Below are 53,723 nucleotides of genomic sequence, written 5' to 3' on the forward strand. Positions count from 1 at the left end.
ATATGAATGTATTCAAAAAATGTGTGTGGAGCCTTTCTTAGAAATAGGCTGAACTTTGATGGGATTAATTTGGGTTTAGAAAATTAATGTGGACTGAAACAAGCTTTAGGGAGTATGGCATATTGATTTTTGATACTATATATGAATGTATTCAAAAAATGTGTGTGGAGCCTTTCTTAGAAATAGGCTGAACTTTGGTGGGATTAATTTTAGTTTAGAAAATTAATATGGACTGAAACAAGCTTTAGGGAGTGTGGTATATTGATTTCTGATACTATATGTGAATGTATTTAAAAAATGTGTGTGGGTATTCCATACATATACCTGAAATGACGAAATAACGAAATAACAAAATAACATAATACCGAAGTAAGTATTTTATAGTGTGGGGCAAAGCAGTGAGTAAAGTTAATTTTAGATTGGATTTTCTAATATTTCGAGGATCAGAAGTATCAACAACATTTATTTAACACATACATATAGGGAGTGAAAAATATATATACAGTACATAGACAAGTGGATTATATTAAACTTTAATATTTTACCTCTACAAATCGATTATATTTTTGAGAATATTCATAAGCGTAGCCTTTACTGGCAAAAACGCTTTCTAATAAAGGTTCGAAAGATAATATTTGCTTTAATGATATTAGTTTAGCATTACTGACATCCTCAAGGTATTGATCGCTTTCATCTCCGAAAAATAATTGCCATCCACTATCTTGCTCGTGTTCTAAATCATCAGTTCTAACTACCCAATTAATTTGTTTCATATCTAATGCTTTTTGAGTAATAATTGCAAAAAGAGTTTCATCATAAGATGTTTTGCTTCCATATATAGCTGCTATATTGTCTGCTTTAAAATTAATTATGTCTCCGAGTTTAATAGATTTTAGATAATAAGGCTCATTATCTAGGATTCCTGTAAATAATCCATTTTGTTTATCAGTAATTCTTATCCACATTTTTTCAGCTCTACATCCATTTTTTTGAGGATTTATCATCACAAAGATCAGTTTAATTAAATCACCTGAATCTAGATTTTCTACTTCTTGTTGATTAGGTATCAAAAATGTTCTTGGAAACTGGATATTCTTTTAACCACATTTTCTAGGTAAAATTCTGGTTGTTTTTTAACAAAAGTATTTGAAAACGCCATAATGTTAGACCGCCTTTCTGATTATAATTCCGATATGCCTGTGTATTATTTTTATAAGATTGTGAAAGTCAGTTGATTCGATGCTAAAATGCTATGAGCTGTTTCAAAGCAACATAAAGATTTTCTTGGATCAGCATATCAAATAGGGCTATATATTATTTTCCTTTTTTTAATACAAATTTCTTTACAACTAATATGATTACCACTACTATCCCCAGTCTTGATACGAAAATTAATGCTATGCTTATCAATAATATGAGAAGGGCTAGTACAATTTTAAACACGGACTTTATGGTTTCAATAGCGCCTTTTGATTCAGTTTTGGTATTTTCCAGCTGGTTATTTGATGAGGTCCTTCTAAAAACTTCAGAATCAACTGCATCAAGTTTATTTTTAAGTTCTTGGTTATCTGGGTCTTCAGCTAATGATTTAGATAGCTTCTTCCTGAGGTTCGCATATATTTGGGAAAGCAATATATTAGCCTCATTTTGTGGTGGAAAAGTTTTAACGGCTTTTAAAGCCCAGGTTTTAGCTTTATCTAAGGCACCTAATTTAAAATAGATTTTTGCAACGAAAAGTGGTAGATTATTGGTATTAGTAGATTCTGGATAAAGGTATTTATAAGCTTCCAAAGCTTCTGCAGTCTGATTATTTTCACAATAAGCAGTGATAATGTATCTTAAAGATTCAGAGTCCTCAGTATTGATTGATAAAGCTTTTTCGAAGGCACCATAAGCATTAACTAAGTCTTCACTGAGCAAGTAAGTTATGCCTTCTAGACGAAGTAAGTCTGGATCGCCGGTGTAAAGTTTCTTTGCTTGTTCTAGATGATATTTTGCGGCAGCAATATTACCGGTCATGATATTATCTTGGACTTTTTCTCTATGCTCAAGAAAAACTTCATAATTAACTCCCTCTGTAATTTGCAAGAAGGAATAGCTTAGAGGTGAGGGATTAGCTAGCTGCTTTTTCATATAAATAATAAACTCTGAATTATTGTAAGAATCAATACTATTTTCTTTATCACACCATTTAAAAGTATCCTCAAGAAGTATCCATATGTCCTTTGGAAGATGGTGATGACTTGAGAAAAAGTCTAGTAGCATTCTGCTGAGTACGATCTTGTTTTCCAAATTCCATAATAAATCGCTGTCTAATAGGGTTTTCCAGTTATCTATATCAATTCTTGAATTAAAGTCATAATACAAAGCTTCAACCTGATTTAAGAAGTCGCTATTTTGCTCATAAATACTTGGAGAGGGATCAGGTTTGATCTCTGGTAATTCTATATGTGAAGGGGAAAGCGGCTCAGCTTCAATAGTAAATTGGGGCATAAGCTCAATGTTTTTTGGGATATCAGATGTGTTTTTAGTTTTTTTATATGACTTTGCGTATTTTAAAGCAGCATCATAGGCTTCTCTCAAAGCTTGATAGCCTTCAGGATCACTTTCTGGATGATGAAGCTTAAGCTTTTTTGCATAGGCTTTTTTTATGGTTGCAATATCATCGGTAGGTTCAATATCTAAAATGGTCCAAGATTTCATAAAAGTTATAAACCGCCTTTCAATCTATATATGGAGGTGCTACTTCATTTTTATCAACATACTTTATTTTATTAATTTATTATAACTAATAAAAATGCTTTAGACAATTAATGAATATTAAAGCGTAGTAGGAAAGGTTTGCTTTTTTCAGAAATACTGTCTGTGCTATAATGTTGTTACTGAGTTATAAGTAATAATTGATAAAAAGATATTTACATTAAGTAATAATTGATAAAAATATATGCACATAATGAGATTTTGTATAGATATTATGACATAAAGCTGTAGCTTGAAAATAGTTATGTATTGGTAACCGGCAATGCTTTAAGGGGGAAATCAAATGGTTGAGTTTATGAGGAACACAAGGGATATCTATTATAATGAGCGAAAGAAAACTTCTTTTACCTTTAATGATTATAATATATTGTTAAGGCCAATGTGGATGAAAACTTTAAATGATAATAGGTATGAGTCTACATATAGAGACCAGAGTATATTGAAAAGGCAGGGAAGAGTAGCTATTGGAGCTATAGTGCAGGCTAATAACAGTTTGTATTCCTTGGGGGTTAACAACAGTCCAGCGGCTATGGTGTTTTCAGAAGATCCATATTTTGAAGAAAATCCAAGAGCTCTAAAGGAGATTGCATTAAAGCTCATTAATATAAAAGGGAAAGTCTGCGAGGATGAAATATTGCAAGGCTTTGCAGATATATTGGCAGATGAGATTGTTACGCTGTTTAATGCAAAGCTTCCTGAAAGTATTACTTTTGGAAAAGATGTTTACTTTACTACTTTCATGGTTCATAGAGAACATCTTTCTAACAGATACATTGATTTTGAGTATTTTCCTGTTTTGGTGTGTCCGGAAAAAACAGAAGCCTCACTTATACTGCCAAGTAAGTATTGGGCCAGTGAAGTGGGTAGGGAACAAAGAAAAACAAAACTCATTCCAAAAAGAAAGCTGAAAAAACTGCTTTATGATGATCCAGCAAGTTATATTGAAGCTATAGACGCTTATATTGAAGATACAGTAGATAGAGGAATAAGAGCTTCCGAAAAAAAGCCTTGGGAAAGAAAGATCTCTTATTATCGCTTCCAAAAATCCACTGCCCTAATTAATTGCGGAAGAAACCAGGAGGCAGAAAATTTACTACGAGAGCTGCTTTCATATTATAATATAAGTAAAGCTGAACAAAATGGAGACATTTTTTACACTACTATTCTTCTAAATTTATTTAGTCCCTTAATTGAGCTGGAAAGGTTTGAAGAGGCTAGACGATATATTTTAATGTTGGAAAGAGCGGTAGTCAACGTAAAGAATGAAAAGCAGGTACAGTCTTTCTATTTAGCCATAGAATATAGAAAAATGCAGTTAGATATACTAGATGGAGATCTTGAAAGAGGTGGACAGACCATTAATAAAATGCTTGAAGAAAAACCTAATGATATTCTTAGAAGCAGTTTATACTTATATTATGGAATCTACTACTTTAAAAAGGGTGATAAGACTTCGGCTCTAGATTATTTTGATAAAACCCTAAAGCTTATCAAAACACCGGCAGTTGTAGAAAAGATACAATACTATAAAAGTAGATGTTAGTTCTACAATATGCCAGTTCAAAATGTTATATTTTCCAATCTGGAAGGCCCAAATGAACCAATGCCAAATTAAGCTGAGAAACGGGTAAAGTATAATGAATAGTTATCGTTGTTCTAGTATTTTGTTGAATAACTGAAACTCAGGCAGTTTGAAAACCCTCACTGAAGAATGTTGCTTTAGTGAGGGTTTATATTATTAAAATGTTTTTTTTAGGTTGTAAAATAAAGCTTTGATAGAGCAGGCAACTGCGTAAATTTTATATCGCATTTTCCAGAAGCCATAAGGCTACTCCATCTTCATCATTAGATGCAATGGTGTTAGTGGCAAACTGCTTTAGCATGGCATTTGCATTGGCAACAGCATATCTTTCATCAGCAATCTTGAACATTGAAATATCATTGATTGCATCACCAAAGCACACTACTTTATCGCAACCTGTAAATTCTTTTAAAAGCTCCACACCTCTTGCTTTTGAAGCATTATGAGGCATAACCTCCAGCCAGTATTCTCCATCCTTATACAGTTCCTGCTGTAAGGTACAGATAAATTGGGTTTTGTCATTGAAGTGAAATTTCAGATTTTCTAAAGCATCTTTTTCTCCTATAACTGTGAAATAAAATACAGAGCCAGAGTAAAGGTCAGCTTCATTATTTATAGGTCTAAGTCGCTTGTCTTCTTTTCTTGCTTCGAAATAATCTACCATGCCTTTGTTTTCGGTTCCCTTTAGCCAAGAAACTTTTTCTTCATCATCAATTAGAGAATAAACTAGAGGAGCGATTTTGTTGTTTATAAAAATATTTGATATGTATTTTATTTGTTCATCAGAGAATGCAGTGGAATATATGGTTTGTCCATTTTGCGGCTTAACAAAGAAGGCTCCGTTATAGGTTATCACTGGCATTGATAATTCTAAGCCTTGAACCACTCTAGAGGCAGAGGAAAAGGATCGGGCAGTAGCATAGGTGAATTTTATACCTTTTCTTACTAGAGAATTAATTATTCCCTTGGTTTTTTCTGACAATTCTGTGTTGCTATTTAAAAGTGTTCCATCTAAATCCGATATGTATAATGTGCTCATGGGACCTCCTTTATTATAGAAAGTGTTTTTTAGTATGAAGTTTATAATATATAGGTTTTAATAAAGATATTTTAATGTAGATATTTTATTTATGTTATTTGGATAAATGTACAGCTTTGCTCCAATAGAATTTATAGCTTCTGCTAGGCTTAATTTTAACAGGATACTTTAACAGAGCCATGGCTTCAATCTACCTTTAGGAACGGCCAGAAGGTTTGAAAGTAAATTGGAGGCAGAGCTGGCATCGCTTTAAATATTAAATTAGTAATTACTGATTCAGTAATATATACATAATTATAATGGAAGATTCAATAAATTGAAAAGGCGCATACTTGATTTTGTATACGCGTCCTTCTTTTGCTTATAAAGAGCCAGATAAAGTAGGATAGGTATAAATTAAATTACCTTTGCCATAGCCCTTTATATTAACGCTATATTCATAGCTTCCTGAAGAAGAAGCTTTTCTATCTATGAAATACCATACTCTTTTTTGGATAGGTGTATCTATTATTGTAGCATTTTTCTCGTCAACGGTGATTTTATCTATATTAGAATCATCTACAACTCCTACGGTTAGGCCAAATTCCTGCATGTTAGACCAAGCCCAAGTAAGCTTATCTTTATATTGTGAAGCTGTTGTTTGGTCCAGTTGATAACTGCCGCCTTTACTTAGAACTATCCAATTATCCGCTGCCTTTCTTTTTACTAGTCCATAGCATAATGTGTTTTCGTTGCTCTGATAAAATACTAATTTCTCATTCTTAGGCAGATCAACTGTAGATAGTATTTGGCATAAGCCAGTATTATTATGGTTCTTTTCATAGCCTACATTTAGAGCCTTTTCTATAGTTTTACCAGAATCATATTTAGGGGGAATACCAAAGATTTGTAGCCACACATAGCAAAATATTATCATTACACTAACTATTGTCATTAAAATATACTTTGTATTTTCTTTTAGCATAAATTAACTCTCCTTGTTATCTATTTAAGTATCATTCTATAATTAGGCATGTTTAATAATATTGTTGAAATTAAGTGGTCATATAGCATCGGTATCACTGACAACTTAATTGCAACATACTACTTTAACAGAGCCTATAATTAATATTAGATTTTCATTAGACTGTGTTTGATTTGAACACAGCACTTTAACCAAGGTTTTTATAGTGTTCACATGTGGAAACTAAATTTATACTTGTTTGATGATCTAGGGTTCCGGTGAGTAGATAATCACGGGGTCTGGTGATTATCTAGCACGTGTAACTTAATAGTTGAGTTAGGAACTCTAAATAGGGTTTACTGATAATCAGTTGTAAAACTCTTCTCTTGCTCTTTGTCATAGACGATTAGATTTAAGCCTTGAGCATTGCCTTGGTTGAAAGTTGTAGCTTTTAAATTAGTTTTAAACTCTACCTCCAAGCCTTGAAGACTTTTAGCATGAATGAGAAATTCTTTAGGTTCATTGCTTCTTATGTCCCTAGCCACAATAGGATCTTTGCTAGGTAAGTTATCTGGAAGAAGATTGTCTGGAACTAGCTTTATATAAACTTTTACATCTTTATTGCTATAGTTTTGAAATTGAAGATGAGTATTGAATACAACATTACCAGAATTGTCGGTGGAATATTTGCAATAGCTTATATCTTTTCTATAATCAATGGCGTTGAGCCCTTTTGAAAAGGACTTAGTTGTTTTATCAATTGTAGGCTGTATTGCTGGGAATAAAAGCAGAAAGACTATTATGAACATAGGAATTCTTTTAACAAACTTTGGGTAAATATCATTTAAGTAGTGATAAGCACCGTTATAGCCTATTATTAATATTGCAAATGAGTACAACACCGTATAGTGCAACCCTTCAGTTCCATTGGACCAGGGCTTTAGGCCTAGTTTACGTAAAATAGTATCACCAAGTGAAACTGAGTTGATATTGCCTAAAGAGAATATTATGCTGAATATAATTAATGCCACAAAAAGTATGCCTAGTAACTTTTTCTTGTTGAAGCTTAGTTTCATAGGTAGAGTCCTCCAATTTTATAATATTTCATTTAATATGAAATGTGATGCTTAAAAAGGTTTGTACTTCACACTTTATAGTAGAGTATATTACATTATTACGGAGAATATATCGGTGACTAATAAAGATATGTAAGGTCTACTTAATGTGCTTTATCAAATATTTAACTGAAAATACTTAGCTAAATGCTTTTGCAAGTAAATCTTATTAGAATTTGTATAGAATTATTTGATTAAAGGCTATTTTAAAATACATATTTCTTCACATAAGTATGTGTTGTTAATACAATTATAGTATCTAAATCAATAAATTGGAATGTACTTAAGGTAAAATTAAGGTGTTTAGCTGGATTAAGTTTCATAGAGATAATGAATTATAAAATAGGTAGTGGATTTTAACATAGATAATGAATTTTAAAATAGTTAGTAGATTTTAACATAGGTAATATGGATTTATAATTTAATATTTTGATTTACAAGAGAATATAAATTTTAATATGTGCCACTTCAGGCTGAAGTCTATATCTCAAAAGTCTTGGTTTGTAAGAACGAAGATAGGCTTTGAGTATAGAACTATGCTTGAAGTGGTACATTTTTATAGTTTTTTAAGCACTTTTGTTTTCCTCAGAATTATCTATAGCAATTCCAAGTTTGGCTGAGATTATTGTGTTGAGTTTATTGATTGAAGCTGATAGTGCTATGATTTGTTTTTCAAGTCTTATAAGAAGATAACCGCTTATAACAACTGGAAAGCCAACATTTGACACTAGATTAACTAAATCATTAACCTGCATATGAAATTCACCTCCATTCATAAGGAATATATGCACAGGCATTAAGATTGAAGAAAATATAAGTTAATATGAATGAAAATCTATAAGTAAAACAGCCAAAGTAGCGGTAGAAAGCATATATGCTAATTGTAAGGACAACTTATATCATAAAGAAAGGAAGAAATGTGTATGTTTAATGATTGTGTTTCCATTAATTTAGAAGAGGGAAAGAGCTTTGATAAGCTGAAGATAGCTTTGGCAATAAGGGATTCTACTTATGAGGATGGACTTCAATGTTCTTTACTGGAAAATGAGGTCTTAGAACATTGTGAAGGCTGCTCCTTAAAGTACATCTGTGACAAGGTTGAAGATATAGCGAAGGATTATACGGAGAAAACAACAAAGATAATAAGTAGTTTTAATTTTGAAGAATGATTATTTAAAAAAGCCTCTAAAGTAGCCTCTAAAATAGAATCTAAAAAACTAAACAAGAGATTAAAAGAGAATCTAAAAAAGGAACTAAAAGAGAATCTAAAAGAAAATTTGAAAGAGCATTTGGAAGGATAATTGGAAAATGCAAAATTTATATTATTGCTAATGTAGGATAGGGACTAGCTGTTGTTAGCAGCATAATACTTTACAAGATTAGCGGGAGAAAAGCTTGAAGGGAGGTGAGGACATGGTGACTTCAATATTGAGTAATAACTCTATGATAATAAAGTATAAGACTGGAACCAATGAAAAAGGCGATGATATATTTGACAGTCAGAGATTTTCAGATGTGAGGCTAGACATAAGCGATGATGATTTTTATGCAGTTGGAAAGGCGCTAGCAGGGCTTATGAGTTATGATGCTGTTAGTATAAGAAAGCAGCAGGAATATTTAGTTGAGGACATTTAAAGCAGTAAGTTATAAAAACAAAGCAGTAAGTTATAAAAACAAAGTACTAAATTAGAAAAACAAAGGACTAAGTTGAATTAGTATAAGTAAGTAGAGTAGTAGCGATTCTTTATTTTGCAAAGGACGCTACTACTTTTTACTTTATGCACCATATATCATATTATCCAATCCTATTAAATTCTATTACCTAGCACAGCTACAGTTACTTTTCTATAAATACTCTTCCTTAAGAATTTGAATTATTTTTTCCGTACTCTCTATAATAAAATTATCCATTTCTTCTTCCTTAAGATATATATATTCTCTATCTAAGTTATCTCTTTTACCACTGTAGAAGTCTATTATATACTCACGTCTGTTTGCAAAGGCATCTTTGGCAAAAAAGTCTATATATTCATTTTCAAATCCAACTGCAGAATTATATATAGAAAAAGCTCTGAAGTTAGGATTTTTCTTAAGATAAAGAAAATCTAGGTCATACCAATCCTTTTTCTGTGCCCATATCCAATCATTTCTGTTTTGATCATATAAAGCTTTAAATTTGTACTTGCATGGACGAAATATTTGTTTTACCCACAGGATATCAGTTATTAGATGAGTTAAGTAGCCAAGGTAAAAAGACTTTTGCTTTAGATCGTATTTTTCCCTTTGATTTAGATTATAGAACTTTTCAACATATTCATCTAGGTAAATATCTTTAAAACCATCTTCATCAGTTGTTTTGAAATGTGAAACATCTCCACTTGGAGTAAAAGCTGACCAATCCTCATTTGGTACGCCGCTATCTGGTGCTATATTACCAACTATAAACTCAGTTGGTGAAAGATTAGGTATTTTATCGAGAAGCTTGTCTGCTACCCTAAGATGTACTATCCAAGAAGCCATATGTAATCTCCTTTCTTACGGCTGTGCAACTTCAATCCGAAAACTATATATACACCACATTTGTTTTGGAAGAAGTTGAAAATATGAACTTTATTATTAATTATTATATATGTTAAGATGAATTTACTTTATAGATTCACTAATTAATATGGTTACATATGTAAAAGCTCTTTAAGAATCTTTTTCAGATGTTTTTGATATAAGGGTTATAATAGCTGAGATTATGAACAGTATTGATGAGATTATGTAAAAGTACCCAAACGTAAAACCTATGAAACCAAGTAAAATCAGAATTGCAGATGAAGCCCTAGGATATTTCCCAGAGATTATCCCCAATACAATTCCTATAATTGATAATAATATCATTACTACAGCTCCGATTATTACTGACATTGTTAGGAAATCATGGTTTCTAGAAAAGGCTATTAGTCCAAAAGTTAAGAAAGCAATTGCTAGCACTAAGCCTATAATGCCGCCAGTTATACTTATTATTTTTCCTGTCTTCTTCATAGAAGCCTCCTAAATATATTTTTTATCCAGTATCTCGACAATGATAGCATATGATTGTAAGATATACAATTTACTACATATGAATTTTACGACTAATACATTAAGATCATGCATTTAGGAATTCTTCTTAAAATATTGGTACGAAAGAACACAAATAGGTGTAAAATATGCACACCAGAACTCCAAAGCCAGTACCCCCATAGTATTACTGCCCTTTGAAGCTGTGTTAAACACGCCTAGTATAGGCATTATAATACAGGATAATGCAAAGACTCCATGAATCAATAATAGTGCCTTCAACCATTTGTCTCTTTTATTAAAGACTTTTATAGTCAAGCCTATAAAAAATGTGGAAAGTGCCATAAAAGCGTAACCTAATAAATCATAGTTAAAGAATAAACTTCCCAATTTCTTATAGTCAAGTATGGCAAGAGCTTCAGTGCTTAATTGTGACAAACGTATAGTTGTTAACTGGGCAAAATATACTAAGTCCACAAATACAGCATATATAGAAGAGAAAGCAATTGCTGCGTAGCTGGCTGCTTTATTTTCCTTACTGGATAATGAAGAAAAGCTGCAAATCATTGGAACAAAGGCTAATGAAATAATAACACTGGAAAGATAACTTAAAGCATCTTTTCCTACAAGCATAGAAACTGCAAAACCTATGACCCCAATCAACGTGACAATAGCCGAATACATACCAATTTTCTTATTCATGATACCCCCATAAAACATAATAAATTTCATTTGGTAATAACAGCATTTTGTTTAATTATATTGTATATGGCAAATATTATCCATTATTTTATATAATATTGTAAAAATTAACTTTTAATTATATATAGTAACCTAAAGAAGCTGTAAAAATATATAGCATATTATTTCAAAATCAAATCTATGAAAATAAAGCTTCATAGATTAATGGAAAGCTTTATTATGAGGTTAAGTATTGAAGTACTACATCTTTATAGAATACAGGGCTAAATATTTAATAAAGTTTACAATTATTAGCCATATTTTAACTTTCACTTAACCTATGCATAATATAGCTGAGATGAATACTTACTATAATATACTTGATGCAGATTTTATAGATGTGGTAGATATGATTAAGAACTAGTGTTTAAGCAGATTTAGACTCGTTATTATTCAGGAGGTTAGATCTATGGGAAAATAGATTTTAACAATCTAAAAGCTAGTGCCATATTTTATATTTCAAAAAGGTAGAAGTGATATTAGGTAAGTTTTTACTTTCTATGTATGGAGAGTAGGTTAAAGTTTCTGCTTAAGTAGGTTTATACATCTTAAAAACAGCATTAATATAAGGGGTTTATGAAAGGATAAGATTTAAATGGGCTTAAATAAAAAGATAGTTCCACTAGTTTTATTGGCTGCGGTTACTACAAGCTGCTTTACAAGAACCGCTCTAGCTGATGCACCTGTGGCTGCACAACCAGCAGCTTATGGTTATTATGTAGACGTATGGAAGAATAATACTACCTCTAATATGACGCCAAGTACAAATCCAGCTATTGGAGTACTTTCAGAATATCTTAAGTTATGGACTCCAGGAACTGCTTGGAATAATGGTACCATACTTAATGCACCAATCTTAAATTCAAATATTCAAAAATCTATAGATATTACCAATAATCGCTCTGAAGCTGAGGCTCATCAGGCTTACCTTGATGACCGTAGAAATCAGAACTACGGCATAATAGATGGTCTTGGTAAGTATACTGATGCCTTTATTGCTGGTGCAAATGCAGGAACCTCAATAACTGATGCTATCCCAGCAGATGCTACCACAAAGAAATATGATGATAAAGGAAACAGTAACGGAAACTGGGCAGAAACTAGTTCTAGTCTTGGAAATATGGTTAATCTAATAAATGTGCTTAGAAATAGTGCCGCTTCAACCACTCCAGCAAAATCTTATTATCAATATCCACGTCCTTGGCGTTGGAGCACTGACGTTAAAGTGCTACCTACCTTGGAACCAGCTAAGAGCACTACTCCAGAGACTGATGGTGGATTCCCAAGTGGACATACAAATGCAGCAAATTTAGCAGCTATAGGTTTAGCTTATGCATTTCCAGAGCGTTTTCAGGAGATAATAACCCGTGCCTCAGAGTTAGGCTATGACAGGATAGTAGCAGGAATGCACTCACCTCTTGATGTAATGGGAGGACGTATGACTTCTACCGCTATTGCTGCGGCAGCATTAAATAATCCTGATAATCAAATTGCAAAACTTGCAGCTTTTAACGATGGACGTAAGCTTTTAGCACAAAGCAATGCTTCTTCTGTTGATAGATTTAGTGATTACGCTAAGAACAAGAAGAATTATATTGATAGATTAACTTACGGTTTTCCTCAGATTGGGGACAAGGGTAAGGCTATGATAGTGCCAAAGGGAGCAGAGGTGTTACTAGAAACTCGTCTTCCATATCTTGATGCAAATCAACGTCGAGGGGTACTAGCTACCACTGGTATACAATCAGGCTTCCCATTACTTGATGATGCTGAAGGCTGGGGACGTCTTAATCTTTTTGCGGCAGCAGATGGTTATGGAGCGTTATTGGACAAGGTTACTGTAAACATGGACGCTACTAAAGGTGGCTTCAATGCTTTAGATACTTGGAAAAATGATATTTCAGGTACTGGAAGCTTAGTTAAGAATGGAACTGGTACCTTAAAGCTTATAGGTAATAATACCTATTCGGGTGGTACAGAAGTGGACAATGGTACTTTAGAAATGGATTCGGCAAATGCCTTAGGTGCTGGTAAGGTCAACAATAACGGTGGGACAATAACTGAAACTGTAGCAGGTGCTGTAAATATAGGAAGTGAGTTTGATCAAGCACCTAATAGCACACTAGAACTTAACATAGGTAGCAAGGATGATCTATTAAAGATAGCAGATAAAGCTGATCTTGGTGGAAATCTAAAGCTAAACTTCTTAAATAACTATGTACCTGAAGATGGAACTCCTATAATAACTTATAAGAAGGATGGACGTACTGGACAATTCGCTTCAGTAGTTACAACAGGACTTCCAAATAATTATAAGGTGTCACTAGACTATAACCCTGATAACATCAGTTTAAAAGTAGCAGATACAAACGTTGTAAAAATAAGTACAATAGCAGTAAGTGGAAAAGATGGAGTCTCTTCAATTACAACAAGAGGAGGCAATTTACAAATGCTAGCTAATGTAGCACCAGATAATGCCACTGACAAATCAGTTCTTTGGTCAGTATTAGGAGTAGATGGAAAGCCTACTGACTTAGCTGCTATAGATCAAAATGGTCTTCTAACTGCCTTAAAAGATGGAAATGTTAATGTAGTAGCAACAGCTAAAGACGGTTCAGGAGTAACTGGACATACTACTGTTACAATCACTGGCCAAGCTGTAATTAACACAAAACCTACAGATAATAGTGGAAATGGTGGAAGTAATGGTAATCCAAGCACTCCATCAAATACTAACACTACAGGAAGTAATGCAGGCAGCACAACTACCAACACGTCAGTAAACAATTCAAACACTACAACTAACAATATAGGCAATAACTCAAATTCTAATAACACTGGTAACAGCTTAAGCCCTACAGGCAATACAGTAAATAGTTCAAGCAGTTCCTCTAGTGGCTCTATTACTTCAAGTAATAACACTGCAAGCAATACTGTTAAGACAAGCACTTCATCATTGCCTAAAACCGGAGCAATGATAGATAGTAACCTACTAGGACTAATGGGATCATTACTAGTTGGTGCAGGCTCCTTAGGTATATTTAGAAGAAAAAGAAGACAAGATTAATTTTTAGACTATATTCATTTGAATGGAGTTCAGAGTCTGTAGCAATAGCAGAACTGAGCTCCATTTTTATTGTTGGCTCTGTTAAAGTACTGTGTTGAAATTCACTGGTCAGTCATCCGATGCTTAGATGAGCTTGCTCAAAGAATTAATATGATTTTATCATATTCCATGGCTAAAACTGTCAACTCACTATGTTCGAACAGTATAGTTTTACTCTTTAACTATTGCAATCTTTATAAAAATTTTATATCTTAATTTAAATATAAATAATATAAGATGCTTTGATTTCAAAGAGTAAAGAGTAAAAAATATGTCGCCTGCCAGAATTTCTTCATATACGTTCAGAAAAGGCAGATGCGCAAAAAAATCACTAATAAAGAGCAATTAGCGATTTTTTGAGGCCATTCCATCTGAAAAAATCATTTAATTCTAATTGCTCGCTCATATAGCATCTCCTTCTTAACCATTGAATTTCAACATTATTATTAAACATAGCCTTATTGTTAAGATCAGCATAAAGTTTTGTACTAGCTAAACCCAGTGATATCAAGTGTTTAGCATAGCTATTTAGGGTGGAAAGTTAAAAAAATGATGCAAAGTCAAAGAATTAATTGTACTAACTATAAGTGGTAGGATTACCTTTAGAGGGCACTTTACAACAAAGTTAGAATTTGAGAAGCAATTTATGTATAATAAACGCTAAATCTTTGAATATTTTGAATTGTACCATATATAATTTAATAAACATCCAATTATTTTTTATGTCCATTAATTGGGGGCAATAAATAGGATTGTGGTGATGTATATGGGGAAAATAAATAAAAATATAACCACGGCAGCATTAATAATTTTCTGTATTCTATTTATATTTATAATTGGCAGTATAAAAAGTGGCACAGCTAAAAATATTTCAGAGAATGAAATATATCCTAAAGGAGACCTAAGTAAGGCAAAGGTGTTTGATACCTATAATAATGAAAAAGCAGTTTCATTAAATAAAGAAGATACCGAATATATAGTACAAACATTAAAGAACTCTAAGAAAGATTTAGTTACTGAATACGAAGATGGCTTGGTGGAACTGAATATTGCAGAAACATTTGAACCTTTAATAACTTATGTTATTAGCGTTATTCTTCAATATAGCCTAAATTAAAAAAAGTATGGAGTGGTGTATCTTTAAATATAGGTTAAGGCTTCTTTATGAATTGGTGAAATATAGACTTAGGGAGTATGGGTGTTAGTATTTTCAGTGCCTATATGAATGTATTCAAAAAATGTTGTTATCATATAGTTAAGCATTTTATTGTACTAGATATGTAGTATTTCATCATGAAAGCCATTTTGAAAAATCATTTCTTTATGAGCTGAGAACTTCGAGATAAAAGATGTAAATTGCAAGAAAAGTAAGCATTACTTATTTGGATATTGATGTAGCCACCTTCATATATTTGTAATATACAAGCCTTAGGCAATGTATGTGATGGTGTTTTCAGTGTCTATATGAATGTATTTAAAAAATGTTGTTATTATATAGTTAAGAACTTTACTGGTGCTCTTATGAACGTATGTAATTTTAATTATTAGTATTTTGATTAAACAATATCGTTATAACTATATATAACCTAATAGAGACTGTTATAAACTTCACACACATTTTTTAAATACATAGACATAGGGAGTTAGATTAGTTATACCAATACAAGTGCAGCACCTACAAAAGATAGATTGTAGGAAAGAAATTTAAAAAATTCCTATAGTTTTTATCATTACAGTAGTTAGAAATCAACTTAAGAGTAGAATTAATTTCAGCAGTGGATTTAGAAATCCATTCAATTAAAGTTATGTGACTTTAAGAGAACTATTTAAATAAGATTATTCTTATGAGATTCAGTCAAGTAACTGCACCTATAAACTTCACCCACATTTTTTGAATACATACCTATATAGAGTTGAAATAGTAATACCAACACCATTGCATTTCCAAAGAAAGTGAGCTTGCAACATTATTCTAGAGGATGTGGGCTGTATAGATTGATATCAAGAGTTTCTTAACATAATGGTAGATCCGAAGGATTCACAATATAATGATTTAATCCACTGGGCAAAATATCAGGAGTATAAAAGCTTTGACATCGAAGCGGTCAATATAAGATTAAAATATATGAGCTAATAGCAAAAAGAGTAGCTGAAGAATGGTAAAATGGACCTTATGTCAAGGGCATTTTATGGGCGCTTCAGCTACTTTATATTTATAAGGGGTATTAATTTAATTAATGTGCTTCTAGTTTTTAGCTATAGTAAAAAACTAGAAGCTTGTTTAATGATTAAAGTTTAGAAACTTGTCCTATAGTTTGAAATCAGTAGTTTGGATTATAGCTCAAACTTAGTAGTTTGTCTTTGGCTTAGCTGAGCACCATATTTGGAAGCTAAAGCTATGCCTTTGCTTTCAAATACATCCTTAGCTACTATGGTATCCATGAGGCTGTTGATCTCATCCTTTGTTATATCAGGTTTTACACCTGCTATGCTTAAATTAACCTTGTCCCCAGCGACATTTACGAATGTTAAAGATAATGTATATTCCATGATTGATCTCCTTTCTTTTCCTTTAATTTATTGAATTTAAGAATGTGAAGTTGGATTGTCTGAAAAATTACCCGTTAATTAGCTTAGATGCTTCGTTTAGGTAGTAGTCTCTAGTACCATTTGCCAAAACAGCTTTTATAGCTTCAGCAACAGCAAATACAGACTCTGGAGCTGCTGTTTTCTTTATTCCAGAATAAGTCTTCTTTTTGTAGATTTTTGCTCCAGTTTTGTCAGTACCGCTTTCTACCTCCATAGAAAATGTAGTAGAGTCTAAAACTTTGTTAACTGCCATAATGTTTTCCTCCTTTTTATTATTAGAATTTGAAGCGTCAGCAAACTTTGAAATTGTGGACACCTAACCCTTACTACTATGCTGAGCTCTAAGCATAGTGATATTATTAATTGAAATAAGTGGTGCTTATAAATATACAGCTTTTTATAGAAAAAACTTAAGAATTAAGTGATTAATCAAGTGCTGAACTAACGCTTTCATTTAAGATATATGTCAGTACCATGGTAATTTGGGAAAATAAATTTTTTATTTATACGTTAGTGAAAATCTTTCTTTTGTTACTAGAATATAGTTATAGAAATGTAGTAGAAAATTAAAATTATAGAATTTTACTAGAAGACATTTTCCAGTATATATGGGTTTAACCATATTATTCTTGACAAATAATTTGCTATATGTAATAGTGAAAATAATGTAGATATAACATAATTTTTGTAGAATTAAACAGCGTAGGAGGTTGCGTTACATAGTGGAACATAATACTGTATTTTATAATGAAATCAAGAATGAATTAAAAACTGGAGACCTTATATTATTTCATGGAATGCTTATAAGCAGCGAGATAAATGAGCTTTTGACAGGTAGTCATTGGTCTCATGTAGGGATGGTAGTAAGACCGGAAGATTTAGGTATAAAGTCTACTGACAAATTACTTTTGTGGGAGTCTAATACCTTAGTAAACTTAGAGGATGTTGAGCTAAATAGAACTAAGATAGGTCCTATGCTAGTTGACTTAGAACAGAGACTTATAACAGATTTGAAGGATAAGAAGGATAATATATTCCAGATTCGTTATAATACTTGTGATATAACAGAGGATATGATACTTAAGCTTAAAGATTTTATAGAAAAAGTTCATTTGGATACTTTCCCTAAAACTGAGTTCGACCTTAAAAAAGAAGTATTTGAAGGTAGAATTTTAGGTAAAGCGGTAGACAATGGAGATTATTTCTGTAGTAAACTGATATCAGATACCTATATTCATATGGGACTATTAAGTGAAAAATATCCACCTAATAGCTATGAACCAAAGGATTTTTCAAATGCAGGCAGCTTACCCTTCATAAAAAGGGGACAGCTTGTAGATGGGCCGCAAATTGATGTTTCTGAAAAATAAATATTTTAATACTAGGCTAATCTGGCTTGTCCTAACATTAGCCTTGGTGATATTTATTTTAGTAGGTGCTAGAATACCTAAAAATAGTATACCGAAAGCTGCACAAGGAAAAATTGATTTAAGTAAATGGAATTTTGATAAAGATGGACTTGCTAGACTTGATGGACAGTGGGAATTATATTATGGCCAGCTAATAGAACCAAAGGATTTTAATGAGGATAACTATAATAAAGAAGGAAGAGACTTATTTAATGCGCCTAATTCTTTCAAAAGAACCTTAAGTAATAAGACGCTTCCAAAGTCAGGTTATGGAACCTTTAGGCTTAGAGTTAAATTAAAGGATGGAGATAGAAAGTTCTATGGTATAAGAACACAATCTCTTCTTTCTGCTTCAAAGGTATGGGTTGATGGTAAACTGTTGATTGCTAATGGGGTAGTTACTAGTTCTGCAGCAGGAGCTGTAGGAAGTTTTGAGCACAATATGGCTTTTTTTCAGAATACTAAAAATGAAGTTGAGATTGTTATAGAAACTTCTAATTACAATAATGTCACTGGTAAGTTTCAAAGTATCGATATAGGCTATTCACAGGATATAAAGCGGGAATATACTAAAAATGTAGTGCTAGATTCCATTGTTATAGGTGCACTTTTCATAATGAGCATATATCACTTTGCCTTGGCATTTAAGAGAGTCAATAAAAAGGCTCCACTATATTTTGCTATATTCTGCTTATTTGTTGCCTTAAGAGATACTTTAGTGGGAGAAAGAATTGTTTATAGCTTTTTTCCTAATATAACTTTTGCGCTGTTTAATAAGATAGCGTATTTGACGGTTTATTGTCCTTTACCATTTATAGTTTTATTTTTTAAGGAATTCTTTGTTGAAGAGCTTTCACCGAAGATAGTATATGGGATAAACACAATATCAATACTGCTTGCTACAGCAACGATATTTACAAATATAGAAGTGTATGAGAACTTTCTGGTAGGTTATGAAATTTATGGCACAGTTTTGCTAGTGTATATTTTATATATTATTATTAGGGCTGTTATTAGTGGTAAGAATGGAGCTACGCTAATATTATTTGGGTTTATCATTTTTATAATTACTATATTTCATGATATGTTTTTGCATCTTGGATGGCAGCAGGGAAATTCACTTTTGCCTTTTGGATTTTTAATTTTTGTATTTTCACAGTCATACATGATGGCAGCTGTTTTTTCTGACGCTTATGTTGAGATAGAAAAGCTATTAGAAGAAAATAAAGCGGTTTATTTAGATGAATTAACAACAATATTTAACAGAAGAGGTTTTTACGAGCGTGGAGAAAAAATCTTTAATGAGGTAGCTAATAAAGGCGGAAGCCTTGTATTGTTTTATGGAGATCTTAATAAACTAAAGTCAATAAATGATTCCTTTGGACACAAGGAAGGCGATGAAGCTATAAGGAGAACTGCTTTTCTTCTAAAGAGAATCTTTGGAAAAGACGATTTAGTGGCAAGGATAAGCGGAGATGAGTTTACTGCTATGGTAGCAGATAAAGGATCCTTTGATGACGCAGAGAAAATCTTGGAACGGATAAGTACTAATTTTAATAAATATAATTTGGTTTCTAGAAAACCCTATGAGCTTACAATCAGTGTAGGTTACTCTTTATATAATGGTAAAAGTAATAAAAGTTTTGAAGAATTAATTCATGAGGCTGACAATATGCTTTACCAAGCTAAGAAGAGTAGAGAAGGATAGCTTGCTTAGTAAGGTCAATGTGAGGAGAGAAGTTTAGCACTATCAATTAGGTCAGAAAAAATAGATAAGGATTACGTTAATTAGATTAGAGAAAATAGTCTTGAAAGTAGAGAAAGAAAAAATCTTCTTTCAAGATTTTTTTTGGTTTTTTACTACTGAAAATATACTGATTTACAGTAGGTTATGTCTTATATGAAATGTTTAGTTTACTATATATAATAGATAATTAAATGAGATGTTCAAAAAACAATGGATTAGATTACAATTGTAAGTATAATACTGTTAAATAAAGTTGAAAAAATCTTTGTATTTATTGACAAAAAACATTCTATATGTAATAGTGGAAATATTGTATAAATAACATAATATTTATGAAAGCTAATTATATTATTCAATAAATGTTACTTTATGTTTATTGTGCTGTGAGTAAGGTTTTAGACTTTACTAGTTATGGCATAGTATTATTCTATTAAATTAGGCAAGAAGATTCGCGGAAGGACTATTGGTAATGGTACAAAAAGATAATTTACTTAGAAAAAGAAAAAGTTTAGTGCTTATGGTTTTATTTTTAATTATATTCATTATTTTTGGGTCTATTAGCACCGGGAAAAGTGAAATTGCGAAGGCTAGTGATGGAAGAATTGATTTAAGCAGTTGGAATTTTGAAAAAGATGGACTTGCCAAATTGGATGGACAGTGGGAAATATATAGTGGAGAACTATTAGAACCAAAGGACTTTAAGCAGGGAAATTATGATAAAGCTTCAGTGGACTACTTCCAGGTTCCAAGCAGTTTCGTTACTACAGTTAACAAAAAAAAGCTACCTAAGTTTGGCTATGCTACCCTTAGACTAAAGGTTAAGCTTAAGCCTAATGAAGACGCACTTTATGGTATAAAAAGTCAGTACATACTTTCAGCCTCAAAGATATGGATAAATGGACAATTAGTTACTTCCACTGGAAAGATAAGCAGGGATGCAGATAGTGCTTTGGGAAGCTTTGAACACCAGATTGCATTTTTTAAAAATGATGGAGCTGAGAATGAGATAGTTATTCAAATGTCCAATTATAATAATGTAACTGGTAAGGTTCAAAACATCTACATAGGTTATAATAAACAATTGAAAAACGATTATATAAGAAGTGTTGTTTCAGATGCATTTATCATTGGATGTTTATTTATAATGGGGATATATCATTTTGCACTTTACTATAAGAGGCCAAGCAATAAAGCCACATTGTATTTTGGAGTATTTTGTTTATTAATCGCTTTGAGAAATGCGATAGTAGGTGAGAGAATAATCTTTGATGTATTTCCTAATATATCATTTTCTTTATTCAATAAGCTTGCATACCTCACAGTATATTGTTCGCTACCTTTTATAATAATGTTTTTTAAAGAAATTTTGGGTAATCAGATTTCATCAAAATTAGTAAAGCTCATGAACATTATATCAATAGTTGTCAGCTTGGTAACAATATTTACAAGGATACAAATTTATGATAATTTTCTACTGTATTATGAAATATGGATACTGGCCCTTTTTGTATATATTTTATACATGATTATCAAAGCTGTTATGAATAAGAATCAGGGAGCATTGATAATATTATTTGGTTTTACTGTATTTGTGATTAGTGTTATACATGATATAATCCTTCAGGCAGGCATAATATATACGAATTCACTAATACCAGCTGGATTCTTTATCTTTATATTTTCTCAATCCTATCTTCTTGCATCAAATTTCTCCGATGCATTTATGGAAGTAGAAAAATTGGTTGAAGAAAATAAGGCAGTGTATACTGATGAACTCACTGGGCTTCTAAACAGAAGAGGTTTTTATGAAAGAGGAGAAGCTCTTTTCAAAGATTGCCTCGAGAATGAAAACAGCTTCACTTTATTTTACGGTGATCTAAATAAATTGAAGATAATAAATGATACCTTTGGCCATAAAGAGGGAGATGAAGCCATAAAGAGGACTGCGTCTCTACTAAGAAGATCCTTTGGAAAAGAAGACATAGTTGCAAGGGTAAGTGGTGATGAGTTCATAGCCATAGCACTAAACAAATCCTCCAACGAGGATGCAAGAAGTCTAATAGAAAATATAAATAACAACTTCCAAGTGTACAATGCTACAGCTAAAAAGCCTTATAGGCTATCTATTAGCTTAGGTTATTCAATATGTACACCTGATGAAAGCACATATTTTGAAGCCGTTATCAATGAAGCTGATGACATGCTATATGAAGCTAAAGCCAGCAGCGGTAGTATATTAAGATAATTTATTAAGTGGAAGCATTTTAAGGTGATTTAAAAAGAAGTAGCCTTAAGTAATGTGGCTTAAAGTAACAAGAAAATTGATTGTAAAAAGTAATTACAGAAAAAATAATTATATGAATAGTAATAAATGCTAATAATTAGTAATAGATGAATAGTAAATATAAGAATAAATAAAGCTCTCTTATCCATTATAATTGGAAATGAGAGCTTTTAGTATTTGCTATGTTTAACACTATATCTTAGTAGAGTACTATTATTATATTATAAAATTAGGTTATAAGCCTGACAAATTCAAGCCCGTTTGTTCTTTGTTAATGAATAGCTTATCGGCATTTTAGCTTGGTAGGCTGTTTGTTTGACAGTTTAACATTTCTGAACAGCAATCTTAGTAGTTACTTTATTTCTACCGTTTTTCTTTGATTGGTATAGGGCATCATCAGCAAGCTTCATTATTTCGTCAAAATCATTTAGTTTAGAATCAAACCTTGAAACTCCAATACTTAAAGTGAAAGATATTGATTTATCCTCATAAACTACAGGTCGCTTAGAAATCATATTGCGAAATACTTCTGATAGGTTTTCACCATCTTTTAAATCTGTATCCGGAAGAATAACAATGAATTCTTCTCCACCTAGACGGGCCAATATATCTGTCTTCCTAAAATAGCCTTTCATCTCATTTCCTAAATGCTTTAACACTACATCTCCTGCACCATGTCCATAGGTATCATTTATTATTTTAAAATGATCTATATCTATCATAAGCAGTGAAAAAGTGGTATTGTAAGTCTTTGCTCTTTCCATTGTAAGCTTGGCTAATTCTTCAAATCGGTTTCTGTTGTACAAATCTGTTAAAGAATCGGTGGTAGCCAATATGCTAAGAGCTTCTTGAGCATTTTTCCTTTCGGTTATGTTTACCAAATTTATAAGCCTTCCAACTGTTACACCAAAGTCATTTGTGATCTTTAGGATTTTTATCTCAAAATATACTTCTCTGCTTCCGCAGATAGATTTTATGTCCTGGTTACAGTCACTTTTTAAAGCCTCAATAAAGTCTGGATGTCTATATAACACATATTCTATAGTCTTTCCATTTACTTGACCTTTCAATTCGCTAAAAATACTTTCTGCTGTAGTGTTGTGGTCCATGATTCTGTTAGTATTATCCAGCAAAATCATAGCATCAGTGCTTTTTTCGAATAAAACCTCTCTAGCCAAGGTTTTTAACTTAAGAAAATCATATTTGAAAAGTGCTACTAAAATCAAGCTTAGGGAAAAAGGTAATAATAGTGCTATATAGTTAAGGCCTAATTGCCAAGGATTAACTAGTATTAATACCAAACCTATAAAGGGTAGTAATGAAGATAAAATCATAACTTTATAAGTGGATTTTTCAAAAGCAGTAACCTTTTTATAATTTCTCATATAGACGAATATTGATATTAAGAGATAAAGCACCATACAACAATTAAAAACTATGTACCAAGGCCCCTTTTCTAAATACAGAAAGTTCAAGCCCCAAAGTTCTTTTAAGGTCATTGTTTTGTAATAATAGTGGTGTAATGGATTAGTAAATCTTATTAAAAAGGTTATAATAGGAATCAGAAATATTATACCTGCAACACTCTTTTTAACGGTTCTAATAGTTTTTGTATGTATTAGTGACAACAAAAGCCAGCAGCCTGGATAAAATGGCAACGCAATGTATTCAATGAGATTGTAGAACACCATCTGAGGCAGTAAGTTACTATTAAGTTCCAGTAAATAACCAAATAAGCATATGCTTACTAGTAGGCACAAGGCTGAAAAAGTTTTTATTAAACAGTTGCCTCCCTTTGAAAATGCATATGCAGCAAAAAGTCCTGCAAGCAATGCTGCGAAAAAAAAGTATATACTTAGTAATATAAGTTGAAACGGCATATGCATACCCTCTTTCTAATACTATAGACTTGTCTTATTTTATCATTTTAATACAAGCTAAAGCAATGAAAATAATGTAAAGCCAAAGGCTTAAAGTTAAATTAGAAAGTAAAAGAAATTAAAAAAATACCGCAAAAATAAACAAAATTTACGAAAATTCGACATTATATTGTATTTATTTAAAATCATAATAAAATATTTAATAGATTTATATTTTTTTTATTATGATTTGTAAGTACCTTAATATGTAAGCATATGTTTATGTGTATTTATATATGTTTATATGAATTTACATATGTTTATATATGGGTTGCTTAATTTTCTGTGGTAATAGATAGTTTTTCATATATGTCCATAAAAATCTATAGCTCTTTTGTACCGTAATCAGATTTACGTGCAAAGCAACACATGTGTCGTTTCGTGAGTGTAGATGAACTCTTTATATCAGCAAAATCAGTTCAATCTTTTTATTCCATTTATTATGATTATACTTAATTTTTTTTTAGAAAAGTCAATGAAAAATAGCCTAAATCATTATTGCTGCTGATTTAGGCTAGGAAATATTGATTGTAGTACTTTTTCTTATAGCTTGCAGAGCTAGGCCTAGGTTTAATGTCTTTATTACTTTATATTATTAACATCCTTTAAAATCTTTTCAAGATTCTCTACTGATTCAATTCTTTCATTACATTTTTCACTATCTGCACAAATGCTAAAACCTATTGATTTGTACCCGCCTTCTCCAGCATTTGAAACTTTACAAATAGGTGAAACAAAGATCACTTCATTATCCATGTGAATGCAGTTGCACAAAGAGCATATATTAGCCTTGCTGGAACCGCCACTGGTTATTCTACAGGCCATGCCTATAAGTTTATCATCCATATTGTAGGCTACAAATAGCTTGTTACTAGCTTTATCTATCCAGCCTAGATAAACCTTCTTTGAAGCTTCTTGATTTAATTCCGGTAACTTAAGCTTCTTTTCCTTCTTAAATAATTTACTTATCTGTGCACCAGTGACAGTAGGCATGCCATAGACATAACTAGCTAATTCGGCTAAATAACTATCGATTTGAGATGCTTCCTTTAGCCTGATTATGTTTAGAATTTCTCTTTCTTCCTCAGATAAACTAGTAAATAAATTAAATATCTTATCCTGTGTATAAGCCTTAGAAGCTTCAACAACATTGATATCTACACAAGACTTGTAGTTATTGGCCAAGTCGTTTAAGCATCTTTTTATATAATTAAATTGATTTTTCCTTATAAAAGTTTTCATGTGGATCTTTACCTCATTTCTAAATATGTGATTTTAATAGATAGTATTTTGCTTGGTGGAAGACCTAACAATGTTCTGGACCTACTTAATCTATCTTTAAGCTAAGAATACTAAAAAAGTTTTACTTTAACATTCTCTAAAACAAATATGTTAATAATATCATAAACTATTGCGTAATATTCCTAAAATGAACATGCTCTGTGGTATGAGCATATAAATAAGAAAGCTACTATAATTGTATTTCCACAGGGCAATGATAACATGATTTCTAATATTGCTTCAATCTAATAAATGATTCTGTATGGATTGTGAGCATATTAGACTTAGGTTGATATTCATCTGAGTAGCGATAGGGACGCCCAGTATTATAAGTAGAATTAGTTATGTAATGTAAAATATCTCAGATAGTGTGTTGGGATCAAGTATAATTAAACATATGAAAAAAACTATAAAAGTAAGTGGAAGGGAGATTTTTATGAAAGAATTTAGAATGGAATATTATAAAGATAATAATTATGATTTTGTTGATAGATTGCTGAAGGCTTCAAATGAAGATACTAATATGGGGATAGGATATCCAAGATGCGAGGGGATAGAAGAGTTAATATCAGAGGTTGAACTTTATGACAATAAATTAAGTGAATGCATATGCTTAATATTTGACAAAGATAAGCCTATTGGTATGGGGGGATTCTTATATACTGAAGGAGAAAGCGAAGGATATTTTATTGGTCCCATACTAGTGGAGGAATATTTCGTTAAGGAAAATGTTAGTGACATTATAAAACTAATTTTAGAAAGCAAAAGATATTCTTTAAAAAAACTATTAGGAGTATGTACTGATAAAAATCAAACTTTAAATGAAAGTTACACAGCTACTGGATGGAAATATAAAAGCACCCAAAGAGAAATGAAATATGACGTTGATAAATCCATAAAACAAGTTAAATGGCAAGTATGTGAACTGGACAAGACTGAAGTTTCAAAGAGTCAGGATATTTTTCATATCTTAGATAGAACCTTTCATTGGGGCGGAGATAGAGAAAACTTTAATGAATTGCTCAGAGATGAATATAAGGTAGGCTGTGTACTGGATAATGAAAAGAATATTCTTGGACTAGTTGTTTGGGCTTACTTAGAAGATGTAGATTTCTCAAGACTTGAATACCTCGTTGTGAATGAAAGTTTTAGAAAAAATGGGATAGGAGAGGCTATGATAAATCATGTTATTAACGATGCCAACAGGCAAAATGTGAAAAACATATATTTAAGCACAGGAATAAATAATGCTGCAGTAAGACTTTATAATAAAACAGGTTTTTATGATACAGTGGTGTCAAATATATATGAAAGAAAGTATTAAAGCAACTATAACTTTAGTTACTATGGATACTAAAAAAACAACTATTATTTTGTATTTCAAAGAACTAATAAACATTGAATTTTTGTAAATATGAGGTAGTCTTAGGTATTCTAAATCGCAAGTATTTTAGTGATAGGGAAGAGAGTTTATTTCATAACAGATAATGAAAACTGTAGTGATAGTAGTTATTAAATAAAAGCCCTGGTAAATTAATTTTCAATATTCATCAGATAAAGGATAAGGATATAATATTTTTGAAGCGGGGAGGGGGAGGAGATATAGTTTTAACTCTATATATGAATGTATTCAAAAAATGTGTGCGATGCAATACCTGGAAAAGTGTGGGATTATAAACTTGAGCCTATTAATTAAATTTAATCAAGCTCTAGGTGAAGATATGCTATATGATACCTACACAAATGTATTCAAAAAATGTGTTTGGTGTTTAATGTTGGTGATTTTATTTAAAGGCTATGTTTTAATATAATGTTGAAATGTAGCCTTTAAAATCATAGATGGGATTGTCCAACTATAATTTTAATATAAGAAAATTGCAATGTAATAACTAACTTGAGGTAATATGTTCATTAGATGAAAATTCCTCTTTTGCCTTTTTAATATAGATTTAATGAAATCATTCTTCCCATTTGTATATGAACTTCTATCATTGGCATATTTTATGGATAATTCCTTGTTTAAGCTTGAATATTCCTCAACTGCCTCCGTTTTTAACCGAAGATAATTACAAAAATTGATATGATTTTCCATATTTATTCATAAATTACTTCTATATGTAAATAGTGAGTCTTAACGTCTTCACATCCTTTAGCAAACATTATGCGACCTTCAACCACTGCATTATCTCCAAATTAGTCTCCGTTTGCTTCTAAAAGGTCTCTAAATTATCTACATCATCTAATGATTTGACGTCTAGAGCAATATCTATAATTGGCTTAGAGTCAAGACCTTCTATTGATGCACTTCCTATATGTTGAATATCTATAGCTTTTTCACCCAACAAGTATTTCAATAAATTTTCTTCATTATTGTAAGCCCCATTCCAACTAAAACTATACGGAACAACCTTAACAATTCCTCTCGCTAATCCAATCACTTAGCCAGCCTCTCTGAATTCATATTTGCAATATTTTACTTCATCATAATTTACTACTGTTTATTAAACTAAAGTTATTAACCACGCTTATTATAGAATAATTTCCTAAATACTATGCGTGTCATACATGCAATGGATTTCTATTTTTAAGCATTTTATTTTGATATACAAATTTGATACATTGCTTTGAAGTAAAAAATATTAGCATTTACTAGTTCGTCATCTTTAAATATTTGAAGTCTTTTGAACTACTTAATATAGTTCATATACTATTGAAAAAGTGGATTAGAAAGAAAGATATGAGTCAATAATTTAAATAGAATATGGTGAAATACAGGCGTCTATAGTTTCACTAAAGAGACATAAAGATGCACCAGTCTGGTTAAAAAACTATTTTATAACATATTATACATTAAATACAATATGCTTACAGGTTTTGTAACTTTAAGAAATTAATTAGATGTATGCGTTTTTATACACCATATGTAACTTTACATACGTAGTCCTAAATACTGTCACAAGGCTAATTAAGAGATATTGGAGAGGGTTTCCATGGTGAAAATGAGAACTAAAGCTAATGGTGATAAATCAAATATTTGCTATACTTCAAAAGAAGATTATTACAAAAGTCGCCAAGTTAAATGTTGTCCGCAGTGTGGCAGCGAAGAATTTAATAAACATGGATTTTATAATCATATTCAAAGATATAAGTGTAAAAATTGTGACAAGTCTTTCTCTAGTACTACTAGATCACTATGGAGTTATTCTAAAAAAGATGTTAAAACATGGATGAAGTTTGTTGAATTCACTTTAGAAAAGAAATCTCTAAGATTTTCTGCTAAAGAATTGAAAATAGGCTTAACTACCGCATTCTACTGGCGCCATAAGATTCTTCACAGTTTAACCTCGGAAAAAAAGAAAGAGGTTTTAAGTGGAGTTGTTCATGCTGGAAAAGTATTCTTTAAAGAAAGTTTTAAAGGTTGCAGAGATATGAAGAGTAAAGAAATAAAGGAAAGTAAATGGAATATGTGGGATTTAAGGAATCCAAGAAAGAGTATTTGGGTTTTTAGTGCTATTTCTAGTAATGACTCTATGTTTGCAACTTCAGTAGAGCCTCATATAAAAATGAAATTTTTTAAAGAAAAGATATTTTCAAGGGTAGATAAAAAAGCTTATATTGTGCCATATCATAGGGATGGGTATGTACAAACCATTGCTAAAGAGTACAACAAGAAAAGACTTATGGAAGTTGAAAAAGATCCTAGAATACTATATTTAAGGAGAAATATCAAAGAGTTTATAGCTGTTTTCAGAGGGATTGCCACAAAATACTTACAAAGATATCTTGAACTTTATATATTGGTAAATACCAAGGAAAACCCAAGTTGCTTGAAGCTAATGGGTGAAAATTTTCTTGAAGAAAGTAACTTTATTAGAACTAATATTTTAAGAAATTCCCAAGGTTATCTCAAAGAACCATCAAGATGGATCGAAGCTTAAAAACAAAACTATCCGCAGTAAAGTCTTTTCATTATTTATCACTGTTAACTATAAAAACAACATTATTTAGATACATTAACATAGATATAGCAATAGAAAGCATGGACTAAAAGGGAAAATATTGTGAGTGTTGAGAAATTTGGATAGAGTTATTTGCACAGTAACCCTACCAACATTTTTTCAATACATTCGCATAGGCAATGAAAACACAACAGCCTAGGTGCTCAATGGGACAGGCACTTTAAGAAGAAACTTGCGCTAAATTCATATATAAAATTAAGTTTTTATAAAGAAAATGAAGGAAAATAAAGCAGATTTTTAAGGCGAAAAAATCTCCCCAACATTTTTTAAATACATTGACATAGGCTTCTAGAATATAGTTATAGGTATACTAGTATTGCTGTAAGTATCTGTATCTAAAAATCTATGAAACTATTAGCTATTTTAGATTGGGTATAAGTCTCCATGCAATGATAATCAACTCTGGAGATCTTCTAAAAACTCTAATATTGCATATAAGCATAAATTATATATGAGGTATATGAATTAAAGATAAATAAATTAAAGTTTGTATTTAAAATATTATACAGTGGTGAGCTTATACTTATGATTACAATAAGTTATAGTATAATTTATAAAGTCTTTAACAGCTTGGGCTCTTTTTATTTTCGAGGAATAAAAAGACTTGCTAGTGCCGTTCTCTCGTATTCTTAATGCTTCTTTAACTATTAATTTAAAGTCATCAGGTAAAGTGTTAAGTGCATATCTGGCAGAGTTAGATTTAGAAGTTATGTTCTTTTTCTCAAGGGAGTACAAAATCCTACACTGAGTTAATATAGAAAACTCAATGGAATCAGCAGTGAAAAAACCAAGCTTATTGGCAAGTTTATTCTTCCAGTAGGTATTTAAATTGTAGTTCATTGTACCTATAACATCATCCCAATTAACTTTGATATTTAAAACTGTAATGTCAGGACTATTTATGGGAATGCCTTTGTTTTGTAAGGTCCACCACGTAACGTAGTTAATATCATAATACCCATAGTTATGAACTTTATTATGGGCAAAATATAGATAGGGACTTATATCTCCATTAGTCTTACCAATTTTTTCTTTGGTAATATACATACCCTCCATTTTTTTAGCATATTTAAACTTGTTATTTAATTGTTTATGTATAGCTTTCAATCTGATTAATTCTTCAGTTGTAAAATTTTCGTTTAGTATAGTAATAAAATCGATGTCACTTTTGTTTACATCAAAAGCGCCTAATGATATAGAGTTATATATGTATACTCCAAATATATTAGTACCAAAAGATCGTTTTATACTTGCTTCATATTCCACTAATAAAGGATATATAATATCCGGAATTCTGCTACACATAATTTTAACATCGCTTATTAGGACTATTGGATTAAGGTATTAAAATTTCAATTAGATTTGCTCAAAATAATAAAAGTATTTTGGCAACCTTTTTATTCCAATTGATATTTAGGCATATTATACTATAATTGGCTTTGATTATAAATTACGATTTGGAAAAACTTCAAAAGCATAAATTAGAAAGTTAACTGAGAAAAGAATTTGAAAATGTAAGTTTTATTACGAAAGTACAGATCTATTCTCTGAAAAATACAGATCTTATTTAATAAGGTATACAAAAGTTCATTATAGCATTATAGGTACAAATAATTAATAAGGGGGTTAATTAATGAATTTTTATAAAGCGTTAAAGGCGCATGTAATTATATGTGTATTAGCATATTTATCCTATGCATTCACGGATAAATTGCCTGGTAAAAGCATCTTAATGGTGAATATTGCCTTAATATTTATAATGTATTTATTAAGTGGGTTTTTTATGGAAAGGATGGGATCAAGACTAGATAACTTTAAATCTGTGGCTATAATATTTGGAATAGGGGCAGTGGTTTGGATAATAAGTGTTGTTGCAATGGGATTTGGTCCTATAGTAAACCCTAATTGGCTAACATACGGTTTGTACACTGCCTATTTTCTACCTATAATTAATATTTTTAATATAAAGAGTCCGTTCGTTTACTTGATTGCAGCATTTCTTCCAACTTTTCTAATGTGGATTGGTATAGAATTAAAGAAAGTGGTCGTAGTAAAAAAGCGTTAGTATAAGTTATTGGAAATTAAATATAAAAGCCTATGCTTTAATGATTATTTTAGCATAGGCTTTTATATTTGCTGAAGCTAAGTATTATAAATAAAGCAATATATTAGACAAACTATAAATTCTATAAAAATATAACCTTTCAGAAAATGTATCTATTAAATATGAAATCCATTTTCAAAACTTTTCTGGTTCCTGACAGGAAAACTTAAACAATGTAAATATCAAATTCCCCATAGAGTAGTTTACATAGAATATTTAAGTTGGGTTTAAGGTTTGGCTTGTAAAATAAGTTTATAGGGAGCGGAAAACCTCATGGATACTATATATTTATATGATTTTATAAATATATAAATATAACAATTTAAGAATAGAGATTAGAATTTAAGAGGTTAAGAATTCAAGGGAAGGTAGATTGGGAAGAATTAACTGGAAAGTTGACTTTATATATTTCTTAACTATATAAGATAGGATTGTCAGTTTATTGCTAACCTATGCAGTTAAATGTTTACATTAAAAACAACTGATGCTAATATAAGTTATATATCGAATTAGATATCTAACTTACATTTTAGATATATGTAAAGTATAAATTAAGAGACAGCTGAAGATGTGCTGCATAAATAGGATAGATACAACTTTACTTTAAAGGAGCAGTAGAATGAGAAGTAAATTTCATAATTTATTAATTAGAACAATGGCATCTCACTCTAAGAGAAGTCAAAGTCAGTTTATGGAGCTTGGATTATCACCAGGACAGCCTAAAATACTTGAAGTTTTAAAAGATATGGATGGATGTATGCAGAAGGAGCTGGCTGCGGCCTGTAATGTTGAGCCTGCTACTATCACTAGTATATTGCCTAGTATGGAGAAGAATGAATTAATAACTAGGAAGAGTAAAAGCTATACCTCTGGAAAAAGATCCTTAAGCGTTAGTTTAACAGAAAAAGGCAGAGCTATGGAAAAAGACATTAGTAAGATAGTAGATCAGGTTGAAGAGCTAAGTTTTCAGGGCTTTGCTGAAGAAGAAAAAGAACTGTTTCTATCAATGTTAGAGAGAGTTTATGAAAATATTAAGTAGCTATTATAAGCTGGAGTATTGAAAACACAAGTCTAAAATCCCTAGGTATAACTATAGTGGTTTAGTTATAGCAGGGTGCCAATTTATATAATTAAATTTAAATAATTAGAATAAAACTTAAAGAAGGAGGGGCGTTAATATGTTACTTGAAGCTAATTTAGTTTTATCGCTGGAGGTAAAGATTGGGCCTATACAAGAAATAGGTGAAAATATTGAGGGCTTTTTAAATGTTATACCAATTACAGGAGGAACTTTTAAATGTCTGGATAATGAAGGACAAACTGTCCGTGGTATTGTACTTCCTGGAGGTGCTGATTGGAATACGATAAAAAATGAAAATTTGTCCCATGCCTTTGCAAAGTATGTAATTCAAACGGAAGATAAGGTGCTTATTTCTGTGGAAAATGAAGGATATATGGATAATAGGGCAGACAAGCAAGTAATTAAGACCATACCTAGATTTAAAGTGGATGACAACAGTAGGTATAGTCATTTGAATTATGGAGTATTTGTGGGGCAGCTTGACTTTAATGGCGATAAAGAACCCTTTGTGGATATAAAAGTATACAAGCTAAAATAGCAAATCTGAAAGTTTATGAATTTAAAAACTCCGATGGTAAGCTTAATGAGATTTAGAAAATAGACTTGGTATATGAGTGGTGGAAATTTAATTTAGATAAGAACTGCTGTCAGAAATTTGTAGAACAGCTTTAAAAATGGAGTTTGTATATAAGTGATAAAGATTTAATTAAAATAATAAGTGTAGAAGGGAAGAATTAAATAATGAATATTTGGGAAACACCTATTGGATTTGATGAAAAGAAGATTGATGTAGAGTATGGTACCTTGAATGATGTAAGATATGAATCAACAACTACAGGAACCACAAGAAAATGTTTTGTTATAACTCCAGCAGGTTATGATAAGTCGAAAAAGTACCCTGTGCTATATTTGCTACATGGTATTGGTGGAACTTATACAGAATGGCTTCAAGGAGAACCGGTGAATATAATTGGTAACCTTATGGCTCAAGGACAATGTTCAGAAATGATTGTGGTTTTACCGAATGTAAGAACCTGCGCAGAAGAGGGTGTACCAAAGGATATACTTAGTAAGGAAAACATTGCAGCCTTTGATAATTTTATAAATGATTTGAAGAATGACTTAATGCCTTTCATAAGTAAAAATTATTCAGTAAGCACTAAATGGGAGGATACTGCTATAGCAGGACTTTCTATGGGGGGAAGAGAGTCTCTTTACATTGGATTCTCCATGTTAGATACCTTTGCGTATATAGGAGGTTTTTCACCAGCTCCAGGCTTACTTCCATATTCAGAGCTTTCCTACGAGGGGCAGCTTAAAGAAGAGAAATTTAATATCCCAAGTAGCAAGAAGACACCAAAGCTTATATTGATGTGCAATGGTAATAACGACAGAATAGTTGGAAAGGTTGCTAACACCTATCATGAGGTATTAGAGAAAAATAATGTTGCTCATCAATGGTATACAATGGATGGAGACCACGACTTTGGCGTTTGGAAAAATGCATTGTACAATTTCGCTAAGAGAATATTTAAGTAGGATTAGTTACTACGCCAATCATATCTCTTATTTGGCAAGATAAGTTTATGACCATAAAGAAATAGGTTCAAATTATAAGAGAAGCCACTTTAGGCTTCTCTTATAATTTATGATATATCAACATTATTTCAAAACATAGCCTTTTATTAAGATATATATATGCACAAATATATATTTCTAAGTGGCTATTATCTAAAGATTTCATAATTAGATCTTCAACTTATGCATTCCATGAAGCTATGAGAAACTGAAATTTTCCAACAAGTATAAATTAAGCTTGTAAAAACTTTTTAAGAAGTCTATGCACAAGATAATTATATAGTTATCTGAAAATATCAATTAAAAGTTTTTATTTTACTGCTTTAATTAATGCAGCCTTGGTCCATCTCTTCTCTAATGTAATACTTTTAAAACCTGCATCAGAAAGTAAAGTGCGTTCAGTGTCTAGTGCAAGTGGAACATCAATATGAATAGTGCCAAAAGGAACTTGTTGCTTTTCATAGAGCTCTTCAGCAAGTTTAAGCATGGTGATTTCAGTAGCTTTGTCACTACAAGCTGTGTCACCATTTATGAAATACCCATCTGTTTTTAATGAGTTGTATATCTTCTTATATAGCTTTGCCTTTTGTTCAAGCTTAAAATGATGCAAGGAATAAGTTGAAAGTACAAGATCAAAACTATTTTCTGCAAAGGGAACATCAAAGTATGAACCGCAGATTGTGTTTAGTGCCACAGTTGGATGTAGGTTCTTTTGCTTCAATTGTTCCAACATTCCAGGTGAAATATCGATGGCTGTAACTGTAGAATTATGTTTAATTCTTTCTATTTCCAAGCCAGTACCGCAGCCAAGAACTAAAATGTTTTTTGGCTTACCGCAACTAATAATCTGTTTCTCAATCTCATCATAAAATTCACTCATACCAAGGTCTTCGTAAAAATGTCTGTCATAATCAGAAGCACATTTATTGAAATGTACATCCATATCTTCAGCCTCAAACCCCATTGTTTTCCCTCCTTTAATATAAAAAAGTTATTTTGTAGTTGAAAAAATACAATTCCCTGAATTTACGTATTTAGCTGTGATATCAGCAACATAGGTTTATTTTTAGGAAATGTTTACTAAATTATACATCTTGTAGTGGGTGGGGTGCAAGTGTTTTTAACTGTTTCGTAAAATCCTATAAATTGAAAAAGTAACCTCAGTTTAATAAAATACTAAATCGAAAAATTAAGAAGCTAAGATAAAGGCTAGATGAAATTTATCCTAATAGCATTTTTTAAGCAATAATGTTATAGAAAGATACAATAGTTAAAAGAAATAAAAATATAGGAAATAACCTTTTAAATTATATTTAGGTTCCTTTAGGAATTATTTAAAATGTTATAAAAAATGTATATTATGGGGTTTACAAGTATATCATTAAATGATATATTATATTAAATGATATATCATTTAATGATATAGTGAAAAAGGAGAAGAGGTAGTTTATGCCGAGAAAAGATTCTATAGATATTGGTGAATTAACTGATTCTGCTTTCTATATTTTAGCCAGTGTAATCGAGGAAAAACACGGATATCTGATCATGAAGGCCATTGAAAAGTTTACTGATAATGAAGTAAATATTGGACCGGCTTCACTTTACACTACTTTGAAAAAGCTTCTATCAGCAGAGTTAGTGGAGTTAAGCTCAGAGGTGGAAGAAAATAAAAAGGTGTATAGGATAACGGAAAAGGGACGAGAGATGCTGAAAAATGAGATAAGAAGAAAAAAACAGATGATAAAGTTTGCTGAAAAATTTCTATCTTGTGAGTAAGGAGTTGGAGTTTATGAAAAACAAATATGTAATGAGCGGTGGTCTTGACTTTAGTGAAGAAGAGGATATGGAAAAGTTTAAGAAATACGCTAGTGAAGGGTGGATAATCGATGGCTTCGCTTTAGGATTTTTCTACAAATTTAAGAAAGCTGAACCCCAAGATCTTGTATATTGTCTAGATTATCAATCTGATGCAGATGAGGAGTATTTTTCCTTGTTTGAGGTAGCAGGTTGGAAGAAGGCTTGCTCAGCTGGGAACATGCATATATTTTCAGCTAAGCCTGGAACTAAACCTATCTATACAGACTACAACACAGAAACAGATAAGTATGAGAGTATGAGGATACGAACCAAGAAAGGATCCATCTTTTCCTTCATAGTAGGAATACTTTTAATTATTTTAATGATTTTTAGTGTGATAATTTCAAAATATTTATTTTGGCCACTATTTGTTCTTGTGATAATTGATTTGTTTGTATTTGTATTTAATTTTATGCCTTATGTTGCCTATAAATATAGAGTTAATAAAATAGAAAGTACTGGGAAGATGAAGTCAGGCACTATGAACAAAAGCTTAGGAATTATTAACACTGGGTTTGCTTTACTTTTTTTAGCATTTACAATAACAAATCTATTTTCTAAGAGAGCATTTGGAACAGTATTCTATTTTATTTTAAGTGCACTGTACTTTTATATTGGTCTAAGTAGTTTTAAAAAATATAAAAAATCTTTGAAATAGATAGTGTTAGCAAAAGCTTATTCTAAATAAGAGAAGTTTTGTTCATTAAAGAAATATAAAACATAAACACTAACAGCTTTATTTGTACAATATCTATTCTATATTGTTGAAAGAGAAACAATAATTTAATATAATAGTATTAATGTACCAATTAGCGGGAGGATAAGAGATGAACAAAGGCGAACAAGTCATGAATGAATTCAGGGGCTTATTTAACAAGATGGCTTCACTTAATAAAACTAAGATGGAAGATATTCTTAAGGACTATAAGTCTTCTGAAGTACATTGTATCGAATATATTGGAAGCAATGTTGATCCTAACGTGACCAAACTTGCTGAGTCCTTCTATATGACTAATGGTGCTATAAGCAAATTAACTAAAAAGCTCATAAATAAAGGTCTTATTGAAAGCTACCAAAAGGCAGATAATAAAAAAGAAATCTATTTTAGGCTTACAGATCAGGGGCAAAAGGTTTATGAAATCCATGAAGGGCTGCACCAAGAGTTCCAACAGCGTGATAAAATAATATTTGAAGATGTTACAGAGGAGCAGTTTGATGGTATGCTTAAATTTATAGAAAAGTATAGTAAGCATTTGGATGAAGAAATAAAGAAAAGCCATATAAATAATAAGCCAGAGTAAATTTGAATAATGAAAATGAAACCATAGGCAGCCAACTCATTTGGGAGGAGGCTGTTTTTTGTTGTTAAGTAAAGAATAGAATTTTTTGTGGGCTAAACCTGGTAATATCAATGAATTAGAGTAGCTGTTTAGAGTGAACAGTACAAAATTATGTCGCCTGCTAAAATTTCTTCACATAGGTTATGAAAAGGCATATGCGCAACAAAGGCTCACTGAAGAATAGCATTTCAGTGAGCCTTTGTATTCCTTAAAAGCTATGTATGATAAAAATTAGTGAAGTCTAGTGAAGGAAATAATATATTTGAATTTGATTTTTTTGTTGACAAGGAAACAAAAACATTATACGATGAATACAACAATTATGTTTCCTTGGAAACAAAAATACAACCTTAGATAGGAGAATTCAAATGTTTAAATCTAAATCACCCAATCAACAGAATGTAGAACAAACCGTAGACAGACACGCTTTGATATTTGGTCTTATATCAGTATTCCTCTGTGGAATAGGCTTTAGTATCATAGCACCAGTGGTTCCATTCTTAGTTAAGCCTTATACAAGTAGTGTTGGACAGCAGGCGATAACTGTTACAATGCTGACATCTGTATATGCAGTGTGCGTATTTTTTGCTGCTCCAGTACTGGGAGCTTTAAGTGATAAATATGGACGTCGACCATTGCTTTTAGTATGCCTTTTGGGTTCCGCAGCTGGATACTTAGTTTTTGGTATAGGCGGAGCTTTGTGGGTACTATTTGCTGGAAGAATAATAGAAGGTGTAACCGGTGGTAGCATAAGTACTATCTTCGCATATTTTGCAGACATAATTCCTGCAAAGGAAAGAACCAAGTACTTCGGCTGGATTAGTGCAGTTGTAGGTGTAGGAACGGTAATTGGTCCAACCCTAGGAGGTCTACTTGCTAAGTTTGGCTATTCAGTACCAATGTACTTTGGAGCAGCAGTAACCTTAGTCAATGTTGTTTATGGCTACTTTTTTATGCCTGAAAGCCTTGCTAAGAATAATAGACTTGAAGAAATAACCCTTACAAGACTAAATCCTTTTATACAACTTGCAAACATATTGTCAATGAAAAACTTAAATAGACTTCTTATATCAGCATTCTTACTTTGGATACCTAACGGATCTTTGCAAGCAGTTTTTTCACAATTCACTATGGACACTTTCAGCTGGAAGCCTGCACTAATCGGTCTTATGTTTTCCATTATGGGCTTTCAAGACATTATTTCACAAGGGCTTATAATGCCTAGGCTGTTAAGAAAACTTAGTGATGCACAAATAGCCATACTTGGAATGGTTTCGGAGATCATAGGTTACAGTCTTATTGCAGCATCAGCTTTATTCACCTTCTATCCATTCTTGATCCTTGGAATGTTCATATTTGGCTTTGGCGATTCAATCTTTGGCCCTTCATTCAATGGTATGCTATCTAAGTCTGTGGATTCCAGTGAACAAGGAAGGATTCAAGGAGGTAGTCAATCTATTCAGGCCTTAGCAAGAATGATTGGTCCTATCATCGGAGGCCAAATATATGCAGCACTTGGCCATGCCGCACCAGCTTTTATGGGAATTATTCTTATAGCAGTGGCAGCATCAGTTTTATATAATAGTTCATACTCTAAATAATTATTAGCCATAGGTTTAAAGAAGTACGGCTTTGACCTCAAAGCTATTTTTTAAATGTATATTTCTAAAGGAAGGGCTTTAAAATATGAACTATATTATGAAGATAGAAATTCATATAGAGCCAGCCTTTATAAATAGAATTTAGAAATATAATTAGATTATTACATTAAGTGGCTATGTTCTATAAGGCTTTATCATATCAATAGTGGAAATGCATCTTGGACAAGGCTTTAAGGGGGATAGTAGTAAATTTCAGTACTATATATGAATGTATTTAAAAAATGTGGGTGGGTATTTTTTAGTAGTGGCAACGGAGAAAACTATATTTAAAAATACTTCTTGAATATATAGGTTGCAATAAGATTATTTATGTAAGAATTTTATGATAACTTAAGTAATGTAATCAGTTAAGTTATGCAGTAAATTAAATAGAGCTTCTATAGAACTTATATAGTGGATATTATCATAATTTTAGACTAAAGATTAATGTATTTTAGGTATCCATAGCACTAGCAACATTTATTTAATACATACCAATAGGAAGTAAAACATATATGCATAGTTGAGGAAGGAATGCTTTCTAACTATACTTTGGATAAGCTGTTGAGCTCAAAAAGAATTTTCACTGTGGATGAATTTAGATATTTATATGAAACAACCTTTAAGGTGGATCATACTAATTTTCACTACTATATAGGAATGTATTTAAAAAATGTGGGTGGCATTTTTTAGTAGCGGTAACAGAGAAAAATACGTCTAGAGTTACTTCTTAATATACAAATTCAAATAATATTTATTTAAGCAAGAATACTGGGAGCAGTTAAGAGATGTAATCAGTTGGTGAGCAAAGTGAATTAAATACAATCTATATAGTAAATGTATATCAGGATTTTAAATTAATGAGGCATGTACTTTAAGGGGTAAAAGTAGTAACAACATTTATTTAACACATAACAATATAAAGTAAAATGTATATACAGAAGGCAGTCAGGAATTTTAAGTATATTTTCCTAGTAATAATTTATATATTCTTTAGAGAACTCAATCACAGCACGAATTAGGGTTTTTATATCTTGCAGTAAAGAGAAAGTTGAATTACTATATATTTAATGTATAAAATTGGAATTTAAGTTTGCATCAAAAAAGGGTTGGAAAATTAATTCATTGAATAAAAGCCGTGATTCTACATGTGAAGACCTGACGATATCGGAAACTAAAAAAGCAACTTATGTTTTCTAAGCCAAGCGGAAATTAGTCATGGAAAGAGTTTGATATAGATAATTATATTAATTAAAGTATGAGAGGTGTTTTTTATGGAACCATATGTTTCCCAACCTAGAGGAAGTATGTGTTGTGGGGCGTATTCAATTGCTTATTATTTATGGGAGAATAATAAGGACGAACATATAAATGATAGAACTTTTGTTGATAATATTTATGGAAAAATACAAATCGGTTTTAATACCATTGGTTTGCTGGAAGATTACTCTAATCCAGAAAAGATGGTTAGGGTATTAAGTGATAATTGGAATTCGCCTTCAGCTTTATGCGGATTACCAAATACTTTTCTTGAACCTCTTGCAAAGGGGCTTAACATATCTTGGTTACATATGGATGTTCTAGATAAGGTAAAGTCATGGGAAAATAAGTATGCAATTATTCTGTGTACCTATGAAAAGGATCAGTTAGATTTGCATTATATACTAATTAAATATGAAGAAGATACCTTAAAGATGCTAGACTCATTGGCGTTATATGGTAATGAATTTGATAATGTGATATGGGAAGACTTTAGTGTTGAAGCTAATAGAAAAATAACTTTAAATAGAGATACTCCATACATTTATACTGGAGCAGGAATTCTTATAGGCTGATTATAATTGAAAGAGATCTGAAAGCTACCTGTTGGCAAGGCTTAATAAACTAATTATAGAAATGTATCTAGGTTATCTATTTAATAATATATAGAAGATAAATATATCCATAGATAATGCTTAGTAAATCCTATTACTTTGGCTAATGAGATTATGGAAAGCATAAAACTTTAAATAAAATAATCCCAGTAAAGCGCCTTGTATTGTCTTACTAGGATGTTTTAATACCTTTTTTAGCTATTAAGTTAAGCAAACTTCTTTATTGATATAGAGTTTATTAGGCCAAGAAAAGCAACGGTGAAGCTTACTCCTACAGCAAAGAAAGTAAAATCACCTATTTTAAATAATGTAACCATAGAAATTATGCTACATACTATGCCGAACAATCCATAAACCTTCTGATTATGTTTTATGAAGCCTGGCTTGTCTTTTATTATATAAGTTTTGCCATTTAGTTTGTATTTGTCTGAGTTGACTAATTTTGAAGGTATAAAGAAAGCCATAATTATATTTACAAATCCCATTATTAAAATTATAAGAGCTAAGATATTAAGAATTGTTTCTCTATTCATATCGGTAGTCCACCTTTCTAGTGTCAGTTATTTCTTGTATTATAATTAATATTATACCTATTAAACCATTAATTTCAATAGAGCCTATACACAATAAATTTAATCTCAATAGAGTATGTATACAAAGATATTAATTTCAATATTATCTACTTAACTTTCCTGAGAGTAAAGGGTTTTAGATATTATATGTAAGTACTATTTAATTCATTGCGCTGTTTCAAAAAGAAGTGGATATTCAGTATGGCGTGAAGTTACTGTTATTGAATTGATTCAAGTAAGACATATTTTAACAATGGCTAATTACTGATATGTTGTAAAGTTAGGGTTGTTAAAAATCAACATTATATTAAAACATAAATAATTCATTTCATATCTCAAATTACTATAGCTTCATTAATTTAATACAGCTATTAGTAAAACTTATTACAATTTATATATTAAGAATTGTTACTGAACCTCATAGATATTTTCTACTATTTTAGCTATATGATTATTATAGTTAGACTTTATAGTTTCAAGGTCAGGTTTTCATATATTAGAATGACTGATTTTCACTTTTTTAGATTTTAGTATAGTCTTTGCTTTTATAATATGTTTTTACATGATTAGCAGAAAAAAGCCACTGAAGCATCAGTGACTTTTTTCTTGTTCTAAGCTGCTACTAGTTCCCAGAGCTGGCCGGCGCCGCTCCAGTAGCTCCACTGGCAAATATTTGCGCCAGGATCTTTGCTCATGTTATAAAGGTCCATGCAAGAGCTAAAATTTGAGCACTTTGTTAAAAAGACATATTTATTATCGGGAGTCTTTACGATTTTGAATTTTTGCATATTGCCACCCCAGTAGTTCCATTCGTCAATGTTTGTACCATCAGCAGCAGAGCCATTGTTGACATCTATACAGCTTTTATAGTTAGAAGCAGCGGTCAAGATAGAGTAGTAGCCGTCACTATCAGATACTAATTTGAATTTTTGTGAATCTAATTTTAAAAGGTTCCATTGTTGTACATTGGTTCCGTCTGCAGAGGCCCCATTAGTAATGTCTACATACAAGCCGCTTAAGGAGTTTTTGATATAGTAGGTGCCATCTAGCTTTGGAGTAGTTATGGTGGAGCTTGAAACCTTTGAACCCCAGATAGACTCGTCGTTGGAACCTATCAAAGAGAAGGTCATAGTGTTGTTATGAGCTGAGGACTCATCATATTGCTTGAAGAATACTCCTTTGTAAGTAACGCCTCCTATTACCATGGTGCAATAATATGAACCAGAGGTCTCTTTCCAGGTTCCAATATAATCTCCAGTAATAGTTCCGTCAGAATTTAAGGAAACCTTAGAGGTTTTAAGCATACCGGTGTAAGCAGTGGTTGCACTTAAGCCATGGTCTACAAATTCATAGGTACCAACAATATCACTGCTGGAGTAACCAGAAGAGGTTATTGTACTTCCTAGATATTCATATACTGCTGTTACTGGCCAGCCGTCTTCATTTAGAAATTGTTGATGAACTCTAATTTGATGCCCTTCAGTGCCGTTGTTAAATCTTGTATGATAAACCAGATATCTTTGACCAGAGTCATCAATTAGCGCAGAGTTATGACCACCAGACATATAACCCTTCGAACTAAGCTCGGTACTTGCAACAGAACTTAAAGATGAGAAATAGTAGTTACCAAAGAGCTTTATACCTTTAGTGGACTTGTCATCACTGGCACTTGTACATATAGCACCATTACCTCTTGCATCTACATAAGGCCCAGTAATATTTTTTGATCTGAATAGACGAATGTGGTATCCACTGAAGTTATCTGTCGCATCAAGTCCACAGTAAGATTCGTATAGATAGTAATAGCCTGAAGTCTTGTCATATACGATGTAGGAACCTTCACCAGAGGTTCCGTAGCCGCCAGAGACTTTTGTGCCAAAGTATTTGTCAGAGGCATTTGTAGTGGTTTGGTAAGTGTAAGAATAATCTCTTAAGCCAGTAGAATTATTTAATTTTAGCATAAAGATTCCGCCAAACCAGGAGCCGTAAGACATCCATAGATTTCCGTCTTTATCGTACAATACGCAAGGATCTATGGCATTAGGACCATAAGAAGAATTCCAAGCTCCATTGGACAAATATCTGCTATCTAAGGTAGTTGTGCCAGTAACGGTCTTGTAGTCGGTTTCACTAGCTTGAGAAGCATTAACAAAGCCAGAATATACTATTGTTCCAGCGTAAGTGTAGGGTCCTTCTATATTGTCAGCAGTTGCAAGAGCGATAGAGGAGTAGAACTTATCTCCATTAACACTCATGTACATACACCATTTTTTCATGGTTGGATTGTAGATAACATCAGGTGCCCAAAGGTTACCTGTAATGTCATAAGTGCTGCTTCCGTGAGAAGCCCACTTGCCTCCAACAGAAAATATTTTTGCATAGTCATTATTTATATTAGTTTGAAAGTAATTCCAGGAAGTTAGGTTTGATGATACTGCATCTGCTCTATGAGAGCCGAAAAGATAGTACTTACCATTGGCTTTTACAATGGATGGATCGTGAACTGAGACTCTTGAAGTGGATAGTACTGCAGCTGAAGCTGTGAATGTATTGTTAAATAGGTTAATTGGGAGTTGAACAAATTGAAGTACAAACATCAAGGATAGACCTAAAATAAATGACGTAATTTTCTTTACTTTACTTTTCATCATTATTCGATATAAAAATTATATCTTTCCCTCCTATTTATTTTTTTGAGAAGTTAAATTATAAAATGTTTCTTAAATTTTTAAGCCTATATAATCACCACCTTAAAAAATATAAATTAGTTTATCAATTTATTAAATAATATAAAAATAAATGAAATTCAATAAATTGTAAACTTTACGATAATTATAACTCATAAGATACAAAATTGTAAAGATATAGAATTATATTAACGATATTTTAAAAAGATGTTTATTATTTAGATAAAAGTTAATTATTTATTTTAATAAAAAATAAAGTAAAACTAGAATGAGGACTTGAATTAATATTTGGCTTTTATTAGATAAGCGTTAGAGATTTGATTTTAAAAGTGTGTTGCTAAAGCATCAGAGCATTGGACACTTTATTTAAACTGTATTATTAAATTAGGAACTCAATAAAGAGTCCCTATATGGAAACTTAATTTATTAAAAAATTACCCTTTTCATATGAATAAGAGTCACTATCCGTTATGACTAGTGAGTCATCCATTTATGCTTATTACTAAAGGTTTCAAAATCATACTTAGATACATATTCAAAATCACTAGCATTCTTTTTTTCATAAGCTTCGGGAGCAATGTATAAAAGCGATTCAAACTCTAAATCTCTTGGCATATTACTGGGGGTATTAAGAACTTCATAGTATAACTCTTTGCCGTTTGCAACAACTACGCACCGAGCATATAAAAATAGGTCTTCGGAGAAAGGTTCATCTTCATTTATATATGAATCTTCTCCTATATTCTTTGCATATTGAATCCCATCCAAATCGTAGAGAAGCTTTGATAGGATATCATAAAAGGCAAAAATGTCTTCATTGGGCTTTTTAGATAAGTAATTGATTGCTCTTTTTAGTACTTTTTCATCATCGCCAGAGTATCTCCAATCCAACATGGATATTATATTCCAAAATTCATTTTCATCCATAGGTTTATTGTTTATATTCTTTAACATAGAGGACTCCTTCCTTCTTAGTTAATATTGTGATACTAGTTTTTATCTATTGGAATACAATAAAAATCAGTTTGCAAATCTAAATTATTTCTATCTAAATAGTTATTTCTATCTACATAATTATTTGAAAGATATTAAATTCAACTTACAATATCAGTAGCACGAAGCTCTATTTCAGTACCTTCTGGAGCTTTTATTTTAAGGAGAGCTTCTCCTAAAACCTTATAAACTACCTCTCCATTTTTAAGCTTAAAATCGTTATAGCCAAGTGTCTTAATTCTTTCATATTCTGCTTCAACATCATCAACCATAAATGCCAGGTGGACTGGACCTGCATTTAAAGAACTCCATTTATTAAAGTTAGTGCCTTCCTTAGGAGTTTGAAGTTCAATCATAAAATCGTTAAGCTTTAACCAAGTATTAAAGGATCTCCCATGGAAGTTTGGAGTTTCGTTAACTATCTGAAAGCCTAAGATTGTTGTATAAAAATCTAGGGATTCCTTGTACTTTTCTGTTTGAATGCATATGTGATGTACCTTTTTAATACTCATAAGTTTTCTCCATTTCTTAATTTTTTAGTTATTTAGTATAAAAGTTTTATAGGGTTCACAGCTGGAAGCTTAAGTTATACTCGCCGTTAAAGTTTTGCAAAATCTATTGCAAGTAAAACTCATAACTTAAAGTTTGATCTTGTAACCCTATCATGGAAACTTAAGTTATAGCTATTCTACAATGGCTAGTTATGGGGATTATAGAATAAGTATAACTTAATAGTTGAGTTAAGAATTCTATAAAGATGCAATAACCCAACGTGAAATCTATTTTCAGAATGACTCTAGCTGCTAAGAGGGGCAGTTGAAAATATAAACTATATGAAGCCATACATCTATGGATAGTTATAGTCAATATATATTGTAAATTATTATTCATTCACATGGAATAGTTGTATTTAAAGATATAGCACTTAAATCTGAAACCTAATTTCAAAATTATTAAGATTATTAAAGATTTCTTACAAATTAATTAAAATCACCAAATAATTCCAAAAGTCGCATATAATACGAATATACTAAAAAGTGAAAAAAAGAGCTTTAACTGGAGGAATATTGATGAAGTATTCAATTATGGGATTTAAGCAGGATAAGCTTATGGAACTTGGGCTTGATATAAAGGATGCTGCAATACTGAGATATTTTGTAGATTTTATGGACTCCTTGAAGATGAGAAGTGAGATTATTGATAAGGAAATATATTATTGGGTGAAATATGAAGGCATTATTAACCAGTATCCTATTTTAAAGCTAAATAATGTGGACAGTGTATATAGAAGATTTAAGAAGCTTGTTCAGCTAAGCATCTTGAAGCATAAAACTGTGATTAACAATGGAAAATACTCTTATTATACCTTAGGGGAGGGATATGAGGAGTTACTTTACCAGTATAAGTGCAAAGACAATGATGAAATGAAAAAGAATTTTAATGGACTTAACCTGCCTGAATCTAATCAGCATGAGGGTGGTAATTGTGAGGAAAATAGTTCTCAAGGTAATGATTATAAAGGTGATTTTTATAAAGAAAATAATTATCAGAGTAATAATTATGAAGACAATCAGTGTGATGATTTGTATGTAGCTTCGGAGATAGACCAATATGAGGAATTGAGTAATCAGGAGGAATGGAATAGTTACGAAGAATGGGATAGCTATGAGGAGTATGAAAAGCTTAAGGCTTTTGGAGACTTTGAAAGCTTTGAGGAAGCTCAGTTAGTTAATGATATTGGAACCGAATCAGCATATAACTTTGGTAGAGCTGAAGAAGGATACATGCAAGATAATATTACTGAAGTTCAATATGAGAGGGAGCTTAAGCCTAAGAACTTAGCAGCTTGTGGTGTAACCTTTGAAAAGTTCAGTGAAATAGAGAAACGTAGCAGTTTGAGTGAGGCTCAGCTCATAGATGATTCTAAGCTAATGGAGATGCTTAAGCATAAAGAACTTTATGAATTGCCTGAGAAGACCGAGGACTTTGATTTCTTTAATGTGGCGGAGAATATAAGATCTTTAGGAATTGATGACAAAGATTATTGGACAGAGGATTTTCAAATGTATGATGAAGAGCTTAAGCTGGATGAAGAAGCCAGTGAGCCTAAGCTAATAGCGGATATTAGTGTTTTAGAAGATTTCGATTATGAGGAGAAAATCAAGCTGTTAAGAGAAAATTTTAAAGAACAAACACCTAAAGCGACAGGAGATTTAGAAAGCTTAATAGGAAAATATATGTCAAAGTTCAATATTGAGATAGAGAAAGCTAAAGGTGTGGAGGAGTTAGAAAAATTAGAAGATTCAAAGGAAACTAGAGAAGCGAGAGAAGAGAAGGAATCGAAACAATTGAAAGAATTGTCTTTTGCTGACGGATTATTATCCATAAGGCATCAGGAGGAAAATCCTACAGAAGACGGATGGAAAGTGGGAACAAATGATTCTTTTATTTATAATTCTTTTAATAAAACTAATAAAACTAATAAAGCTAATATAAGTAATATAAGTAATAAGCTTAATATAAATAATGAAACTAATATAAGTGATAAGAGTAATAAACTTAATATAAATGATAAAACCAATATAAGTGATCGGGTTAGTATAAGTTGTAGAAGTAATATATTTAATAAAACCAACGTGAGTAATGGTACAAGCTATAAGAATGATGATAATAGAAACTATAATAATAGCAATAACAAAAATAGAAATGATAATAGCAATAATGATAGCACCATTAGAAATAATAACAATGATAATTGCAATGATAAAAGAATTAATGGTAATAGAAATGAAAGTAATAACAAGATAAATAATAAAAAAATTAATCATGACAGGAATAAAAATAATAACAAAATTAGTAATAGAGATATAGATCAAAATAACATGAATCACAATAGCATTAGTATTTATACTAACTCTATGTTCAAGGAAAAGTATAAACATTTAAATAAAATAAATATAGATTACGTAAGCACTAATATGAGTAATTATCTAGTTGGAGGTTAATCACTTAAGTAACAGGTCTATTTACAAAGGTTTCTCCGTTATGAAAGAAGAACTTGATAATATAAATCTTGCAAGTAGGTGGGACAAGCTTTGTACAGAGTAGTTAATTAATACTAGACTTTTGGCTGTACGTGGCTTGTTGTAGGGAGAAGCTAGGATTTTAGGATATGCATAAATTAACTTTGGATATAGAATGCTTTACTTTGGGAGGGGAATTATGGAGATATTAAGATCACTACCAAGATCTGTACATGCAGAGCAGGCGGTACTTGGCTGGATACTTGAATATGGTAATATGGATGAATTAATAGGTGTTTTGGAGGATGCGGATTTTTACCAAGGAGCTCATCAATTTATATTTGCCAGTGTTTTAAACATGTACAAAAAGAATAAGAGTATTGATGTGATTACTGTAGCTGAGGAGCTAAAGGGAATGGATATGTTAACTAAAATTGGTGGAGTGTCTTATCTGATGGAGCTTAAGGAAGGTTACATGACTTCAAAGAATATCTTGGAGTATGCTGCAATTGTGAAGGATAAGTCTATTAAACGCAATTTTATAGTTGCTTCTAATAAAGTGTTGGAAGAGGCGTACAAGGATAAGGTTGATGCCAGTGAGTTGTTTGTAAAAGCGGAGAATTCCATATTTAACATAAACTATAGTAATGCTAAGAGCTTTGAAACTCTAGGAAGCTGTATTGAGGATTCTATGATAAATATTGAAGAAAACTATGGAAAGGGTGGAGGTTTAATAGGTATATCAACAGGCTTTAACAATCTGGATAAATATCTAAGTGGTTTTCAAAAAACAGATTTTATAATTTTAGCAGCTAGGCCTTCTATGGGTAAGACAGCTTTTGCCCTTAACCTAGCAAGTAATGTATCGGAGCATGCACAAGTGGCTATTTTTAGCTTAGAAATGAGCAAGGAGCAACTATCTCATAGAATGCTAGCCTCAGCTTCTCGGCTAGATTTGACTAGTGTAAGAACTGGAAGCCTAAAGGACAATGAGTGGGTAAAGCTTGTAAGTGCTACCTCTAGACTTTATAAAAAAGATATTCAGATAGATGATTCTGCAGCCTTAGATGTAAATGAGATAAAGTCAAAATGCAAAAAGTTAAAATTCTTAAGAGGGCTAGATGTGGTTATTATTGATTATATCCAGCTTGTAAGACTTAAGGAGAAAACCTACTCAAGGGAGCAGGAGGTGAGCAAGGTATCTGCAGCATTAAAGAATATGGCAAAGGAGCTTGATATAACGGTAATAGCTTTGTCTCAGCTTTCTAGAGCTCCAGAACAAAGAGCAGATCACAGACCACAGCTTGGAGACTTGAGAGATTCTGGATCTTTAGAGCAGGATGCAGATGTAATAATGTTTCTCTATAGAGAGGAATACTATAACAGAGGCTCTAACAAATCATCTAGTAAAGATTCAGAGGCAAAAAATATAGCTGAAGTAATAATAAGCAAGAACAGAAATGGACAAGTTGGCAGTACAAAATTTGTCTGGATGTGTTCGAGCCAGAAGTTTGGGGAGATTGCCGCAGATAGCAGAGTGGAACAGTACAAGAATTATTTGAACTGACAGGGACAGGGGGACGGAGCTTATGTCACAGGAATTTTGGCAGGGAGTTAAGGACTTGTAGAGGGAGCTTCTGTGCCAAGTTAATGAGGATAGGTTCGCTTAATTATAGAGATATAGCGACATGATTTCAGAGTGATTATTTAGGCTAAACTTACCACTAATAAGTTGAATTTTTGCTTATAGGAGTTAAGAACTCCTCGCATTCACCATAGAAACCCATAGATAAAAATGCCTATGGGTTTCCTATTCTTATTTGTGAGGAGGTTTAGAATGATAAAGGATTAACCGTACTATAAGCAAAAGAGTGTATTTACAAAATATGTTATAATATTATATAGGTTATATGACCCTTGGGAATATATAATAGAGTTAGCAAAAGCGAACAAATGTAGAGTTAATTATTCAAGTTAATTTAATGAAAAGGTTTAGGTGTAAAAATGGAATTAAATTATATAGGAAGTGGTAAGGTATACTTCAATGAACAAGAGTATAGATGTGATCTTTATATAAATGAAAATGAAGGTGGCATATTAATAAATATCAGTATAAAAGAAGCATTAGCCAGTTTTTGTGCTTTACCTATTAATATTGATTTCTTAGCAGGAGAGCTTAGCACAGGATTTAAGTTTTCACTAATGAATTCTGAAAGGCAAAGGATGAGTAATAATATATCGGAAGGGAGAAGTGTTTATACTTACAGTTGTAAATATTTGTTTAAAGGTGTAGGAGGAAAAGAGGATAAAAATCTAGAACTGATTAGAATAAATTTTAGAGTGACCAATATATTACCATGGGGAGGAATTTCTGCATATAAGATTAGCGATAATTTTGAATTGTCACATAATGATGATGTGAAAAAAGAAGTTTATAAAAATGATGAATTTGTTGTCGAATATTGGGTGGGTAATAGTATGTTACCAGTTATTCCTTCTGATATTTTAAAAGAAAAGATAGTTCTAAATCAAAATGGTAATATAGAGATTACATTTAAAAATGAAGAACCTATTTACAAGTTTGTAGAAATATTTAATAAGATAAAAAGATTAATTGAAATTTCTACATTAAGAAATATAAGTCCAAGCAAATTAACAGGACTTTCAAGTAAAGTTTATGATATTTATGATAAAGATAAAGTAGAAAGACCAATTGAAATTATTAGTTGTGATTTAAATAATGAGGAGAGCAAAGATGATTATGTAGAAATCAGGAAATGGATTAATCTTTCCGAATTAATTGATAACGATAGTTTTTCAAAGTATTTTTTTAAGTATGAACTTTTTGAACCCGTGATAGAATTATATTTAGAAATCATACACTCTAAAACAATTTCTAGTAGACGAGTCTTCTTAAATATAGTTCAAGCATTAGAAACATATCATTCTCGCTTTAAAACAAATAATTTAAATGAATTTAGAAAAAGAATAAAAACAGTAATTTTAAAGAATAGACCTAAAGAATGGGTTGAAAAGGATGTAACTTTCTTGATGGCAAATTCTTATAAGTTCATTACATTAGAAAGTAGACTGGCAGATTTATTATTAGCTGAATTTCAAATACATTTCGATACAGGAGATATTGAATATTATGATTTTCCTAATGTTATTGCTAATACTAGAAATTATTATATACATTATGATGAATCCATTAAAGAAAGAGGTGGAATTTTAACAGAAAGTGAACTATCTATATATAATAGAAGCTTACTTTACATATTAGAGTACTATATTCTTATAGAATTGGGTTTTTTTAATACATTAAAGATAAAAGAAAAATTAAATGAGAGGTGGGGGAGGATTTCTGAAACTCTTTCGATTATTAAATATGCAAATAAAAATGGAAATAATAAATAAATATGAAATGCTTAGTGCATCAGCACTAAGAAATACTTAGAATATTTATTTTGTTTTAGATGAATATGAACAAAGAAGGATGTTAATATTTTTGTTTGCTTTTAATTTAAACATCAAGACCAATAAATATTACTTTAGAGTTATACCATATGTATGTAGAATATATACAAAAGAATAAAATTTATAAACCTCACTTGCTACTGATACGGTGAAACGTATCAGTAGCAAGTGAGGTTTTTTATCATTAATCATTGATACTACTTGGTTGACGCTATTTTAACAAGTAAAAACAAGATATTATAAGTAAGCTAGTAAAATGATATTAATATATGATATTTATAAAAAATATTATAATATACAATTATAGGATAAATAGTGATTTAGAGGAAAAGTGTTTTGAATAAAAAGGTATGAATGAAGGAAAATAATATGAAGTATTATTTAAGAGGCGAAATTGCTAAAATCGCTGGTATTAATATGGAGACACTAAGATATTATGAAAAGAATAAGCTGATTCCGATTCCTAATAGAACTTCAAAGGGGTACAGGCTTTATTCAGAAGATATATTAACTATCATTAGGTTTATTAAGAGTGCTAAGAGTGCAGGCTTTAGCTTAGAACAGATAAGAAATTTATTTTCAGTTGTTAATGGTGCAAATATAGATTTAAATTATATAGAAGAATTAATTAATGAAAAACTTGTGGAAATTAGTAATAAGATTATAGAACTTAAAAGTGTAGAGGAAAATCTCAAGGATATCAAAGAGCATTTATATCAACCGCATGAATGTCCCTTAGCTAATGCATTTAATAATAATTCAGGAAAATAATAAAACTGCTTGACTCTGTACTTAAGTACAAGGATTATAATTAACTAAAATTATAATAAGAGGTGTTAAGTATGAGTTCGAAAATTTTTTATTTTTCTGGAACAGGAAATTCCTTAGCTGTTGCAAAAGAACCTAATTATAAATTCAGTGATAAAGGAAGTATAATTCCATTATCAATATTTACAAATGAAGAATCTGTAGAAATAGACACAGATGTATTAGGATTTGTACTTCCAGTTCATTTTATGAATATTCCAGATATAGTTAAGTCATTTATAAAAAAGTTAACATTTAAAACTGATCCATATATTTTTGCTGTTGCAACATGCAACGGAATTTCTGGTGCAAGCTTAGTTGAATTAAATAAATATTTAGATAGAAAGGGAAAAGCATTGTCTTCAGGCTTTGTTATTTACATGCCTGGCAATGCACTTGTAACTCCACACAATATCGAAATTGAAAGGCTAAACAATTATAAGGCAAAAGCTACTGAAATTTCTATTAATATTAATAATAGAAGTATAAATAATATTGAAGGTAAAGATAGCCTTAAGAGTCGTACAGTAAGTGCTATTTGTAAATCTATGGGAAAGTACTTATATTTAACCCCTAAAAATGTTTCATATACGTCCCAGTGTGTGGGGTGTGGAATATGTGAAAAAGTATGCCATTTAAATAATATAAAAATGGTAAATAAAAGATCACATTGGGGAAAGAATTGTTCAACTTGTTTAGCTTGTTTTCATTGGTGCCCTAATAAAGCAGTGAAGGGCGGAAAAATGTTGAATAAAAGAGCTCAATATCATCATCCGGAAGTATCTATAGAGGATATGGATTTGAAAAATAAAATTCTAAACAGTGATTTGTAAGAAATAAATAATAAATGAATTGAGTATAATTCAGGGGAACAGTATCCCTTAGGGACAAAAGCACCGTCCCCCTGTCCAAAATAGTATTTGCTTTAACATTTCAATATCACTATAAAGCCTGTATCCTGATTGTGATGTATCTGATGGCTTAAATAAACCTATTTCATCATAACAATGCAGGGAGCCAACGGTAATGCCTGTAAGGTTTGCTATTTCATTTAGGCTATGTTTAATAATATTGTTGAAATTAAGTGGTCATGAAGGAGATGCTATAT

At 31.3% G+C, this 53,723-nt stretch carries 45 protein-coding genes; 24 read left to right on the plus strand and 21 right to left on the minus strand.

The window, feature by feature from the left end; all coding sequences use genetic code 11:
- Positions 1–533: 533 nt before the first annotated feature.
- Both GXK57_RS22955 and GXK57_RS22960 read right to left on the minus strand, forming a co-directional pair.
- Positions 534–1,070, minus strand: a complete 537-nt coding sequence (locus GXK57_RS22955) for a DUF2185 domain-containing protein (protein WP_160680343.1) — start codon at positions 1,068–1,070, stop codon at positions 534–536.
- A gap of 244 nt (positions 1,071–1,314) precedes the next feature.
- Positions 1,315–2,703: a hypothetical protein gene (locus GXK57_RS22960; RefSeq protein WP_160680344.1), complete on the minus strand. Its 1,389-nt coding sequence runs from the start codon at positions 2,701–2,703 to the stop codon at positions 1,315–1,317.
- Between the two features lie 340 nt (positions 2,704–3,043).
- Between GXK57_RS22960 and GXK57_RS22965 the strand changes: the two genes are divergently transcribed.
- A complete protein-coding gene (locus GXK57_RS22965; protein ID WP_160680345.1) occupies positions 3,044–4,303 on the plus strand; it encodes a hypothetical protein in 1,260 nt (419 codons plus the stop codon).
- A gap of 256 nt (positions 4,304–4,559) precedes the next feature.
- On the opposite strand, the gene GXK57_RS22970 is transcribed toward GXK57_RS22965, so the two are convergent.
- The 4 genes from GXK57_RS22970 to GXK57_RS22985 form a co-directional block, all read right to left on the minus strand.
- On the minus strand, positions 4,560–5,381 hold the full coding sequence (locus GXK57_RS22970) for an HAD family hydrolase (RefSeq protein ID WP_160680346.1): 822 nt from the start codon (positions 5,379–5,381) through the stop codon (positions 4,560–4,562).
- Positions 5,382–5,742: 361 nt separating this feature from the next.
- A complete protein-coding gene (locus GXK57_RS22975; RefSeq protein WP_160680347.1) occupies positions 5,743–6,345 on the minus strand; it encodes a hypothetical protein in 603 nt (200 codons plus the stop codon).
- Between the two features lie 335 nt (positions 6,346–6,680).
- Positions 6,681–7,400 (minus strand): hypothetical protein, encoded by a 720-nt coding sequence (locus tag GXK57_RS22980; protein ID WP_160680348.1) that lies wholly within the window; start codon positions 7,398–7,400, stop codon positions 6,681–6,683.
- A gap of 605 nt (positions 7,401–8,005) precedes the next feature.
- Complete coding sequence (locus tag GXK57_RS22985; RefSeq protein ID WP_160680349.1) at positions 8,006–8,194, minus strand: YvrJ family protein; 189 nt, start codon at positions 8,192–8,194, stop codon at positions 8,006–8,008.
- 168 nt (positions 8,195–8,362) lie between these two features.
- Here GXK57_RS22985 and GXK57_RS22990 point away from each other — a divergent pair, with 168 nt between their 5' ends.
- Together GXK57_RS22990 and GXK57_RS22995 are read left to right on the plus strand one after the other, a co-directional pair.
- Positions 8,363–8,608, plus strand: a complete 246-nt coding sequence (locus GXK57_RS22990) for a hypothetical protein (protein ID WP_160680350.1) — start codon at positions 8,363–8,365, stop codon at positions 8,606–8,608.
- 244 nt (positions 8,609–8,852) lie between these two features.
- Positions 8,853–9,074, plus strand: a complete 222-nt coding sequence (locus GXK57_RS22995; protein ID WP_160680351.1) for a DUF1659 domain-containing protein — start codon at positions 8,853–8,855, stop codon at positions 9,072–9,074.
- Between the two features lie 210 nt (positions 9,075–9,284).
- Here GXK57_RS22995 and GXK57_RS23000 read toward each other — a convergent pair whose 3' ends face one another.
- The 3 genes from GXK57_RS23000 to GXK57_RS23010 all read right to left on the minus strand — a co-directional run bounded on the left by GXK57_RS23000 (position 9,285) and on the right by GXK57_RS23010 (position 11,189).
- On the minus strand, positions 9,285–9,959 hold the full coding sequence (locus tag GXK57_RS23000; protein WP_160680352.1) for a zinc dependent phospholipase C family protein: 675 nt from the start codon (positions 9,957–9,959) through the stop codon (positions 9,285–9,287).
- Positions 9,960–10,130: 171 nt separating this feature from the next.
- Positions 10,131–10,469 (minus strand): hypothetical protein, encoded by a 339-nt coding sequence (locus GXK57_RS23005; RefSeq protein ID WP_160680353.1) that lies wholly within the window; start codon positions 10,467–10,469, stop codon positions 10,131–10,133.
- Positions 10,470–10,583: 114 nt separating this feature from the next.
- Complete coding sequence (locus GXK57_RS23010) at positions 10,584–11,189, minus strand: hypothetical protein (protein ID WP_160680354.1); 606 nt, start codon at positions 11,187–11,189, stop codon at positions 10,584–10,586.
- A gap of 634 nt (positions 11,190–11,823) precedes the next feature.
- Between GXK57_RS23010 and GXK57_RS23015 the strand changes: the two genes are divergently transcribed.
- Together GXK57_RS23015 and GXK57_RS23020 are read left to right on the plus strand one after the other, a co-directional pair.
- On the plus strand, positions 11,824–14,295 hold the full coding sequence (locus GXK57_RS23015; protein WP_160680355.1) for a phosphatase PAP2 family protein: 2,472 nt from the start codon (positions 11,824–11,826) through the stop codon (positions 14,293–14,295).
- Between the two features lie 805 nt (positions 14,296–15,100).
- The gene (locus GXK57_RS23020; RefSeq protein ID WP_160680356.1) at positions 15,101–15,451 is read left to right on the plus strand and encodes a hypothetical protein; all 351 of its coding nucleotides are present in this window, start codon (positions 15,101–15,103) and stop codon (positions 15,449–15,451) included.
- Between the two features lie 1,217 nt (positions 15,452–16,668).
- On the opposite strand, the gene GXK57_RS23025 is transcribed toward GXK57_RS23020, so the two are convergent.
- Both GXK57_RS23025 and GXK57_RS23030 read right to left on the minus strand, forming a co-directional pair.
- Positions 16,669–16,884, minus strand: coding sequence for a DUF2922 domain-containing protein (locus GXK57_RS23025; RefSeq protein ID WP_160680357.1), 216 nt, complete (start codon positions 16,882–16,884; stop codon positions 16,669–16,671).
- Positions 16,885–16,951: 67 nt separating this feature from the next.
- A complete protein-coding gene (locus GXK57_RS23030; RefSeq protein WP_160680358.1) occupies positions 16,952–17,176 on the minus strand; it encodes a DUF1659 domain-containing protein in 225 nt (74 codons plus the stop codon).
- A gap of 469 nt (positions 17,177–17,645) precedes the next feature.
- Between GXK57_RS23030 and GXK57_RS23035 the strand changes: the two genes are divergently transcribed.
- From GXK57_RS23035 to GXK57_RS23045, 3 genes are all read left to right on the plus strand, one after another.
- Positions 17,646–18,293, plus strand: a complete 648-nt coding sequence (locus GXK57_RS23035) for a hypothetical protein (protein WP_160680359.1) — start codon at positions 17,646–17,648, stop codon at positions 18,291–18,293.
- Complete coding sequence (locus GXK57_RS23040; protein WP_160680360.1) at positions 18,262–20,040, plus strand: diguanylate cyclase; 1,779 nt, start codon at positions 18,262–18,264, stop codon at positions 20,038–20,040. The genes GXK57_RS23035 and GXK57_RS23040 overlap by 32 nt, the downstream gene beginning before the upstream one ends.
- A gap of 508 nt (positions 20,041–20,548) precedes the next feature.
- Complete coding sequence (locus GXK57_RS23045) at positions 20,549–22,324, plus strand: diguanylate cyclase (RefSeq protein WP_160680361.1); 1,776 nt, start codon at positions 20,549–20,551, stop codon at positions 22,322–22,324.
- Positions 22,325–22,686: 362 nt separating this feature from the next.
- Here GXK57_RS23045 and GXK57_RS23050 read toward each other — a convergent pair whose 3' ends face one another.
- Both GXK57_RS23050 and GXK57_RS23055 read right to left on the minus strand, forming a co-directional pair.
- Positions 22,687–24,243 carry a diguanylate cyclase gene (locus GXK57_RS23050; protein WP_160680362.1) on the minus strand — a complete coding sequence of 519 codons (1,557 nt, stop codon included), beginning with the start codon at positions 24,241–24,243 and terminating at the stop codon, positions 22,687–22,689.
- Between the two features lie 621 nt (positions 24,244–24,864).
- On the minus strand, positions 24,865–25,524 hold the full coding sequence (locus GXK57_RS23055) for a FusB/FusC family EF-G-binding protein (protein ID WP_160680363.1): 660 nt from the start codon (positions 25,522–25,524) through the stop codon (positions 24,865–24,867).
- Positions 25,525–25,999: 475 nt separating this feature from the next.
- On the opposite strand from GXK57_RS23055, the gene GXK57_RS23060 reads away from it, so the two are divergent.
- The gene (locus tag GXK57_RS23060) at positions 26,000–26,887 is read left to right on the plus strand and encodes a GNAT family N-acetyltransferase (protein ID WP_160680364.1); all 888 of its coding nucleotides are present in this window, start codon (positions 26,000–26,002) and stop codon (positions 26,885–26,887) included.
- Positions 26,888–27,773: 886 nt separating this feature from the next.
- Here the strand turns inward: GXK57_RS23060 and GXK57_RS26935 are convergent.
- Entirely contained in the window at positions 27,774–28,001 is a 228-nt protein-coding gene (locus tag GXK57_RS26935) for a GrpB family protein (protein ID WP_160680366.1), read from the minus strand.
- A 552-nt stretch (positions 28,002–28,553) separates the two neighbouring features.
- Here GXK57_RS26935 and GXK57_RS23075 point away from each other — a divergent pair.
- Positions 28,554–29,501, plus strand: a complete 948-nt coding sequence (locus GXK57_RS23075) for an IS1 family transposase (protein ID WP_160680367.1) — start codon at positions 28,554–28,556, stop codon at positions 29,499–29,501.
- A 582-nt stretch (positions 29,502–30,083) separates the two neighbouring features.
- Here GXK57_RS23075 and GXK57_RS23080 read toward each other — a convergent pair.
- Positions 30,084–30,887 (minus strand): aminoglycoside adenylyltransferase domain-containing protein, encoded by an 804-nt coding sequence (locus tag GXK57_RS23080; protein ID WP_160680368.1) that lies wholly within the window; start codon positions 30,885–30,887, stop codon positions 30,084–30,086.
- Positions 30,888–31,215: 328 nt separating this feature from the next.
- Between GXK57_RS23080 and GXK57_RS23085 the strand changes: the two genes are divergently transcribed.
- From GXK57_RS23085 to GXK57_RS23100, 4 genes are all read left to right on the plus strand, one after another.
- Positions 31,216–31,647: a hypothetical protein gene (locus GXK57_RS23085; RefSeq protein WP_160680369.1), complete on the plus strand. Its 432-nt coding sequence runs from the start codon at positions 31,216–31,218 to the stop codon at positions 31,645–31,647.
- Positions 31,648–32,305: 658 nt separating this feature from the next.
- A complete protein-coding gene (locus GXK57_RS23090; RefSeq protein WP_160680370.1) occupies positions 32,306–32,725 on the plus strand; it encodes a MarR family transcriptional regulator in 420 nt (139 codons plus the stop codon).
- 139 nt (positions 32,726–32,864) lie between these two features.
- Positions 32,865–33,305 (plus strand): DUF3237 domain-containing protein, encoded by a 441-nt coding sequence (locus GXK57_RS23095; protein ID WP_160680371.1) that lies wholly within the window; start codon positions 32,865–32,867, stop codon positions 33,303–33,305.
- 203 nt (positions 33,306–33,508) lie between these two features.
- Complete coding sequence (locus tag GXK57_RS23100; protein ID WP_160680372.1) at positions 33,509–34,306, plus strand: alpha/beta hydrolase-fold protein; 798 nt, start codon at positions 33,509–33,511, stop codon at positions 34,304–34,306.
- A gap of 349 nt (positions 34,307–34,655) precedes the next feature.
- On the opposite strand, the gene GXK57_RS23105 is transcribed toward GXK57_RS23100, so the two are convergent.
- Positions 34,656–35,309 carry a class I SAM-dependent methyltransferase gene (locus tag GXK57_RS23105; RefSeq protein WP_160680373.1) on the minus strand — a complete coding sequence of 218 codons (654 nt, stop codon included), beginning with the start codon at positions 35,307–35,309 and terminating at the stop codon, positions 34,656–34,658.
- Between the two features lie 485 nt (positions 35,310–35,794).
- On the opposite strand from GXK57_RS23105, the gene GXK57_RS23110 reads away from it, so the two are divergent.
- The 5 genes from GXK57_RS23110 (at position 35,795) to GXK57_RS23130 (ending at position 41,017) form a co-directional block, all read left to right on the plus strand.
- On the plus strand, positions 35,795–36,121 hold the full coding sequence (locus GXK57_RS23110) for a PadR family transcriptional regulator (protein ID WP_160680374.1): 327 nt from the start codon (positions 35,795–35,797) through the stop codon (positions 36,119–36,121).
- A 13-nt stretch (positions 36,122–36,134) separates the two neighbouring features.
- Entirely contained in the window at positions 36,135–36,860 is a 726-nt protein-coding gene (locus GXK57_RS23115; RefSeq protein WP_160680375.1) for a DUF2812 domain-containing protein, read from the plus strand.
- A gap of 169 nt (positions 36,861–37,029) precedes the next feature.
- The gene (locus GXK57_RS23120; protein ID WP_160680376.1) at positions 37,030–37,503 is read left to right on the plus strand and encodes a MarR family transcriptional regulator; all 474 of its coding nucleotides are present in this window, start codon (positions 37,030–37,032) and stop codon (positions 37,501–37,503) included.
- Between the two features lie 407 nt (positions 37,504–37,910).
- Positions 37,911–39,143 (plus strand): MFS transporter, encoded by a 1,233-nt coding sequence (locus GXK57_RS23125; protein ID WP_160680377.1) that lies wholly within the window; start codon positions 37,911–37,913, stop codon positions 39,141–39,143.
- A gap of 1,313 nt (positions 39,144–40,456) precedes the next feature.
- A complete protein-coding gene (locus GXK57_RS23130) occupies positions 40,457–41,017 on the plus strand; it encodes a hypothetical protein (protein ID WP_160680378.1) in 561 nt (186 codons plus the stop codon).
- A 245-nt stretch (positions 41,018–41,262) separates the two neighbouring features.
- Here the strand turns inward: GXK57_RS23130 and GXK57_RS23135 are convergent, their stop codons facing one another.
- The 4 genes from GXK57_RS23135 to GXK57_RS23150 all read right to left on the minus strand — a co-directional run bounded on the left by GXK57_RS23135 (position 41,263) and on the right by GXK57_RS23150 (position 45,820).
- Positions 41,263–41,589: a hypothetical protein gene (locus GXK57_RS23135; protein WP_160680379.1), complete on the minus strand. Its 327-nt coding sequence runs from the start codon at positions 41,587–41,589 to the stop codon at positions 41,263–41,265.
- A gap of 650 nt (positions 41,590–42,239) precedes the next feature.
- Positions 42,240–44,225: an RICIN domain-containing protein gene (locus GXK57_RS23140; protein WP_243156495.1), complete on the minus strand. Its 1,986-nt coding sequence runs from the start codon at positions 44,223–44,225 to the stop codon at positions 42,240–42,242.
- Positions 44,226–44,789: 564 nt separating this feature from the next.
- Positions 44,790–45,269 carry a DUF4240 domain-containing protein gene (locus GXK57_RS23145; RefSeq protein ID WP_202127776.1) on the minus strand — a complete coding sequence of 160 codons (480 nt, stop codon included), beginning with the start codon at positions 45,267–45,269 and terminating at the stop codon, positions 44,790–44,792.
- A gap of 140 nt (positions 45,270–45,409) precedes the next feature.
- On the minus strand, positions 45,410–45,820 hold the full coding sequence (locus GXK57_RS23150) for a VOC family protein (protein WP_160680381.1): 411 nt from the start codon (positions 45,818–45,820) through the stop codon (positions 45,410–45,412).
- 558 nt (positions 45,821–46,378) lie between these two features.
- Here GXK57_RS23150 and GXK57_RS23155 point away from each other — a divergent pair.
- The 5 genes from GXK57_RS23155 (at position 46,379) to GXK57_RS23175 (ending at position 53,448) form a co-directional block, all read left to right on the plus strand.
- Complete coding sequence (locus GXK57_RS23155) at positions 46,379–48,313, plus strand: hypothetical protein (protein WP_160680382.1); 1,935 nt, start codon at positions 46,379–46,381, stop codon at positions 48,311–48,313.
- Between the two features lie 217 nt (positions 48,314–48,530).
- Entirely contained in the window at positions 48,531–49,898 is a 1,368-nt protein-coding gene (gene dnaB, locus GXK57_RS23160) for a replicative DNA helicase (RefSeq protein WP_160680383.1), read from the plus strand.
- Between the two features lie 437 nt (positions 49,899–50,335).
- On the plus strand, positions 50,336–51,748 hold the full coding sequence (locus tag GXK57_RS23165; protein ID WP_160680384.1) for a HEPN domain-containing protein: 1,413 nt from the start codon (positions 50,336–50,338) through the stop codon (positions 51,746–51,748).
- 429 nt (positions 51,749–52,177) lie between these two features.
- Positions 52,178–52,579 (plus strand): MerR family transcriptional regulator, encoded by a 402-nt coding sequence (locus GXK57_RS23170; protein WP_160680385.1) that lies wholly within the window; start codon positions 52,178–52,180, stop codon positions 52,577–52,579.
- 71 nt (positions 52,580–52,650) lie between these two features.
- On the plus strand, positions 52,651–53,448 hold the full coding sequence (locus GXK57_RS23175; RefSeq protein WP_160680386.1) for an EFR1 family ferrodoxin: 798 nt from the start codon (positions 52,651–52,653) through the stop codon (positions 53,446–53,448).
- Positions 53,449–53,496: 48 nt separating this feature from the next.
- Here the strand turns inward: GXK57_RS23175 and GXK57_RS23180 are convergent, their stop codons facing one another.
- The gene (locus tag GXK57_RS23180) at positions 53,497–53,685 is read right to left on the minus strand and encodes a MerR family DNA-binding transcriptional regulator (RefSeq protein WP_347709111.1); all 189 of its coding nucleotides are present in this window, start codon (positions 53,683–53,685) and stop codon (positions 53,497–53,499) included.
- Positions 53,686–53,723 lie beyond the last annotated feature (38 nt).

The organism is Clostridium sp. C8-1-8, assembly GCF_009928445.1.
Taxonomy (GTDB): Bacteria; Bacillota; Clostridia; order Clostridiales; family Clostridiaceae; genus Clostridium_AR.

Coding starts and splice junctions, on each gene's coding strand:
- GXK57_RS23145 (WP_202127776.1), bottom strand. CDS start 45,269: ATGTTAAAGAATATAAACAATAAACCTATGGATGAAAATGAATTTTGG.
- GXK57_RS22985 (WP_160680349.1), bottom strand. CDS start 8,194: ATGCAGGTTAATGATTTAGTTAATCTAGTGTCAAATGTTGGCTTTCCA.
- GXK57_RS23025 (WP_160680357.1), bottom strand. CDS start 16,884: ATGGAATATACATTATCTTTAACATTCGTAAATGTCGCTGGGGACAAG.
- GXK57_RS23050 (WP_160680362.1), bottom strand. CDS start 24,243: ATGCCGTTTCAACTTATATTACTAAGTATATACTTTTTTTTCGCAGCA.
- GXK57_RS23130 (WP_160680378.1), top strand. CDS start 40,457: ATGGAACCATATGTTTCCCAACCTAGAGGAAGTATGTGTTGTGGGGCG.
- dnaB (WP_160680383.1), top strand. CDS start 48,531: ATGGAGATATTAAGATCACTACCAAGATCTGTACATGCAGAGCAGGCG.
- GXK57_RS22975 (WP_160680347.1), bottom strand. CDS start 6,345: ATGCTAAAAGAAAATACAAAGTATATTTTAATGACAATAGTTAGTGTA.
- GXK57_RS23090 (WP_160680370.1), top strand. CDS start 32,306: ATGAGAAGTAAATTTCATAATTTATTAATTAGAACAATGGCATCTCAC.
- GXK57_RS23085 (WP_160680369.1), top strand. CDS start 31,216: ATGAATTTTTATAAAGCGTTAAAGGCGCATGTAATTATATGTGTATTA.
- GXK57_RS23055 (WP_160680363.1), bottom strand. CDS start 25,524: ATGAAAACTTTTATAAGGAAAAATCAATTTAATTATATAAAAAGATGC.
- GXK57_RS23135 (WP_160680379.1), bottom strand. CDS start 41,589: ATGAATAGAGAAACAATTCTTAATATCTTAGCTCTTATAATTTTAATA.
- GXK57_RS22965 (WP_160680345.1), top strand. CDS start 3,044: ATGGTTGAGTTTATGAGGAACACAAGGGATATCTATTATAATGAGCGA.
- GXK57_RS22970 (WP_160680346.1), bottom strand. CDS start 5,381: ATGAGCACATTATACATATCGGATTTAGATGGAACACTTTTAAATAGC.
- GXK57_RS23045 (WP_160680361.1), top strand. CDS start 20,549: ATGGTACAAAAAGATAATTTACTTAGAAAAAGAAAAAGTTTAGTGCTT.
- GXK57_RS23170 (WP_160680385.1), top strand. CDS start 52,178: ATGAAGTATTATTTAAGAGGCGAAATTGCTAAAATCGCTGGTATTAAT.
- GXK57_RS23150 (WP_160680381.1), bottom strand. CDS start 45,820: ATGAGTATTAAAAAGGTACATCACATATGCATTCAAACAGAAAAGTAC.
- GXK57_RS23060 (WP_160680364.1), top strand. CDS start 26,000: ATGAAAGAATTTAGAATGGAATATTATAAAGATAATAATTATGATTTT.
- GXK57_RS23030 (WP_160680358.1), bottom strand. CDS start 17,176: ATGGCAGTTAACAAAGTTTTAGACTCTACTACATTTTCTATGGAGGTA.
- GXK57_RS22995 (WP_160680351.1), top strand. CDS start 8,853: ATGGTGACTTCAATATTGAGTAATAACTCTATGATAATAAAGTATAAG.
- GXK57_RS23075 (WP_160680367.1), top strand. CDS start 28,554: ATGGTGAAAATGAGAACTAAAGCTAATGGTGATAAATCAAATATTTGC.
- GXK57_RS23100 (WP_160680372.1), top strand. CDS start 33,509: ATGAATATTTGGGAAACACCTATTGGATTTGATGAAAAGAAGATTGAT.
- GXK57_RS23095 (WP_160680371.1), top strand. CDS start 32,865: ATGTTACTTGAAGCTAATTTAGTTTTATCGCTGGAGGTAAAGATTGGG.
- GXK57_RS23140 (WP_243156495.1), bottom strand. CDS start 44,225: ATGTTTGTACTTCAATTTGTTCAACTCCCAATTAACCTATTTAACAAT.
- GXK57_RS23005 (WP_160680353.1), bottom strand. CDS start 10,469: ATGAAGAAGACAGGAAAAATAATAAGTATAACTGGCGGCATTATAGGC.
- GXK57_RS23015 (WP_160680355.1), top strand. CDS start 11,824: ATGGGCTTAAATAAAAAGATAGTTCCACTAGTTTTATTGGCTGCGGTT.
- GXK57_RS22990 (WP_160680350.1), top strand. CDS start 8,363: ATGTTTAATGATTGTGTTTCCATTAATTTAGAAGAGGGAAAGAGCTTT.
- GXK57_RS23155 (WP_160680382.1), top strand. CDS start 46,379: ATGAAGTATTCAATTATGGGATTTAAGCAGGATAAGCTTATGGAACTT.
- GXK57_RS23000 (WP_160680352.1), bottom strand. CDS start 9,959: ATGGCTTCTTGGATAGTACATCTTAGGGTAGCAGACAAGCTTCTCGAT.
- GXK57_RS23165 (WP_160680384.1), top strand. CDS start 50,336: ATGGAATTAAATTATATAGGAAGTGGTAAGGTATACTTCAATGAACAA.
- GXK57_RS23020 (WP_160680356.1), top strand. CDS start 15,101: ATGGGGAAAATAAATAAAAATATAACCACGGCAGCATTAATAATTTTC.
- GXK57_RS23175 (WP_160680386.1), top strand. CDS start 52,651: ATGAGTTCGAAAATTTTTTATTTTTCTGGAACAGGAAATTCCTTAGCT.
- GXK57_RS23010 (WP_160680354.1), bottom strand. CDS start 11,189: ATGAATAAGAAAATTGGTATGTATTCGGCTATTGTCACGTTGATTGGG.
- GXK57_RS23105 (WP_160680373.1), bottom strand. CDS start 35,309: ATGGGGTTTGAGGCTGAAGATATGGATGTACATTTCAATAAATGTGCT.
- GXK57_RS23040 (WP_160680360.1), top strand. CDS start 18,262: ATGGGCCGCAAATTGATGTTTCTGAAAAATAAATATTTTAATACTAGG.
- GXK57_RS23110 (WP_160680374.1), top strand. CDS start 35,795: ATGCCGAGAAAAGATTCTATAGATATTGGTGAATTAACTGATTCTGCT.
- GXK57_RS22960 (WP_160680344.1), bottom strand. CDS start 2,703: ATGAAATCTTGGACCATTTTAGATATTGAACCTACCGATGATATTGCA.
- GXK57_RS23115 (WP_160680375.1), top strand. CDS start 36,135: ATGAAAAACAAATATGTAATGAGCGGTGGTCTTGACTTTAGTGAAGAA.
- GXK57_RS23125 (WP_160680377.1), top strand. CDS start 37,911: ATGTTTAAATCTAAATCACCCAATCAACAGAATGTAGAACAAACCGTA.
- GXK57_RS23080 (WP_160680368.1), bottom strand. CDS start 30,887: ATGTGTAGCAGAATTCCGGATATTATATATCCTTTATTAGTGGAATAT.
- GXK57_RS22980 (WP_160680348.1), bottom strand. CDS start 7,400: ATGAAACTAAGCTTCAACAAGAAAAAGTTACTAGGCATACTTTTTGTG.
- GXK57_RS23120 (WP_160680376.1), top strand. CDS start 37,030: ATGAACAAAGGCGAACAAGTCATGAATGAATTCAGGGGCTTATTTAAC.